Genomic DNA, 56,020 nt, shown 5'->3' on the forward strand with positions numbered 1-56,020 from the left:
GGCGCACAGGATGCACTTGGTGGTGTCGTCGAAGCGCTCGCGGTCCTCGGCGGACTGCAGGCGCTCGCGCGTCGGCTCGTTGCCCTTGGTGACCAGGAACGGCATGACGTCCCGGTACGCCTGGAAGAAGGGCTCCATGTCGACCACGAGGTCCTTCATCACCGTGAGGCCCTTGATGGCCTCGACGGTGATCGGCTTCTCGGGGTTGATGTCCTTGATCAGCGTCTTGCAGGCGAGCCTGTTCTTGCCGTTGATCCGCATCGCGTCCGAGCCGCAGATGCCGTGCGCGCACGAGCGGCGGAAGGTCAGCGTGCCGTCCAGGTCCCACTTGATCTTGTGGAGACCGTCGAGCACGCGCTCCTTCGGGTCGATCTCGATCTGGAAGTCCTGCCACTGCGACTCGTCCGAGATCTCGGGGTTGAAGCGGCGGATCCGGAAGGTGACCGTGATGTACGGGGAGGCCGCGGCCGCCTCTTCCATCTTGTCGAGGGTGGGGGTAGCCATCAGTACTTACGCTCCATCGGCTGGTAGCGGGTCGTGACGACCGGCTTGTAGTCGAGCCGGACCGAGTCCGAGCCGTCGGCTCCGACCTCGCGGTACGCCATGGTGTGGCGCATGAAGTTGACGTCGTCGCGGTTCGGGTAGTCCTCGCGGTAGTGGCCGCCGCGGGACTCCTTGCGCGCCAGGGCGGACACGGCCATGACCTCGGCCAGGTCGAGCAGGTTGCCCAGCTCGATGGCCTCCAGCAGGTCCGTGTTGAAGCGCTTGCCCTTGTCCTGGACGGACACGTTCTTGTAGCGCTCGCGCAGCTCCGCGATCTTCTCGACCGCGGTCTTGATGGTCTGCTCCGTGCGGAACACCATCACGTTCGCGTCCATCGTCTCCTGGAGCTCCAGCCGCAGGTCGGCGACCCGCTCCTTGCCCGTGGAGTTGCGCAGGCGCTCGACGAGGTCGGTCACCTGCTGCGCCGGGTTCTCGGGGAGCTCGACGTAGTCGTTCTCCTGCGAGTACTTCGCCGCGGCGATACCGGAGCGCTTGCCGAAGACGTTGATGTCCAGCAGCGAGTTGGTGCCCAGGCGGTTCGCGCCGTGCACCGACACGCACGCGACCTCGCCGGCCGCGTACAGGCCCGGGACGACGGTGGTGTTGTCGGACAGGACCTCACCCTCGACGTTCGTCGGGATGCCGCCCATGGCGTAGTGCGCGGTCGGCTGGATCGGGATCGGGTCCGTGTACGGCTCGATGCCCAGGTAGGTGCGCGCGAACTCGGTGATGTCCGGGAGCTTCGCGTCGAGCTGCTCCGGCGGCAGGTGCGTGAGGTCCAGGTACACGTGGTCACCGGCCGGACCGCAGCCGCGGCCCTCACGGATCTCGGTGTAGATGGAGCGCGAGACGACGTCACGGGACGCGAGGTCCTTCATGACCGGCGCGTACTTCTCCATGAAGCGCTCGCCGTCCTTGTTGCGCAGGATGCCGCCCTCACCGCGGGCGCCCTCCGTCAGCAGGATGCCCATGCGCCAGATGCCCGTCGGGTGGAACTGGAAGAACTCCATGTCCTCCAGCGGCAGGCCGCGGCGGTAGCAGGCCGCCTGGCCGTCACCCGTGAGGGTGTGCGCGTTGGAGGTCACCTTGAAGAACTTGCCGGTGCCGCCGGAGGCGTAGATGACGGCCTTGGCCTGGAACACGTGGATCTCGCCGGTGGCGAGCTCGTACGCGACCACACCGGCCGACTTCTTGACGCCGTCCTCCTCGACCAGGAGCTGGTCCAGGACGTAGAACTCGTTGAAGAACTCCACGCCCTCCTTGACGCAGTTCTGGTACAGCGTCTGGAGGATCATGTGACCGGTGCGGTCCGCGGCGTAGCAGGACCGGCGGACCGGTGCCTCGCCGTGGTTGCGGGAGTGGCCGCCGAAGCGGCGCTGGTCGATGGTGCCGTCCGGAGTGCGGTTGAACGGCAGGCCCATCTTCTCCAGGTCGAGGACCGCGTCGATGGCCTCCTTCGCCAGGATCTCGGCGGCGTCCTGGTCGACCAGGTAGTCACCGCCCTTGACCGTGTCGAAGGTGTGCCACTCCCAGTTGTCCTCCTCCACGTTCGCCAGCGCGGCGGCCATGCCGCCCTGCGCGGCACCCGTGTGGGAGCGGGTGGGGTAGAGCTTCGTCAGCACCGCGGTGCGGCTGCGCTTCGTCGACTCGATGGCGGCGCGCATGCCGGCGCCACCTGCGCCGACGATGACGGTGTCGTACTTGTGGATCTTCATTGGTTTCGCCTCAGCCCCGTTGCCTAGCGGATGTTCGGGTCGAAGGTGAAGATCACCAGCGTGCCCAGAAGGATGGTGAACACCGTGGCGGTGTAGAGCAGGCCCTTCAGCCACAGCCGCGTGTTGGCACGCTCCGCGTAGTCGTTGATGACGGTACGCAGGCCGTTGGCGCCGTGCAGCATCGCCAGCCACAGCATCAGCAGGTCCCAGACCTGCCAGAACGGGGACGCCCAGCGGCCGGCCACGAAGGCGAAGCCGATCTTGGAGACGCCGCCGTCGAGCACCAGCTGGATCAGCAGGTGGCCGATGACGAGGACGACGAGCACGATGCCCGAGAGGCGCATGAAGAGCCAAGCGACCATCTCGAAGTTGCCGCGGGTCGAGCGGGGCGTCTTGCCCGTGCGCTTGCGCGGCGCCTCGATGTAGGGCGCGGGGTTGTCCACGTCGTAGAGGGAAACACCCTCCACGTCGCCGATGCCCTTGGCGGAAGAAGTGTCAGAAGACATGCGTGTCACTTCCCGAACAGTTCGAGGTAGGCGTGGCCCAGTACGGGGTAGAGAGCCCCGACCATCAGCACGACCCAGATGCCCACGACCCACCAGAGCATCGTCTTCTGGTGGCGCGGGCCCTTGGACCAGAAGTCCACGGCGATGACACGGAGACCGTTGAGCGCGTGGAAGAGGATGGCGGCCACGAGGCCGTACTCCAGCAGCGCGACGATCGGAGTCTTGTAGGTAGCCACGACATCGTCGTACGCCTCGGGGGAGACGCGGACGAGAGCGGTGTCGAGGACGTGTACGAACAGGAAGAAGAAGATGAGGACGCCGGTGACTCGATGAGCCACCCAGGACCACATTCCTTCCCGGCCGCGGTACAACGTTCCAGCCGGCACGGAAAACCCTCCGGAAGCGGGGCGGGGGCCAGCCGGCTTCTTTGTCGGTCGGGCCCGGCCGGGTACGGTCCACCGGCCCCGGACATCGTAGCGACGACTTGTCGGTTCCCTCGCGCGGGGTCCGGCTCTGTGATCAAACAGGCACGTACGGGCTATCCCGCAGGGGCGAATAGCCCGATTTCAGCCGCGGGTGCCCCATCGGAGCGGGTCAGTCGGCGCGTCACGTCCAGGAGCCGGGACTGCGCGAGACGGCGCAGCTCGTCCGCGGAGAGCGCGCGCTCCTCGTCCACCTCGTGCCCCATCCTCCGGCGGATCGCCCCCAGCAGCTGGTCGGCCTGCTCCTCCGGCGGGTGCCCGTCCAAGCAGATCACGAAGGCGTGACCGAAATTCCGTTCGTACTCCGCGTGGGCCGCGTCGAGCGCCAGCAGCGCGGCGTAGGGCGCCCCGTGGTCCAGCTCTGCCGAGTGCTCCGCGGCCAGCGCCTCGCTCAGATCGGCCTGCGAGAGGTCGTACGAGGCCTCGTCCGCGGCGGCGAGCAGGGCGCCGGCGTCCGGGTAGGGGCGGTGCGCCGCCACTCGGTGCGCCCAGCGGCGGCTTCCGCAGCAGTGCAGCAGGACCGCCCGGGCGGCCTCAAGGGGCAGGGCGTTGAACCGTGCCAGTCCGGGGCCGAGGTCGGAGCAGCCGCGGGCCTGTGCCGGAAGGGGGCTGGACAGCGGGGGACTCCTCGGGGCGTGGCGCGGGTGTGCCGCCACGCTATCGACGCAGGGCAGGGTGTGTCGTACCCGTGCGGGGATTTCACCCGGAAGTGATCCGAAAGGATGACGTGCGCGCCACGGCCAGGCATGGTGGGATGCCCGAAAGGGGGAGGGCGACCGAGGCCGCCACCCCCCACAGGAGAGGCCCCGGCCGCCATCCGTCACGGGCTCGTGCGACAAGCCCGTACCCCTGTCAGCGCCAGGGGTGCGTTTTGTGTCACACCTCGCTCCGCGCAGGACTGGTTGCACGTTGTATCACTCGTGGACGAGAGGTGCGTGAAGGCCGTAACGTGCTGATTTGCGCCACACATACGGGACAGTGAACGGGTTGGGGACTTTGCTGGGGGACGACGCGGAGCTGACCGCCGCGGTGCTCGCGGCACAGGACGGCGACGAGAACGCGTTCCGTGCTGTGTACCGCGCCGTGCACCCACGCCTGCTCGGTTACGTACGCACGCTCGTCGGGGACGGCGACGCGGAGGACGTGACCTCCGAGGCATGGCTGCAGATAGCCCGCGACCTGGACTCCTTCACCGGCGACGCCGACCGCTTCCGCGGCTGGGCCGCCCGGATCGCCCGCAACCGGGCCCTGGACCACATACGCATGCGCGGCCGCCGGCCCGCCATCGGCGGCGACGACACCGAGCTGACGAGCTGGGCCGCCGAGTGCGACACCGCCGGCGCGGCGATGGAGTCCCTCGACACCGGGCGCACCATGGCGCTCATAGCCCAGCTGCCCCAGGACCAGGCCGAGGCCGTCGTCCTGAGAGTCGTGGTCGGCCTCGACGCCAAGAGCGCGGCCGAGACCCTGGGCAAGCGGCCCGGCGCCGTGCGCACCGCCGCCCACCGCGGCCTGAAGAAGCTCGCGGAACTGCTCGCCGCGCAGGGCGCGGACGGCGGCTTCGAGGCCGGTCCGGGCACCGGCGCCAAGGCGGGCGTCACGGTCGGCCATAATGCCGATGGCCATGCGTGGGACGGCGGGGGCGGGAGGGATCTCGACGCCGTACCCGCACAGCGTGGCCGGGGCGGCAGCTACGCAGAACAAACCGGTGTGACGCATTCACGTTGGCGGACGCAGAAGGACATGTGATGGCCGACGAGCGCGACAGGTGGCTGGACGAGGCCGCGGCGGAAGCATTCCTGCGCGGCGGACCGACGGAACCTGTGGGGCCCGCCGCCGACACGCGCGCCGCGAGGGAGGCCGCCCGGCTGCGGGCTGCCCTGGACGCCCTGGGCGCGATGGCGGTGCCGGCGCCCACGGGCACGGAACTGCCCGGCGAGAGCGCGGCGGTGGACGCCTACCGGGCGGCGCGCGGCGCCGCGCGCCGCGCCGCCGTGGCGTCCGGGGCCGACGGGGCCGGTGAGCCCCTGGTCGACCTCGGCCGCGCCTTCCCCGCGCCCGCGCCCGTACCGGCCCGACGGCGCGCCCGGACCGTCAGCTTCGGTCTGGCCGCGGCCCTCGCGAGCGTCGCCGCCGGCGGACTGGCCGCCGCGGCCGGCGCCGGGCTGCTGGACCGGGCCCGGCACGACACCGCGGGACCCGGGCCGGCGACGTCCGTCAGCGCCGGCGAGAGCCCGGTCCCGGACGCCGGCACCAGCGCCCCGCCCCTGACCCCGAAGCTGCTGCCCACCCCGCTGCCGGACGGCTCGAACCCGGCGTCCCCCGCGACCCCGTCGCCGGGCCCGGACGGGCGTACGGCACCCGGCACCACGGCGGGCCCCGACACCTCCACGGGCACCACCACGATCGGCGGCGGCTGGGGCGGGGACATGCAGGACGACCGCAGCGGTCCGGGCGACCGCGAAGGCAGCCGCGACACCCTGGGCACGGGGGAACTCGGCAGGGACCGCCAGCGCGAGCAGGACAGCCGGCTCAAGGTGGACCTCTGCCAGGAGTACCGCAAGGGCCGCCTCGACGACGACCGGCGCGAGCGGCTCTCGCGTCTGGCGGACGGGCTCCTGCGGATCCCGGCCTACTGCGCCTCGGTGCTGGACGGGGAGCGCGACGGCACCAGGCGCCGCGACGCCCCGCAGGGCGGCACGACCCTCCGGGCGCCGTCAATGTCACCGGCGGTCCCGCAGGACTCCACGCGCCTCGGCGCGCGCTGACACATGCGCTGACACATGCGCTGACACATGCGCTGACCTGCCTGTAACACTTTCCGAACCGGTGGCGCAGTACTAATCGAGCCGACTGGTCATCGGCCGCGCATGAGCCGGGGTTCCCCCCGTACCCCTGGGCTCTGCGCAACCGGCGCGGGCGGGGCACGTTCCCCCGGCCCTGCCCGCGCCCTTTACCTCGACCCGTTCAACGGGACAGGCCGTCCGTTTCGCGACACGCCGGCAGGGCGGGTCACGAAGGGGACGGCCTGATGTGTTTCTCCGGCCCGTGGCCGGCGGTGCGGTCGGGGCCCGGATCCCGGGCCCCCGGCATCACGCCCTGCGGGCTCACCAGTAGACGACGACCTTGTCGCCGACCTTCACGTCGTCGAAGAGCTTCGACAGCTTGCCCTTGTCCCGGACGTTCACACAGCCGTGCGAGGCGCCGGCGTAGCCGCGGGCCGCGAAGTCCGCGGAGTAGTGCACCGCCTGGCCGCCGCTGAAGAACATCGCGTACGGCATCGGCGTGTGGTAGATCGTCGACGTCCACTCCTTGGCCTTCCAGCCCACGTTGAACACGCCCTCGCGGGTCGGGGTGTTCTCCGAGCCGAAGCGCACGTCCATCGTCGAGACGACCTTGCCGTCGATCATCCAGGCGAGGGTGCGGCTCTCCTTGCTGATGCACATGACGCGGCCCGTCATGCAGCGCGGGTCCGGCGCGGCGACCTCGTTGACGGTCGGCGGGCGCAGCTCGTCGGCGGTGGGCTTCTTGCTGGAGCTCTGGATCTTCTTCCAGGTCTTCTCGTCGACCCCGCCGGTCGCGTCCAGACCGTTCTTCGACTGGAAGGACTTCACCGCGGCCGTGGTCTTCGAGCCGTAGAAACCGGTCGGCGACACCGTCAGCAGCTTGAGCTGCTTCAGCCGGGCCTGGAGCTCGCGGACCTGCTCGCTCTCGTCGCCGTTGGCCATGATCTGCTTCACCGAGGGCGACGGCGAGGCCGACGGGGAGGCGGAGGCGGAGGCCGAGGCCGACGGCGAGGGCTCACCGGGCTTGTTGTCGGTGCTCGGAGAGGCTTCGGGGGTGGCGCCCGCCGTGGGCGAGGACGGCGCCACGGAAGAGGAGCCGGCCGACTCCGTCTTCTGCGGACCGCAGGCGGTCGCGGCGAGCGCGACGGCGGTGGCGACCCCGATCGTGCGGATTATGGCTCTCTGGCGCTGCATTGCAGTCCCCCGGTTTCTACGTCGTGTATCTAGGTGATGCCTGGCGCGCGTGGAGAGTTGCACAGAGTCCCGGGATGTTGCGCCATTGTGACCAGCAACCGTCCACGGCCTTACGAAGCGACGCGCGGGCAAGGTTGTACCAGCCCCGGGCCCGGTTGCTCTACGGAGGACTTCGTCACATGGCAAGCACGGAGAGCGGAATCCCGGTCGAACCGGTCTACGGGCCGGGCGATCTGACGGGATGGGACCCCGAGGTCCAATTGGGTGTACCTGGGGACTTCCCCTACACTCGGGGGATTTATCCGAACATGTACACCGGTCGGCCGTGGACGATGCGGCAGTACGCCGGCTTCGGCACGGCCACCGAGTCCAACGCCCGCTACCGGCAGCTCATCGCGGGCGGCGGCACCGGGCTGTCCGTCGCCTTCGACCTGCCCACCCAGATGGGCCACGACTCCGACGCGCCCCTCGCCCACGGCGAGGTGGGCAAGGTCGGCGTCGCCGTCGACTCGCTCGACGACATGCGCACACTGCTCGACGGGATCCCCCTCGACCGGGTCTCCACCTCGATGACGATCAACGCGCCCGCCGCGCTGCTCCTGCTGCTCTACCAGCTGGTCGCGGAGGAACAGGGCATGACGGGCGCGCAGCTGACGGGGACGATCCAGAACGACGTCCTGAAGGAGTACATCGCCCGGGGGACGTACATCTTCCCGCCCGGCCCCTCACTACGGCTGACGGCCGACACCTTCCGCTACTGCCGGGCCGAGATCCCCCGGTGGAACACCATCTCCATCTCCGGCTACCACATGGCCGAAGCCGGCGCCTCGCCCGCGCAGGAGGTGGCCTTCACCCTCGCCGACGCCGTCGCCTACGTCCGTACGGCCCTCGCGGCCGGGATGGCGGTCGACGAGTTCGCGCCCCGGCTGTCCTTCTTCTTCGTCGCCCGCACCACCCTGCTGGAGGAGGTCGCGAAGTTCCGCGCCGCCCGGCGGATCTGGGCCCGCCTCATGCGGGAGGAGTTCGGGGCACGGGATGCGAAGTCGATGATGCTGCGCTTCCACACCCAGACCGCCGGCGTCCAGCTCACCGCGCAGCAGCCCGAGCTGAACCTCGTACGCGTCGCCGTGCAGGCCCTCGCCGCCGTGCTGGGCGGCACGCAGTCGCTGCACACCAACTCCTTCGACGAGGCGATCGCGCTGCCCACGGAGAAGTCGGCCCGCCTCGCGCTGCGCACCCAGCAGGTCCTCGCGCACGAAACGGACGTACCGCACACCGTGGACCCCTTCGCCGGGTCGTACGCGGTGGAGCGGATGACGGACGAACTGGAGGCGGCGGCCCTGGACCTGATGCGGCGGGTCGAGGAGCAGGGCGGGGCGGTGGCCGCGATCGAGGCCGGCTTCCAGAAGGCGGAGATCGAGCGGAACGCCTACCGCATCGCGCGGGAGACCGACAGCGGTGAGCGGGTGGTGGTCGGGGTCAACCGCTTCGCGCTGGAGCGCGAGGAGCCGTACGAGCCGCTGCGCGTGGACCCGGCGATCGAGGAGCGCCAGTGCGCGGCGCTGGCGCGTCTGCGGGCGGAGCGCGACGGGGCGGCGGTGACGGCGGCGCTCGGGGCGCTGCGGGAGGCGGCGGCGGGCACCGCGAACGTGCTGTACCCGATGAAGGAGGCGCTGCGCGCGCGGGCCACGGTGGGGGAGGTGTGCGGGGCGCTGCGGGAGGTGTGGGGGACCTACGAGCCCACCGGTTCCACATGGTGAAACACTGTGGACTGTCAGGTGTGTCCTCATGCGACACTCCTGCCTATGCTGGGTGTCACCGATCTGCCGACGTACCTCGCCGGCCTCGTCCTGATCATTCTCCTGCCGGGACCGAACTCGCTCTACGTGCTGTCCGTCGCCGCCCGCCGCGGTGTGCGCACGGGCTACAAGGCCGCCGCCGGGGTGTTCACCGGCGACGCCGTACTGATGGCGCTGACCGCCGTGGGCGCCGGGGCGCTGCTCCAGGCGAGCCCGCTGGTGTTCACCGTGGTGAAGTTCCTCGGCGCCGGGTACCTGGCCTGGCTCGCCGTCGGGATGATGCGGGGCGCCTGGGCGCTGTGGCGCACCCGCCGGGAACGGGAGGAGGCGCGCGCCGCGGCCGCCGCCGACCCGGCCGACAACGAGCGGCCCTACCGGCGCGCCCTGCTGATCAGCCTTCTCAACCCGAAGGCCATCCTCTTCCTGATGTCCTTCTTCGTGCAGTTCGTGGACCCGTCCTACGCCTACCCGGCGCTGTCGTTCCTGGTCCTCGGCGGTCTGCTGCAGACCGGCAGCTTCCTCTACCTGACGCTGCTGATATTCGGCGGCACCCGCCTGTCGGAGGCGTTCCGCCGCCGCAAGCGGCTGTCGGCCGGGGCGACCTCGGCGGCGGGCGTGCTGTTCCTGGGCTTCGCGGCCAAGCTCGCCACCGGCTGAGACCTGCCCGCTGAGCCCCGCCGGCTGACCGGCTGAGACGCTCAGTCGAGGGCGCGGCGCAGGGCCCGGGCCATGCGCCGCACGGTCCGGCTGCGCGGCAGGAACGACAGCCGGGCGGGGATGCCGCCGGGCAGGCCCAGCCCGGTCAGCCGGCGACGGGTGAAGTACCGCCAGGTGTCCGGGGTCAGGTGCGCTGCCAGGTACGCCTCGGCCGCGGCCCGCCGCGCCGACAGGATCTGCGGCTGCATGGTGAACCCGACGGCGGTCAGCAGCCCGGCCTGCTCCGCTCCCGCCCGCCCCACGGAGGCGGGCGTCCAGGCGCGGACCGCCTCCGGGTCCGCCAGGTCCGGCAGCAGCGAGTCCACCAGTACCAGCGGCACCCGGTTGCTGTTCTGGTACGGAGCCAGGCGGGCCAGCACGGCCCCGGTGCCGGTGCGCGCGACGGGCAGACCGTACAGCGCGGCGGCGGTCAGCAGCCCGGTGGAGAAGCAGCCGACGACGAGCGCCGGGCGCAGCCGGCCGTAGAGGGTCTCGGCCAGGACCGGGGTGCGCACCACGGTGAGCCGGGCGCCGAGCCGTTCGGCCTCCGCCGCGGCCCGGCGTGCATACGCGGCCGGCGCACTGGGATGGGGCTTGAAGACCAGCTCCCGGTGGCCGAGCGCGAAGGCGCCGCGGACCATAGAGGCGTGCAGCTCCTCCTCCTCGTCCGGGCCCATCAGGTCGAGCGCCGAAAGGTACTGGCCCAGCAGCAGAGCCGGGGACTCCCCGACGCCGTCCAGGTCAGGGCCGTGCGGCGGGAGCTCCGCGAGGACCTTCAGGAAGGACTGCGCGGGCACGACCTCCCCCCGCGCCCCGAACTCCGTCAGCAGCAGCGGCTGCAGGCCGGGCACGAGGTCCAGGTGGAGCACCCGCCGCACCCGCATCCCGAGCTGTGGGTCGAGGCGGAAGCGGGTGGGACCGTAGCTCATCAGCCCGTCGGCGTAGACGTCGACCGCCGCGCCCGGGAAGAGCCGGCACAGGGACTGGGCCGGCGGCACCTGGAGGGATTCCACGATCAGCTCGACCCGGTCCTCGCCGAGCCCCCACAGCGCGCGCAGGTGCCGCTCCCAGATCGGGATGTCCTCGGCGCGCGGGGCCCAGGTGCTCGGGTGCTGCGGCTCGATCACGGCATTCCAGTCGAGCACCTCGTCGAAGCGGGTGCGCAGGGCGGCGAAACCCGGCATGCCGGCCACCCCCGGGGTCACCTCGGCGGTGACGGCGTGGTTGCTGGTCAGCAGGATCCGGCGGCCCGCGGGCGGGAAGCAGCCCGCGTCGACGCCCGCCGCGAGCGTGGCCACGCCGTAGAGGGTGGAGGCCAGGAAGATCTGCGTGAGCATCAGACGGCCGCCCCCGACGGGGTGCGGCGGCTGCCGCGCAGGCGGCGCAGGAGCGCGGAGCGTTCGGCGTCCATCGAGTCCAGGACCCGGTCCAGCACGTCCTGGGGCATGCGGCCGAGCGCGGCCGCGCTCATCAGGCGGAGTTTCCTGGCCACGGACGGTTCGTACCTTTCGATGGATCCGAAATGGTGCGCGATGATTGCGCAGTACGTTCGTACGGATTTCGGCAGCAGCAGATCGGATTCCCGGTCGGCGGCGACACCGTCGAGAACCTCGTCGAATGCCCGGATGAAATCGAGCTGCCGTTCGTCCTTGATCTGCGTCAACGACGTGGAAACACCGCGCCGGTAGAAGACGCCGGGGAGCCCGACCGCGGCGAAGGACCCGGCCTCCCGGTGCAGCCGCCAGATCCACGGCCGGTCCTCCGCCGTGCGCAGCCCGTCGGTGAAGTGCAGCAGGCCGCGGTCCAGCAGCCGCCGGTGGTACATCCCGGCCCAGGCGTACGGATAGTCGACCGAGGTCGCCCGGTCGGCGGGCAGGATCGCGCCGCGCGGATCGGCGACGACGGACTGCGGGCCGAAGGGGACGCGCTGCACGCTCCGCGTCCGGCCCGTGCACCGCACATGGTCGGTGCGGACGAAATCGCAGTTCAGAGCCTCTATGGCGGTCAGCATCCGGGCCAGGTGGCCGGGGGCCAGCCAGTCGTCCCCGTCCAGGAAGGCGAGGTACTCGCCGCGGGCCGCGTCCAGCCCGGTGTTCCGCGCGGTCGCCAGGCCGCCGTTGCTGCGGTGTCTGAGGTGCACCGCCCCGGGCAGCTCGCGCGCCGCCCGCTCCAGCAGGTCGGGCGTCCCGTCCGTCGAGCAGTCGTCGACGAGCAGGAACTCGAAGTCGTCCCGGGCGTTCAGTTCGAGACTCTTCAGGGCGTCCGGTGCGTATGTCTGCACGTTGTAGAACGGCACGACAACAGAGAGCTTGGGCACCTGTGGGACATTAGGACGCCGCCCGACATTCGCCGTGGCCCGGATGCGGATTTCATGTGAACGGCGCGGGGCGGACGGGTTAACCCGTCCGCTTTCGCATGCAGTCGGCATTTTGTTAACCCGCTGTTGTGCGCTCGTTGGGCCGATCACCGAAAACGCCGAATACGTTCTGCCGCGTGCCAGAACGCAAACGCGTCGCCGTACTCGCCGATTCCGACACGAGATGGAAATGGGGCGCAACCACCGCCCGCCGCCTCGTGCCCGACCACCAGCTCACCGGATACCTGCTGCGCGGCCGTGCCACGCCCACCGCGCGCCAGCTCGGCGAGGTCGGGGTGGAGACCGACCGGCCTGCCGAGGTGACCTGCGCCGAGTTCCTCGCCGAGATCGCACGTGAGCGCTACGACGTGGTCGTCCTCGCGCTCGTCGGCGGGGCCGTCCAGGCGGTCCTGCACGGGGCCCGCGCCCTGTGGCCGGCCCCCGCCAGGCGCCCCGTACTCGTCACCGGATACGTCGGAGTCGTCTACGAGAAGCTCGCCGACGGGCTGCTGCTGCGGCACGGCGCCGACCTCGTCCTCGCCAACTCCCGCCACGACGCCGAGCGCTTCCGCGCCGTGTACGAGGGGGTCGGAGCGGACGCAGGCGCCGTCACCGAGACCGCGCTGCCCTTCCTCGGCGGGGCGCCCTACGAGCCGCCCGGGAGCCGTGCCCACACGGTGGTCTTCGCCGTACAGCCCTCCGTCCCCGACAGCCGCGCCGACCGCGCCTACCTGCTGGAACGGGCCGCCGGCCATGCCCGCAAGCATCCCGACCGGGAGGTGCTGATCAAGCTGCGCAGCAAGCCCGGGGAACACACCACGCACCTGGAGGAGCAGCCGTACCAGCGGCTCGCGGAGAAGATCCCCGGCGGACTGCCCGCCAACTGCCGACTGGTGTACGGGAACATGGGCGAGGTACTGGACGGCACCGACCTGCTGGTCACCGTCTCCTCCACGGCCGCCCTGGAATCCCTGCACCGCTCCATCCCGACGGCCGTCCTCACCGACCTCGGCATCCGCGAGGCCCTCGGCAACCACCACTTCCTGGGCTCCGGCTGCCTGGCCTCCTGGGACCAGCTCGACTCGGGACTCCTCCCGGAGGGCGACCCGGTCTGGCTGGCCGCCCAGGGCGTACGCGCCCCCGGCGCCCCCGGCCCGGCAGGCGCGGGCCCCGCCGGCCCGGCCGCATCCGGGGCCGCCGCGGGCGGTGACGCCTACGCCGTCGCCCGGGCCAAGGTCGCCGGGCTGCTCGCTGCGACCCGGCTGCCCTCGCCCGCGCCCTACTACACGCTCACCACCGCGCCCGGATACCTGCCCGGCATCCTCGCCCGGCACCGCCTCGCACCCGACGGCACCCCGCTGCCCGGCACCACGCGGCAGGAGGCGGGCGAGTCCCGGCTGCGCCGCCGGCTCCGCGCCCACCTGCGCGAGGCCGCCCGCGGGGCGTACCGGCACGGGGTGCAGCGCGTCGCCCCGGTGATCCGCAGGCTGGGGGAGCTGTGAGGGTCCTCGCCGTCATCCCCGCCCGCGGCGGCTCCAAGGGGGTCCCCGGAAAGAACCTCGCCGAGGTCGCCGGCACCCCGCTCGTCGCCCGCGCCGTCCTGGCCTGCCGGGCCGCGCCGACCGTCACCGACGTGGTCGTCTCCACCGACTGCGAGGCCGTCGCCCAGGCCGCCCGCGCCGCCGGCGCCGACGTGATCGCCCGCCCCACCGCGATCTCCGGCGACACCGCGAGCAGCGAGGCCGCCCTCCTGCACGCCCTCGCCGCTTTCGAGGAACTGCACTCGCTCACCGTGGACGTGGTCCTCCTCGTCCAGTGCACCAGCCCCTTCCTCGCGACCTCCGACGTCGAGTCGGTCGCCGTGGCCGTCGCCTCCGGGGCGGCCGACTCGGCCCTGACCGTGGCCCCCTTCCACGGCTTCCTCTGGCGGGACGACCCCGACGGCACCGGGACCGGGGTCAACCACGACCCGGCGTACCGGCCCCGCCGCCAGGACCGGCCGCAGGACCTGCTGGAGACAGGCGCCGCCTACGCCATGGACGCCGCGGGCTTGCGCACCGCCCGCCACCGCTTCTTCGGCCGCACCCTGCCCGTCCCCACCGACCCCGCCCGGGTCCTGGAGATCGACGACCCCCACGACCTCGCCCGCGCCCGGCTGCTCGCCCCGCTGCTCGACCCGCGCCCCGGCGGCGCACACGCACCGCCGCGGCCCGACGCGGAACCGGCCCCGCACCCCGACCCGCACCCCGACCCGCAGCCCACACCCCGAAGGCCCCCGCACCGAAGGACGTCCCCTGCCATGACCTCCACGCCCGACCCCCGCCTGCGCACCTTCGGCGCCCGCACCGCGGGCCCCGGCCGCCCCGTCTACGTCGTCGGCGAGATCGGCATCAACCACAACGGCGACCTCGGCAACGCCTTCGCCCTCATCGACGCCGCCGCCCAAGCCGGCTGCGACGCCGTGAAGTTCCAGAAGCGCACGCCGGAGATCTGCACCCCGCGCGACCAGTGGGACATCGAACGCGACACCCCCTGGGGCCGGATGACCTACATCGACTACCGCCACCGGGTCGAGTTCGGCGAGGACGAGTACCGCGCCATCGACGAGCACTGCGCCAAGCGCGGCATCGACTGGTTCGCCTCCCCCTGGGACACCGAGGCCGTCGCCTTCCTGGAGAAGTTCGACGTCCCCGCCCACAAGGTGGCCTCCGCCTCCCTCACGGACGACGAGCTCCTGCGCGCCCTGCGCGCCACCGGCCGCACCGTCGTCCTGTCCACCGGCATGTCCACCCCGCAGCAGATCCGCCACGCCGTCGAGGTGCTCGGCAGCGCCAACATCCTCCTCTGCCACGCCACTTCGACGTACCCGGCCAAGGCCGAGGAACTCAACCTGCGGGTCATCGACACCCTGCGCGACGAGTACCCCAACGTCCCGATCGGCTACTCCGGCCATGAGACGGGCCTGCAGACCACCCTGGCCGCCGTCGCCCTCGGCGCCACCTTCGTCGAGCGCCACATCACCCTCGACCGCGCGATGTGGGGCTCCGACCAGGCCGCCTCCGTCGAGCCCGGCGGCCTGGCCCGCCTGGTCCGCGACATCCGCACCATCGAGACCGCCCTCGGCGACGGCATCAAGCGGGTCTACGAGTCCGAGCTCGGCCCCATGAAGAAGCTCCGCCGCGTCCGCGGCGAGCTGGCCTCCGTCTAGTCCGGCTCCGGTCCGGCGCGTACCAGCCCCGCCCCCGAGAAGGAGTACGTGTGAGCACCTCCGCCTCCACCCTGGCGTTCGTCGAGAGCCCGGTCCAACTCCTCAACGTGCTGGAGTGGGCGTACGCGCGCGCCGCCGCGCCCGGCAGACCGCTCGACGGCGTCCCGAGCCAGCGCGGGCGCCGCACCGCCGGACCGGGGGCGGAGACCGGCCCGCGACCGGAGGACACGCTCTCACCCGTACGGATCGTCGTCCTGCCGCCCACCGACCCCATGTCCCGCGGCCAGCTGCGCCGGATGGCGGCGCTGGCCCGGGACGAGGGGTGCGAGGTGCAGTGGCAGGAGGCGCGCGGCAGCCGGCTCGCCCCGGTGAAGGCGCTCGCCGCGCTGGCGCGCGACGTCCGCGCGGCGCACACCGTCGTCGTCGGCGACCCCTTCTCGCGCTACGTCCAGCTCCTGCTCACCCTGGTGCGCGCCGAGGAGCTCGTCGTGGTCGACGACGGCACCGCGACCATGGAGTTCGTCGCCCAGACGGCCCGCGGCGAACGCCTCGTCCGCTGGCACCGGGTCGGCGGCCCAGGGCTGCCCGGCCGCGTCCGCGAGCTGGCGTACGCGCCCGTCTCGGCGGCCGCGCGGCGCCGGTTCGTCCCGGACGGGGCCGCCGGCACGGGGACGGGGACGGCCCGCCGCGTCGAGGTGTTCACCTCGATGCCGGTCGTCCCGCACGGAGGGATGACGCTGCGGGCCAACGAGTTCTCCTGGACCCGCGCCCGCTTCGGCCCGCCCCGCCTGACCAAGGGCACCGACCTGGTCGGCACCTCGCTCGTGGAGACCGGCGTCGTCGACCCGGACCGCTACCTCGGCGCGGTCCGCTCCCTCGCCCTGGAGCACGGCGCCACCCGCTATTTCGCGCACCGCCGCGAGTCCCCGGAGAAGCTGCGCGCGCTGAGCCGGGCGACCGGGCTGGAGATCGTACGCCCGGACCTGCCGCTGGAGCTGATCGCGCGTCGGGGTCCCGTCGGCCGGACGATCCTCAGCTTTCCCTCCACCGTGGTCCACACCCTGCCGTACGTCCTGACCGGTACCGGGGTCACCGTCGCCGTATGCGATGTGGACCCGGCCTGGCTCACCGGGTCCGCGTCCCCGCGCGCGAAGAGCTTCCTCGCGGGGGTCACCGACACCGCTCGCGATGTGCGCAGACTGCCCGCCCAGGCCGCGCCCACGGCCGGATGAGCGGGCGAGTTTACCCTCGGGTCAACCCGGTCATGCGCCCAGAGGCGGTGTTTCTTTCCCCTAACGGCATGAACTTTTCGCGATCCCCGCTCAGTTGACCCATCCGTGCGCCTACCCTTCAACGGGTGAACCAGTTGATGTCCCGCGAGTCCCAGACCCTCCAGCCCGTCGAGTCCGACTGGCCCGAGCTGCCCGGCAAACTTCCGGACCACCTGCGCACCGAACTGATCGCCTTCCGCCGGGACTTGCACATGCACCCGGAGCTCGGACACCAGGAATTCCGCACCACCGCGGCGATCAAGGCCAGGCTTGAGAAGGCCGGGCTGCGACCACGGGTCCTGAAGTCCGGCACCGGCCTGATCTGTGACGTAGGCACCTGGGACGGAGGCCGGCCGATGCTGGCCCTGCGCGCGGACATCGACGCCCTGCCCATCCCGGACGCCAAGACGCACGTCCCGTACCGCTCGACCTCCCCGGACCGCGCCCACGCCTGCGGCCACGACGTGCACACCGCCGTCGTCCTCGGTGCCGGCCTCGTCCTGGCCGAGCTCGACCGGCAGGGGCTTCTGCCCCGGCCCGTACGGCTGCTCTTCCAGCCCGCCGAGGAGGTGCTGCCCGGCGGCGCCACCGACGCCATCGAGTCCGGAGTGCTGGACGGGGTGGGCCGGATCGTCGCCGTCCACTGCGACCCCCGGGTCGACGCCGGCCGGATCGGGCTGCGGCCCGGCCCCATCACCTCCGCCTGCGACCGGCTGGAGGTCAGCCTCACCGGATCCGGCGGGCACACCGCCCGGCCGCACCTGACCACCGACCTGGTGACGGCCGCCGCCCGCGTGGCCGTCGACGCGCCGGCCCTGCTCGCCCGCCGGATGGACGCCCGCTCGGGCATGTCGGTCACCTGGGGCCGGATCGAGTCCGGGCACGCCTGCAACGTGATCCCGATGCACGCCGAGCTGTCCGGAACCGTACGGTGCCTGGACCTGGCCGCCTGGCACGAGGCGCCGGACATGATCCACGCGGCGATCGACGAGATCGCGACCATGCACGGGGCCAAGTTCGAGATCAACCACGTGCGCGGGGTGCCGCCGGTGGTCAACGACCCGGTGATCACGGAACTGCTGCGCGAGGCGATGGCGGCCCGCCGCGGAGCCGAGTCGGTCGAGGACACCGAGCAGAGCCTGGGCGGGGAGGACTTCTCCTGGTACCTGGAGCACGTGCCGGGCGCCATGGCCCGTCTCGGGGTCCGCACGCCGGGCGACACCGCCAAGCGTGACCTGCACCGCGGCGACTTCGACGTGGACGAGGACGCGATCGCCGTCGGGGTCGAGTTCTTCACGGCCGCCGCACTGATCGACGGCCGCCGCACACCGCCTTCCAGGTAGCCGGTAGGGCCTCGCCCCTACAACATCGGCGAGCCTCCCGGCGGACGTGTCCAGCCCTTGGTACACAAGGGCTGGACGCCTTGGCAGTTACCGATCGGTCACTGTCCGGTTCGCGACGATCCGATAACGACTCATGAACGGGCCTTTAACTGACATCTACGCGCGTTACGATCGCCGCGAAACCAGCGCCGGTCGTGGCGCTTCGGTCAGGTTTTGAAGGAGCCTCCCCTTGCGCCGGATCACCAGGATCGCCACCGTGGGCATCGCGTCCGCGGCGCTGGCCCTCTCGGCCACCGCCTGTGGCGGTAAGAAGTCCTCTGACGCCTCCTCCTCCCCCTCGGAGTCGGGTCAGAAGTCCGCAGCCATCGCGTACGACATCGGTGGCCGCGGCGACCAGTCGTTCAACGACGCCGCCTACGCCGGTCTGAAGAAGGCCGAGACCGACCTGAAGATCAAGGGCGCCGAGGCGGAGCCCACCGACGGCGAGGGCGAGGCCGACAAGGTCCAGCGCCTCACCGAGCTCGCCCGCAAGGGCAACAACCCGGTCATCGGCGTCGGCTTCGCCTACGCCCCGGCCATCAAGAAGGTCGCCCCGAAGTTCCCGAACACCACGTTCGGCATCATCGACGACACCTCGGTGACCGGCCCGAACGTCGCCAACATGGTCTTCAACGAGGAGCAGGGCTCCTACCTGGCCGGCGTCGCCGCCGCCAAGGTCTCGAAGACCGGCACGGTCGGCTTCATCGGCGGTGTCGAGGTCCCGCTGATCAAGAAGTTCGAGGCGGGCTTCGCCCAGGGTGTCAAGGACACCAACCCGAACGCCAAGGTGCTCACCACGTACCTGACCCAGCCGCCGAACTTCGACGGTTTCGCCAAGCCCGACCTGGGCAAGGCCGCCGCGCAGGGCCAGCTCGACGCCGGTGGCGCCGACGTGATCTACGCCGCCGCCGGCCTCGCCGGCTCCGGTGCCATCGAGGCCGCTTCCACCAAGGGCAAGTGGGCCATCGGCGTCGACTCCGACCAGTACAACCAGGCCGGTCTGGCGAAGTACAAGGACTCCATCCTGACCTCGGTCACCAAGGACGTCTCGGACTCCGTCTTCAACCTGATCAAGTCGGTCGAGGAGGGCAAGCCCACCACCGGTGAGATCCGCTACGGCCTGGACAAGGACGGCGTCGGCCTGGCCGACTCCAACCCGAAGTACAAGGAGATGACCGACGTCATCGCCGCGGTGGAGAAGGCCAAGGCCGACATCATCGCCAAGAAGATCACCGTCAAGACCGCTCCGTAAGGTCGTCTTGGACGTGTAGTCCTGGTCTACGGGGTCCGGGAAGCGGTCGTCATCGCTCCCGGGCCCCGAGCCTCGTTCTGTGATCACTAGTCTGTGACCAAGCAGCCTTCATGGCCGCGAGTTTTCACTTCCGACAGTGCTACGCGCGTAGAAGCATCGTGGACGCGATACTTTCACTCCCCGCCCTGTCCCCCCTGCCTTCCGCTCCTTTCGCGCCAAGGAGAGTGCGTCATCAACGCGTCCAGCCCGCCCCCCGCCGTAGAACTGCACGGCATCACAAAGCGCTTCCCCGGCGTCGTCGCCAACAAGGACATCGCGATCACCGTCCGCAAGGGCACGGTCCACGCCCTCATCGGTGAGAACGGCGCCGGCAAGTCGACCCTGATGAAGATCCTCTACGGCATGCAGAAGCCGGACGAGGGCACCATCGCCGTCGACGGGGAACAGGTCGCCTTCCACACGCCCGGCGATGCCATCGCCCGCGGCATCGGCATGGTGCACCAGCACTTCATGCTCGCCGACAACCTCACCGTCCTGGAGAACGTCGTTCTCGGCGGCGAGAAGCTGTACGGCATCGGCGCCAAGGCCCGCAAGAAGATCATGGAGATCTCGGACGCGTACGGCCTCGGCGTGCGCCCCGACGCGCTCGTCGAGGACCTCGGCGTCGCCGACCGCCAGCGCGTGGAGATCCTCAAGGTCCTCTACCGCGGCGCGAAGATCCTCATCCTCGACGAGCCGACAGCGGTGCTCGTGCCGCAGGAGGTGGACGCACTCTTCGACAACCTGCGCGAGCTCAAGTCCGAGGGCCTGACCGTCATCTTCATCTCGCACAAGCTGGGCGAGGTGCTGAAGGTCGCCGACGACATCACCGTCATCCGGCGCGGCACCACGGTCGGCACCGCCGACCCGAAGACGGCCACCCCCAAGCAGCTCGCCGAGCTGATGGTCGGTGCGGAGCTGCCCTCGCCCGAGACCCGCGAGTCGACCGTCACGGACGTGCCGATGCTCCAGGTGACCGGGCTGACCGTCGCCGCCGGCGACGCCGTCGTCGCCGAGCCGGAGGTCCTGGCCCCCGCGGCCCCCGCGGACTCCGCGACCGTCGAGAGCGTCGAGGCCGGCCGTCTCCTGCTGGACGACGTCAGCCTCACCATCCACAAGGGTGAGATCCTCGGCATCGCGGGCGTCGAGGGCAACGGCCAGACGGAGCTGATCGAGGCCCTCATGGGCATGATGGCCCCCGACGCGGGCGTCATCACCCTGGACGGCGCGGACATCACCAAGATGTCGGTGCGCAAGCGCCGTGAGGGCGGCATCGGCTACATCCCCGAGGACCGTCACCGCCACGGCCTGCTGCTGGAGTCCCCGCTCTGGGAGAACCGCATCCTCGGCCACGTCACCGAGGCGCCCAACTCCAAGAGGGGGATCCTCGACCCGAAGGCGGCCCGCAAGGACACCGAGCGGATCGTGCGCGAGTACGACGTGCGCACGCCCGGCATCGACGTCACCGCGGCCTCGCTCTCCGGCGGCAACCAGCAGAAGCTGATCGTCGGCCGCGAGATGAGCCACAACCCGAAGTTCCTCATCGCCGCCCACCCCACCCGCGGTGTGGACGTCGGCGCGCAGGCGCAGATCTGGGACGCGATCCGCGAGGCCCGCCGCGAGGGTCTGGCCGTGCTGCTGATCTCCGCCGACCTGGACGAGCTCATCGGCCTGTCCGACACCCTGCGTGTGATCTACCGCGGCCGCCTGGTCGCGGACGCCGACCCGGCGACCGTCACCCCCGAGGAGCTCGGCACCGCCATGACGGGCGCCGCTTCGGGGCACCTGGAAGCAACCGACAACCACTCCGCCGCTGCCGACGGTGACACGACGGAGGACGAGGCCCGATGAAGACATTCGACAAGGACCGGCTGATGCTCGCCATCGCCGGGCCCCTGCTCGCGCTGGTCAGCGCCTTCGTGCTGACCATGATCGTGCTGGCGGCGACGGGCATCGACCCGATCGAGCCGCTGCGCATCATGGTCGAGAACGGCGGCTACGAGGACGTCCAGATCCTCATCGTCAACCAGACCGGCACGTACTACCTGGCAGCCCTGGCCGTCGCCATCGGCTTCCGGATGAACCTCTTCAACATCGGCGTCGACGGCCAGTACCGCCTCGCCGCGATGGTCTCCGCGCTGGTCGGCACGGCCGTGACGCTGCCCGGCCCGCTGCACATCCTGGTGATCGTCGTCGTCGCGATGCTGACCGGTGCCTTCTGGTCCGGTATCGCGGGTGTCCTCAAGGCCAAGCGCGGTGTCAGCGAGGTCGTCTCGACGATCATGCTCAACGCCATCGCCACCAGCCTCATCGCCTGGCTGATCCTGCCGAAGAACCTCGGCGTGCAGGTGGAGGGCTCCAACGACCTCACCACCGGGGAGATCGCCGAGTCCGGCTGGTTCCCGGCCGTCTCCATGGGCGACTCGGGGGAGATCTACGGCTTCACCTTCATCGCCTTCGCCCTCGGCGTCGTCTACTGGTTCGTGCTCAACCGCACCCGCTTCGGCTTCGACCTGCGTGCCAGCGGCGCCAGCGAGTCCGCCGCGGCGGCCTCCGGCGTCGACTCCAAGAAGATGATCATCACCGCGATGCTCATCTCCGGCGCCGTCGCCGGCCTGTCCGGCATGCCGGTGCTGCTGGGCGAGACCCACACGTACAACCTCGGCTTCCCCGTGGGCGTCGGCTTCACCGGCATCACCATCGCCCTGCTCGGCCGCAACAGCCCCGTCGGCATGCTCTTCGCCGCCCTCCTGATGGCCTTCATCGACAAGGCGTCAGCCGGCCTCGACACGGAGGGTTACGCCAGGGAGATCGGCACGATCATGAAGGGCCTGATCGTGATCGCGGTCGTCGTCTCCTACGAGCTGATCCGCCGCTACGGCATCCGCCGCCAGCAGCAGAAGGTCGGCGAGGAGCTGGCCGCGGGCCACGCCATGAAGACCGAGAAGGAGGCCGCGGCGTGAGCGCCAGCACCGTTTCCACGAAGAAGGCGGCGCCCGCCCCGGGCGGCCGCAAGAAGCTCACCCTGCCCTGGATCCTGCTGATCATCGCGGGCGGCCTCGCGCTGGTCTCGCTGGTCCGTGTGATCTCCGGCGCCGACGACCTGACCTCCATCGGCCAGGTCTCCGGCGCCCTCTCCCTCGCCGTGCCGATCGGCCTCGCCGGTCTCGGCGGTCTGTGGGCCGAGCGCGCGGGCGTCGTCAACATCGGTCTCGAAGGCATGATGATCCTCGGCACCTGGTTCGGTGCCTGGGCCGGCTACCAGTGGGGCCCCTGGACCGGTGTGCTCGTCGGCATCGCCGGCGGCGCCGTCGGCGGCCTGCTGCACGCGATCATCACGGTCACCTTCAACGTCAACCACATCGTCTCGGGTGTGGCCATCAACATCCTGGCGCTGGGCTTCACCCAGTACCTGTCGAACTTCACGTTCGCCGAGGCGCCCGGCGGCTCCTCCAAGCAGTCCCCGCAGGTCGAGCCGATCGCCAAGATCACCATTCCAGGGCTCTCGGACTGGATGGCCGACCTCCAGGCCCAGCACTGGTTCTTCGTCTCGGACCTCGCCGGCGTCATCGGCGGCCTGGTCACCGAGATCTCGCTGCTGACCATCGTGGCCCTGCTGCTGATCCCCGCCACCTGGTGGGTGCTGTGGCGGACCTCCTTCGGTCTGCGCCTGCGCTCCTGCGGTGAGAACCCGATCGCCGCGGAGTCCCTCGGCGTCAACGTCTACAAGTACAAGTACATCGCCGTGGTCGTCTCCGGCGCCCTCGCGGGCCTCGGCGGCGTGTACCTGTCCGAGGTCGCCAGCCCCATCTACCAGGAGGGCCAGACCGGCGGCCGTGGCTACATCGGCCTCGCCGCGATGATCTTCGGTAACTGGATGCCGGGCGGCATGGCGCTGGGCGCGGGCCTGTTCGGCTTCATCGACAGCCTCAAGCTGCGCGGTGGCGCCGAGAACGTCCACGCGATGCTGCTGCTGATCGCGATCCTGCTGGTCATCGTCTGCGTCTGGCAGCTCTACAAGAAGAAGTACATCCAGGCCGGCATCTCGGCGGTCTTCGCCGCGCTGCTGTTCGTCTGGTACGTGCTGACCGACGAGGTCCCGAGCCAGTTCGTCGACGCGGCCCCGTACCTGACCACGCTGCTCGTGCTCGCCCTGTCGGCGCAGCGCCTGCGGATGCCCAAGGCGGACGGCATGCCGTACCGCAAGGGCCAGGGCAAGTGACCGTGGAGCACGCGGTGGACTGGGAAGCCCTGCGGACGTACGCCCGGGAGGCGATGACCCGGGCGTACGCCCCCTACTCGGGCTTCCCGGTCGGGGTCGCCGCCCTCGTGGACGACGGCCGCATCGTGACCGGCTGCAACGTCGAGAACGCCAGCTACGGGCTGGGCCTGTGCGCCGAGTGCGGCCTGGTCTCCTCCCTCCAGGCGACGGGCGGCGGCCGGCTCACGCACTTCACGTGCGTGGACGGCAAGGGCCAGATCCTCGTCCCGTGCGGCCGCTGCCGCCAGCTGCTCTACGAGTTCGGCGGCGACGAGCTGCAGGTGGACACCCCGGACGGGGTCCTGCCGCTGGCGGCGATGCTGCCGCAGGCCTTCGGGCCCGGTCACCTGAGATAGCCGTGCCGACGGCCCTTCGCCCCTGCCGGGGCGGAGGGCCGTCGCACTTGCTGTTCCCTGATCCCCTCTCCTCCCTCTCTCTATGCGCGTAGAAGGAAGCACCTCATGGACGTCATCTCCGTCATCCGGACCAAGCGGGACCGCGGTGAGCTGAGCCCCGAGCAGATCGACTGGGTCATCGACGCCTACACCCGCGGCGTCGTGGCCGACGAGCAGATGTCCGCCCTGGCCATGGCCATCCTGCTCAACGGCATGAACCGGACCGAGATCGCCCGCTGGACCGCGGCGATGATCGCCTCCGGCGAGCGCATGAACTTCGACGCGCTGTCCCGTCCGACCGCCGACAAGCACTCCACGGGCGGCGTCGGCGACAAGATCACCCTCCCGCTGGCCCCGCTCGTCGCCGCGTGCGGCGCGGCCGTGCCGCAGCTGTCGGGCCGCGGCCTCGGCCACACCGGCGGCACCCTGGACAAGCTGGAGTCCATCCCCGGCTGGCGCGCGCTGCTCTCCAACGAGGAGATGATGCACGTCCTCGACACCACCGGCGCGGTCATCTGCGCGGCGGGCGACGGCCTGGCCCCGGCCGACAAGAAGCTGTACGCGCTGCGCGACGTCACCGGCACGGTCGAGGCGATCCCGCTGATCGCCTCCTCGATCATGTCGAAGAAGATCGCCGAGGGCACGGGCTCGCTCGTCCTGGACGTCAAGGTCGGCTCCGGCGCCTTCATGAAGAACATCGAGGACGCCCGCGAGCTGGCCCGCACCATGGTCGGCCTCGGCACCGACTCGGGCGTCAAGACCGTCGCGCTGCTCACCGACATGTCCACCCCGCTCGGCCTGACCGCCGGCAACGCCCTCGAAGTCCGCGAGTCGGTCGAGGTCCTGGCCGGCGGCGGTCCCGCCGACGTCGTCGAGCTGACCATCGCGCTGGCCAAGGAGATGCTGGACGCGGCGGGCATCAAGGACGCCGACCCGGCGAAGGCCCTGGCCGACGGCTCCGCGATGGACCACTGGCGCCGGATGATCGCGGCCCAGGGCGGCGACCCGGACGCGGCCCTGCCGGTGGCCCGCGAGCAGCACGTCGTCACCGCCCCCGAGTCGGGCGTCCTGACCCGCCTGGACGCGTACGGCGTCGGTGTCGGCGCCTGGCGCCTGGGCGCGGGCCGCGCCCGCAAGGAGGACCCGGTGCAGGCGGGCGCCGGCATCGAGCTGCACGCGAAGCCGGGCGACACCGTCACGGCCGGCCAGCCGCTGATGACCCTGCACACGGACACCCCGGAGAAGTTCGACTACGCCCTGGCGGCGCTGGACGGCTCCTTCGACATCGCCGCGGCGGGTACGGCCTTCACCGCCACGCCGATCGTCCTCGACCGCATCGCCTGACCTGCGGCTTCCCTTTCGGGTGAACGGGACCGGTGGACCCCCGCCGGTCCCGTTCGGCATGCTGGGACCGGTGACGAACCGATTGAGGAGCACACCATGAGCGCACTCGCGGTCGAGCACCCGCCCTTGAGCGGCGGTGACGACTGGGATTCGGCGGTCGGCCTCTGGAAGGGGACGGGCGCGCCGAAGGGCTGCAAGGTGGAGATCATCGAGGGGATCGTCACCGTGGCACCACCGCCCGTCAACGACCACAACCTGATCGCGGAGCTGGTGCAGCAACGGCTGTACTCAGTGATCCCAGACGGCTGGGGTGTCTTCCAGACCCTCAACGTCGCGATTCCGAGCCGCAGCGGCCTGTACATCCCGGATCTCGCGGTCGTCCCCAGGGAGGTAGTGCCCCGCGGGGAGAACTTCACTCCCGCGGATGTCGCCAAGCTCGTCGTGGAGATCACTTCCCGGTCGAACGCCGTCCACGACCGCGTTGCCAAGCTCAACGGCTACGCCGCAGCCGGCATCCCGCTCTACCTGCTCATCGACCCGCACGCGACCGGCAGCCCCACGATCCACCTCTACGGCGAGCCCAGCGACGGCAAGTACCGCGTCCTGTGGGCGGGCAAGTTCGGTGAGGCCGTCCCCCTCCCGGCGCCGTTCGACCTGGCCCTCGACACCTTCTCCTTCCCACGGCCCTGACGCACAGTGGCGGCACCTCGCCCAGAACAGGCAGGGAGGCAGACGGCCGTTGTCGGGCCGCGCCACGCCGATGAGTTCCGGCGCGCCCGGGAGTCATCACCTCGTGGAGACCACCCGACTCGTGCTGCCCGGACCCGACCCGACCGCGCGTGACGCCGCAACTCTGTGCGCGCGCCTGGCCCGGCTGTACGAGGACGGGGCCCGGGCGGTGCAGTGCGACGCGCGCGCCGTCACCGCGCCGGGGCTGCCCCATGTGGAGGCGCTGGCCCGGCTACGGCTGACGGCGCGGGGGCGGCCGCTGCGGGTGATCGGCGCCGGTCCGGCCCTACGCGCCCTGCTGGACCTCGTAGGACTCGTCGAGCTGCTCGGGGAGGCCGAAGAGCGGGAACCACCGGGCCGTGTCCAGGAAGGCGTTGAGGCCGACGATCCTGCCCTCTGAGACCTCCAGCACCTGCAGTGCCCACGGGGTGTGCCCGGGCTTGCCGTCCTCGCGCGGGCGGTACTGGCCGAAGGCCGGCATGCCGTTCGCGGTCGTCGGGATGAGACGGGAGCCCTTGCAGCCGATGCCCTGGTTGAGGTGCCAGGCCGCGATGTCCGCCGTGCCCTGCAGCCACAGGTCGAACGGAGGCATGGACAGGACGGCGTCCTCGTGCAGCAGCGTCGTGAGGCGCGAGATGTCGTAGGCCTCGAAGGCGGAGAGGTACTGCTCCAGCAGCTTGGCCTGCTCCGCGTCCAGGGGGTCGGCCGACTCGCTCTCGCGCAGCCGCTGCCCGGCGAGCGTGGCCCGCGCCCGCTGGAGCGCGCTGTTCACCGACGCCACCGTGGTGTCCAGCAGCTGCGCGACCTCGTCCGCCTTCCAGGCCAGTACCTCGCGCAGGATGAGCACCGCGCGCTGCCTGGCCGGCAGGTGCTGGAGCGCCGCGACGAAGGCGAGCCGTACGGACTCCTTCGCGAGCGCCGTCTCCGCCGGGTCCGCGGTCTGCGGCAGCACCCGGCCGTCCGGGACGGGCTCCAGCCAGGTCACCTCGGGCCGCTGGTTGAGCACGGCGGAGGACTGGTGCTGCGGGGCGGTCAGGTCCATCGGACGGGCCCGCTTGTTCCCGGCGTTCAGCAGGTCCAGGCAGACGTTGGTGGCGATCCGGTAGAGCCACGACCGCAGCGAGGAGCGGCCCTCGAACTTCTCGTGGCTGCGCCAGGCGCGGATGTAGGTGTCCTGCACCGCGTCCTCGGCGTCGAAGGCGGAGCCGAGCATCCGGTAGCAGTATCCGGTGAGCTCGACCCGGTACCGGTCCATCGCCGCATCGAGGTCGCCGCTCGTGGTCGCGAGGTCGCTCATGTCGGTCCATCCCCCTGACGTTCGTGGCTACTTCGGAACCTACCGGAGGGGTCTGACAACAGCAGCCCGAAGCGTGCAGAGACCCAGGTCTATCGACATCAAGTATCTTGACGTCAAGATTGATGTGCGGCATGCTTCCCCGGTATCTCGATATCGAGATACTTCGACGGTGGGCGGGGAGGCCAGGGATGCGGCGCGGCGGGGAGATCCGGAAGGAACGGCGGCGGGACGGACGGGAACCCGGCTTGCTGGCGCAGCTGCGACGGCCGCCCGGCGGCCGCGACGCGCGGATCATGCTCCTCGCCCAGCTCCTGGACCGCGCCGGGACCGGCGTCTGGGCCGCGGCATGCGTCCTCTACTTCACCTTCGTGGTCGGCCTCGACGCCGGGCAGGTCGGCATCCTGCTCGGGGCGTCCGGGGTGGCGGGCATCGCCGGATCACCCCTGGCGGGCCACCTGGCCGACCGCTTCCCCGTGCGCTCCCTGCTGATCGGCGCCCACCTGCTGCGCCTGGTCACCCTCTGCCTGCTGCTCGTCGTCACCGACTTCGCGCTGCTGCTGCCCGTGGTGGCCGTCACCCACCTGGGAGACCGGGCGGCCAAGACCCTGGAGATGCTGTTCGCCACCCGGGTCGCCGGCGAGCGGCGCGCCACCTACCAGGCGCTGTCGCGCAGTTCGGCGAACGCGGGCTACGCGCTCGGCGCGGGCCTTGCCGCCATCGGCCTCGCCGTCGGCACCCGCGGCGCCTACCACGTGCTCATCCTGGCCGACGCGCTGTCGTTCCTCGTGGCCGCCGCCCTGGTCTGGCGCACCCGGGAGCCGCGCGGCCGCGGACTCGTCGCCGCACCGGCCGCACCCGCCGCACCCGCTGCTGACGCCGCCGACGGCGCCGCCACGGATGGCCCCGCGGCCCCGGCCGGCGGGCCCGGCCCCTGGCGGGACCGCGGCTACCTCCGCTTCGTCCTGCTGGACATCCCGATGAACCTCGACGACTCGATCCTCGGCATCGGCATCCCGCTGTGGCTGGTCAGCCACACCACCGCGCCCCACGAACTGATCCCGGCCTTCCTGGTCGTCAACACCGTCCTCGTCGTCGTCCTCCAGCTGCGCGTGTCGGCGAAGGTCCGGGGCCCCCGCCAGGCGGCAGGCGCCGTCGCCCTCTACGGACTCACCACACTCCTGTGCTGCGTCCTGCTGGCCGCCTCCACCGGCGGCGGCGTCTGGACCGCCTCGGCCACCCTGCTCGCCGCGGCGGTGCTGGCCACCGCGGCCGAGCTGATGCGTTCGGTGAGCTCCTGGGAACTCGCCGTATCCCTCGCGCCCCGGGAGGCGCGCGCCTCGTACCTCGGCGTGGCCGGCATGGCCCAGTCCGTGCAGAAGTCCGCCGGGCCGCTGCTGCTCACCGGCGTGGTGATGGCCGCGGGCCCGGCGGGCTGGCTGGCCCTCGGCACGGCGGTGGCGGGCCTCTCCCTCGTACAACGCCGGGCCAGCCTGCGGCGGTTGGAAAGCCTGGCAGCATCACCCGCGCCGAATGCGGCCCCCGCCCCCGCGTCCGCCTGACACTACGTTCCCGGCTTGCGCCCGTGCACGTGGACGTCCCCGCCCTTCGCCAGCAGGTTCCAGTACGCCTTGGCGTCGGCGGGCCGCATGTTCACGCAGCCGCCCGAACCGGGCGGGTTCCACATGCTCTTGGTGGTGGAGTGGAAGGCGATGCCGCGGTCGAAGAACTGGGCGTATGGCATCGGCACGTTGTAGAGCGTCGACCAGTGGTCGATGCTGCGGTGGTAGATCTTCTTCGAGCCGGTCCGGGTCTCCGTGCCGTCCTTGCCGGTGCGCACCGGGACGGGGCCGTACCTCAGGGTGGCGCCGTCCTGGATCCAGCTCAGCTGCCGCGTCAGGTCCACGCAGGCGATCCGCCCCCGGTTCACCGGGCAGTCACCGGCCCTGTTCGGCGTGCTGCCCGCGGCCCGCTGGGCCAGCATCGTGCTCATCACCCGCCAGGTCAGCGGCCCGGCGTAGCCCTGGGCCGGGCTGATCCCGTGGCTCCTCTGGAACGCCCGGACGGCCGTGCAGTCGGCCGCCGACTGCCTCCCGTCCACGGGCCGCCCCAGGAACTTCTCCGCCTGGCGCTGGTACGGCCCGGTGGAGGGGGTGCAGGAGGCGGCCTCTGCCGTACCGCCCCCCGCGACCACCACCAGCGGCAGCGCCAGCGCCGCCGCCCCGCCCCACACCGCCGCGCGCCGACCCGCTCGCCCGCGCGCCCTTCGCATCCCCATCCGGTCCTCCCCTGCTCACCGCACTTCGTTCTCCGTGTTGAATGCCCGGAAAACGAGCAGGGGTTGCCTCCGGCGGAAGCGAAGTTGCGTCAGCGCGCGCCTGCCGCGGACGCCGGTATGCGCCCCTGCGCGCGGGCCGCGTGCGTCCCGTACAGGGTGATCGACACGACGCCGAGCACCGCGAGCAGCGCGATACCGACCGTGGCCGACCAGCCCGCCTCGTGGTAGGCGAGGGCGCCGAGGGTGCCGCCCGCGCTGGAACCGAGGTAGTACGCCGACTGGTACAGGGCCGAGGCCTGCGCCCGGCCCGTCCTGGCGGTCCGGCTCACCGCGGCCGAGGCCACCGCGTGCCCGGCGAAGAAGCCCGCCGTGATCAGGACCAGCCCGAGCACCACCGTCGCCAGGGAGTCCGACAGCGACAGCAGCAGCCCCAGCGCCGTCGTGGTCACGGCCAGGTACAGCGCGCCGCGCCGTCCCGTACGGGCCACCAGCCTGCCCGCGGCGGCGGAGGAGACCGTACCGACCAGGTAGATCAGGAAGATCGACCCGACCACGCCCTGTCCGAGCGAGAACGGCTCGTCCACCAGGCGGTAGCCGATCACCGTGTAGACCGCGCCGAAGACCGTCATGAACAGCGCGCCGATCCCGTACAGCCGCAGCAGCAGCGGATCGCGCAGGTGGCCGGCGACGGTACGGCCCACCGCGCGCGGGTTCAGCGACGCCGGGCGGAAGAACCGTGCGCGCGGCAGCATCACCAGGAAGGTCACCGCGCAGACCAGCGCCATCACGGCGACGGCCGCCAGGCCCGCCCGCCAGCCGCCCAGCTGCGCCGCCCAGCCGGTGACGAGGCGGCCGCTCATCCCGCCGATGGAGTTCCCCGCCACGAACAGGCCGATCGCGGCCACCAGGGCCCTCGGCTGCACCTCCTCCGCCAGGTACGCCATCGCGGAGGCCGGGATACCGGCGATCGCCGCACCCTGCACGGCGCGCAGCACGACCAGCCACTCCAGGTTCGGCGCGAAGGGGACGAGGAGCGCCACCCCGACGGCGACCGCCATCGACCAGGTCATCATCCGGGTGCGGCCGAACCGCTCGGACAGGGCGCTCAGCGGCAGGACGAACAGCGCGAGCGCGCCGGTGGCCGCGGACACCGTCCAGCTGGCCTGACCCGCCGTCACCCCGAGGTCGGCGGAGATCGCGGGCAGCAGCGCCTGGGTGGAGTAGAGGAGGGCGAAGGTCGCCAGTCCGGCGGCGAAGAGCGCGAGGCTCATCCGGCGGTAGCCGGCACGGCCGGGGGAGTGGGGTTGCGGTGCGGGGGACGACGCGGTGGAGGCACCCGGGATGACGGGTGCCCCGGTATGAACGGGAGGCATGCCTTCGACGGTAGGCCTGTGTTTTTCATGCGTCCAATGCACAGAATCGCGATAATCGATCCACTCCAGCATCAGCCCAGGTCAGGATCGCGGATGTCGACGAACCGTTACGTAGAAGACATGGCAGTGACACGTCTGCTGGCTCCCCGGCTGGCGCATTTCGTCGCGGTCGCCCGGCACGAGCACGTCACCCGCGCCGCCCAGGAGCTGGGCGTACCGCAGTCCACCCTGTCCCGGGCCATGGTCCGCCTCGAACAGGACCTGGGCGTCTCGCTGTTCGCCCGCAAGGGCCGCACCGTCGCCCTCACCACGGCGGGCCGCACCTTCCTGGCCTCCGCCGAACAGGCCCTGGACGGCATCGCCCGCGCGGCCGAGTCCGTCCAGCAGGACGCCGACCCGGCCTACGGCAAGGTCGCCTTCGGCTTCCTGCACACCCTCGGCCCCGAGACCGTACCCGGCCTCATCCGCGCCTTCCGCGCCGACCACCCGCGCGTGCGCTTCTCCCTCGTGCAGAATTACGGCGAGGCCATGCTGGAGAAGCTGCGCGCCGGCGAACTCGACCTCTGCCTCACCTCGCCGCTCCCGGACGCCCCCGGCCTCGTCGCCCGCCGCCTCGACGAGCAGCGGCTGCGGCTGGTCGTCCCCGACGACCACCGCCTCGCCGGCCGCAAGCGCATCCGCCTCGCCGAGGCCGCGGAGGAAACCTTCGTCACCCTGGAGGCCGGCTACGGCCTGCGCCGGATCACCGACGACCTGTGCGCGGAGGCCGGCTTCACCCCGCGCGTCGCCTTCGAGGGCGAGGAGGCCGAGACCCTGCGCGGCCTGGTCGCCGCGGGCCTCGGCGTGGCCCTGCTGCCGCCGCCGGCCGTGGCCCGCCCCGGAGTGGTCGAGCTCAACGTCACCGCCCCGCGCGCCGTCCGGGAGATCGGAGTCGCCTGGCTCGACGGCCACCCCGACACCCCGCCGGTCGCCGAGTTCAAACGCTTCCTGATCTCCCGCCGCGGCCGCCTCATCCCGGACCTGGAGCCCCCTGCGGCGTGAGGCGGCCGGCACCCGGCCGAAGGGCGTCCTGCGCGACGGCTGTCCGCTGCCGCCCCACCCCGGGTACCGCTTCCGGCCGCACCCCGTCGCCTTCGTCGGCGCACGGGCGCGTCTGCCCGCCGACCGTGAACCGGGGCCGCGCGCGCCTCCTACGACCGCCGCGGACCCTACGGGCGGCTGTCCGGCGGGGCGGGGGACGGCGGGGCGGGGGACGGCGGGGCGGGCGGGCCGAGCAAGTAGCCCGCCTGGAAGCGGGACTTGGCGCCCACCGCGCGCATGATCTCCGCGATGTGGCGCTGGCACGTCCGCTCCGACATGCCGAGACGGCGCGCGATCACCTTGTCCTCCAGCCCCTCCGACAGCAGCCGCACGATCGTCTGCCGCAGCTCGTCCGAGATCGACCGGGCCGCCTCCGGGCTCACCGAGGTGGGGAAGGGCTCCGCCCCGGGCCACGACCGCTCGAAGGCCGCGGTCATGAAGTGCACGACACTCGGCTCCCGCACCACCAGCGCCGCCCCGCTGCGGTCCGGTACCGCCATCAGCCCCGTGCGCCCGTCGAACACGAGCATCCGCATCAGCCCGTCGCCCAGCGTCCGTACCTGCGCGCCCAGCGCGGTCACCCGCTCGACGTACGCCGCCGTGGGCCGTGAGTACCGGGCCGTGTGCTGGTAGAGCGTCCGCATCCGGACCCCGCGCGCCAGCAGCGACTCGTCCCGCCCGATCGACTCCTCCAGCGACTCCGGCGGACGCCCGCCGCCCGGCTGCGAGGTCAGCAGCTCATGTTCGCACCCCGCGGCCAGCTCCGCGATCATCCCCCGTACGGCGCCCAGGTCCGTGACCAGCTCCAAGCCGCCCGCCCCGCTCCGGTCCCGGTGCGCGGTCCCCGCCTCGTACGCCGGTACGAGCGCCTCCAGCCGCCCCCGCAGCCGGTCCATCTCGTCGTGGGCCTCCCGGACGAGCAGGGCCAGCGGGGCCAGGGCGCGGGCCGCGGCCGCCCGCGGCGCCACCGCGCTCCACCGGTCCGGTCCGCCGCCCGGCGCCCGCTGGAGCAGGTGCGCGGCGGCCAGCTCGGTGATCGCGGCGGCCGCGCGCACGCCGAGGGCCCGCGTCGCCTCGCAGGCGTCAAAGGCGTGCCGCTCGACGGCGTACGCGTACAGGCGCCGGGCGGCGGGCGTCAGCTCCCCGGACACGCCGACTGCCCCGGACGACGTCCCGGCCGCCGCCCCGGGCTCTCCGGTTCCCTCGGCTGACATGTGACTATTCGTCCCGGTCTGGTCCTGTTCGTAAACCCCTCGTGTTCCCGCAAGGCGGCAAGACGACGCCTGGGACGCCCCCTTCGGCATATGCCGAAGCGGCACAGTGGTCACACGGAGTGAAGGGGGAGCGCGATCGCGCCGGACCGTCCGTGCCATCCGACCGAGAGGGGGCGGAGCGGCGGGTACGGACGGACCGGCGCGGCCACCGGGAAGCCCGGGGCGGGGACGTCAGCCGGAGGGCTTCGCGTAGTCGGAGAAGCCGGTCCAGTCCAGCGTCACGCAGGGCTCGTCACCCACCACCCAGGCGTTGTGTCCGGGGCGCACCCGCATGTAGTCGCCGGGACCGAACTCGGCGCTCTCCCCGTCGTCCGTGACGATCTTCATCCGGCCGCTCACGACGTACCCGGTGTGGTCGGCCTGGCAGCTGTCCGTCCCGGCCAGCGGCTTGATGTGCTCCGACCACTTCCAGCCCGGCTCGAAGACGGCCCGTCCGACGGCGCCGTCCCCCGTGTCCACCAGGTCCAGCCTGCCCATACCGTCGACGAACGGCCGGCTCTCGTCCGGCTCGTCGAAGTTCCTGCGGTCCATCGCTGCCATGGCCGATCGCCTCCGGGGGAGGAGCGGCACCCCGAGTCCACTTCTCACCGTACGCCGCGAGCCCGCGTCGCGACATCCGTCCCGCCCGCGCCTCAGCCCCGCAGCGACCTCCCGAAGCCCGAGGCCAGCGGCATCCGCAGGCCCAGCGGCGGCGGCGCGGCCAGGGCGTCGGCGACGGGGCGCGAGTACCGGCCCGAGAAGACCGCTCCCAGGACGAAGTCGACGCCCAGCGCCACCACTTCCGCCTGGTGCTCGCGCAGGCCGTGCCCGTCCGAGTGCACCTCGAACCGGCACGTCGAGCGGTTCGCCTTCTTCGCCCGCTCCGCCAGCTGGAAGGAGGCCTCCGGGTCGCTGCGCGCGTCGTTGGTGCCGTGCACGATCAACACCTGCCGCCCCGACAGGTGTTTCACCGGTTCAGGGGGGCCGGCAGGCGCCTGGCCCCCCAGGCGGGGGGCCAGTGCCACAACCGAGTTGACGGCTCCGTGTCCTGCCGCCCGCAGCGCGGCCAGCCCTCCCGCGTCGTAGCCGGCCAGGCACACCGGTACGTCCCCGTACCGCCGCACCGCCTCGTCGGCCGCCCATCGGGCCTGCTCCTCCCGGGAGGACTCCCCGCCGTGGAGGACGGCGTGCGTGACCAGCCCGTCCCCGCCGCCGGCCCGGGCCAGTGCCCGCGCGAGCGGCCGCAGGGGGCCGGGGGAGAATCTGGACACCCCGGGAAGCAGGAGCACCACCCCGTTGACTGGGATTTCCGTCGGACCCGAGCCGGTTCTCGCGCCGGCCGCCCGCCCCAGGCGGGCCCCGCGCGCCGGCGGCGCATGCTGTGCCATGGCGGAACAGTCTCAGACCTTCAGGTGTACGCCATCCGTCCGCGCGGTCTCTGTTACATATCGACGCCCGCCGGGGACACGACACTCTACGCGCGTAGGAGTAGAGTGCGCAGATGACGAGCGAGACCCCCAACCTGCCGACCCCGGATCAGATCCGTCGTGCCCCGAAGGTGCTCCTGCACGATCACCTCGACGGTGGACTGCGTCCCGGGACCATCATCGAGCTGGCCCGCGAGGTCGGTTACGAGAACCTCCCCGAGACCGAGGCCGACAAGCTCGGCATCTGGTTCCGTGAGGCGGCCGACTCCGGCTCCCTCCCGCGCTACCTGGAGACCTTCGCCCACACCTGCGCGGTCATGCAGACGAAGGCGGCCCTCTTCCGTGTCGCCGCAGAGTGCGCCGAGGACCTGGCCGAGGACGGCGTCGTGTACGCCGAGATCCGCTACGCCCCCGAGCAGCACCTGGAAGCCGGCCTGACCCTCGAAGAGGTCGTCGAGGCCGTGAACGACGGTTTCCGCGAGGGTGAGCGCCGCGCCAAGGCCAACGGCCACCGCATCCGCGTCGGCGCCCTGCTGACCGCGATGCGCCACGCGGCCCGCGCGCTGGAGATCGCCGAGCTGGCCAACCGCTACCGCGACAACGGCGTGGTCGGCTTCGACATCGCCGGTGCCGAGGCCGGGTTCCCTCCCACCCGCCACCTCGACGCCTTCGAGTACCTCAAGCGCGAGAACAACCACTTCACGATCCACGCCGGTGAGGCCTTCGGCCTGCCGTCGATCTGGCAGGCCCTGCAGTGGTGCGGCGCCGACCGCCTCGGTCACGGCGTGAAGATCATCGACGACATCGAGGTCGCCGAGGACGGCTCGGTCACGCTGGGCCGCCTGGCCAGTTACGTCCGGGACAAGCGCATCCCCCTGGAGATGTGCCCGACCTCGAACCTGCAGACGGCCGCGGCCGCCTCGTACGCCGAGCACCCGATCGGTCTGCTGCGGAAGCTGCACTTCAGGCTCACGGTCAACACCGACAACCGCCTGATGAGCGGCACCAGCATGAGCCGCGAGTTCGAGCACCTGGTGGACACCTTCGGCTACACCCTCGACGACATGCAGTGGTTCACCGTCAATGCGATGAAGTCCGCGTTCATTCCTTTCGATGAACGACTGGCCATGATCAACGAGGTCATCAAGCCCGGTTATGCGGAGCTGAAGTCGGAGTGGCTGTTCCGTCAGACCGCGTCCACCAGCGGTTCTGTCTCGGCGTAGGCCATGGCATGACGTACTGAAAGCGCCCGGGGCAGGCAATTTCCGGGCGCTTTCTCGTATTAAAGGATGTTTGCGGGCGGGGGTTTCAAGTGACTAGTTTGCGGAGCCGCTCAATTCCCCGTCGCAAGGAATACCTTTCATGAAGCAGTCAGCTGCCAAGTTCCTCGGTGCCGCCGCCGTCGGTGCCGCCCTCGCGGCCGTCGCCGCCGGCACCGCCTCCGCGGCCGTTCCCGCCATCGGCATCACCGACGCGCTGGGCACCGCCACCGGCGCGCTCGAGGGTGTCACCAGCCAGCAGCAGATGCAGGCCGAAGAGGGACAGCCGAGCGACCCCACCGCCGCGGTCACGGGTCTGCTGGGCCCGGTCACCGGCGCCCTCAACGGCTGACGTCGGCGCGACACGAACGCACGCACGGCGGTCGCACGCCTCTTCGACGAGGTGCGTGTGCCGCCGTGCGGTGTGCCACGATCACCACCAACTGCCCGCCGACGCACTGGGTATGAGGTTCTCGGTCATGCGCATGAAGGCACGAGCGACGCTGGTCGCACTGGTCCCCGCCCTGCTGTTCGCCGCGGTGGGGTGCGGCGGTACGGACGCCCCCCCGACGGGCAGGTCCCCCGACTCCAAGGGCTCCGCGAGCGACGGCGGCGCGCCCGGCGCCCCCGCGGCGTCCCCGGACCCGGCCGGCTCGGCCCCGCCGAAGACCGGCGGCACCCGGCTGGAGCGGTCCGCGCTCGCCCAGGGCGACCTGCCCGGCTATCAGATCTCCGCCCAGGGGAAGAACCCCAACGCCCCGGACGGTCAGCCGCAGGCCGACAAGAAGGCCTGCCAGCCGCTGGCCGACATCATGGGCGACAAGCCGGACCCCGCCGCGCGCGAGACCGTCAACCGGGGCATCGGATCCCAGAAGCAGATGGGGCTCGCGGTCTCCGCGTCCGTCAGCTCCTACTCCGAGAGCGACGCCAAGGCGCTGGTCTCCCGGCTCAAGGCCGCCGTCGCCGCCTGCGGTACCGGCTTCACCGCCACGGTCGACCAGCAGACCGGCAGCTACCGCGAGGTCCGCGCCGCCGACTACCGCACGAGCGGCGACGAGAGCGTCAGCTGGACCACGACCGCGGCCGGGCAGGGTGTCTCGGCGCAGGTCCACCTGGTCGTCGTACGCGAGGGGGACACCGTCGTACGGCTGATGGCCCTCAACGTGGCGGCGGCCCAGCAGAAGGCCCAGGTGCCCCAGGAAGTGACCGACAAGCAGCTGGAGAAGGTCCGCAAGGCCGGCTGAGCGGCCCCACTACCAGGCGGTCGAGGCGGACTTCTCGTTCGGCAGCAGCACCCACAGCGCGATGTAGACCAGGAACTGAGGGCCGGGCAGCAGGCACGAGACGGCGAATATGGCGCGCATCGTGTTGGCGGACATTCCGAAACGCCGTGCGAGTCCGGCGCAGACTCCGCCGATCCAACGGCCGTCACGGGGGCGGACCAGGGCGCTCATGAGGTTCTCCTTCGTCGGGATCGCTTTCTTGCGATGACTCAATACTCCCGCTGGACCGCGGACAGAACGTCGGTCCAGGGGCCGAGCCCGACCCTGGAAATCCTCGGGGTGCCCCCCTGATAAACGGCATGTGAGCGGCGCAGCCGGGCCCGCAGCGCCGGTACGACGGCCGCGTGCGCGATCAGTACGCCGAGGGTGTTCAGCAGCACCGAGTCCACGTCGACGACCCGGCCCGGGACCCCGCTCTGGAGCATCTCGATGCTCAGCGAGACCAGCGCGCCCGCCGCGGCGGTCCGCACCAGGGAGGACCACGCGGCCAGCCGTGACAGCCGGAGCCGCCCGCTGACCAGCGGCACCAGCACCCCCAGCGGGGCCAGCAGCGCCAGCCCCTCCCCGATCCGCCGCGTCGCCTCCAGCGGCCCGAGGGCGAGGTCGGCCCGGATCCCCTCCAACGGGGTCAGATTGCCGGCGGCGGCCCAGGGGACGTCGAGGGGCAGCAGAGTCAGCCAGCCGACGACCACGAGATGGGCGGCGAGCAGGACCCCGGCAAGGAGTCGGAGGCGGAGGGGGATCGCGGTGGCGCCGGCGGGGCTGCCGTCGGCCTCAATACGCTGCACGCCTGCGAGGACGCACACCTGGGAGCCCTGGTTCCGCCTCGCTCGTGTGGCGGCGGGCACGGGCCGCCCGGCCCGCTCAGCCGGTGGCGATCAGGACGATTCAGCGGGTGGCGACCAGGACGATCAGCAGCAGCGCGCCGGCCACGGCGGGCGCGATGATCTCGTACGACCACTGCACGCGCACGCTGCCCTGGGCGCCGGGCCGCTCGGCCCCGCGCTCGGCCATCCGCTGCAGCTCGTCGACGATCCGGTCCGCACTGGCCCGCATCGGCTCGGCCTGGACCCGGGCCTTCTCACCGGGCGACCGCCCCGGGGACCGCTCCTCCCGGTCGCGGAGCCCCTCGTGGCGCAGGCGCTGGCGGTTGGCCTTCTTCCGCTCGCGCAGCGAGACGGGCACGGACCACAGCTGGTACTTCGACCCCTCGGCCAGCACCTCCGCCGAGTATCCGGACCGCACGGCGTCCACGGCGGCCCACGGCAGCTCGATGATCCGGAAGGGGTTGCGCACACGCATCCGGTCGTCGTTGGCGAAGACGGCCGGGCGGATCGTGAACGCCACGATCAGCGGTACGACGCACAGCGCCACCGCCAGCGCGATCCAGGGGGTGTTCCCCGAGCCGCGCACCACGGCGTCCCCGCAGAGCCATGCCGTCAGCGCGAGCAGCACTACCCCTGATACGACGCCCATGGAGGAGCGGTAGACCCGGTCGTCGTAGACCGGCTCATCGGTCGGCTGCTGGCTGCTCATGGGGTCGATTCTGCCCCACTGCGCCGCCGGCGTATCAGGAGCGGGGACGCCCTCCGCTCCTGGACGCGGCGGGCGAGGGGCCGCAGGTGTCGATTCCATAGCGGATCCGCCGGAACCGGGGGAGGGGGGTGACAGGTCGCTACGCGCGTAGATATGCTCATCTGGTGACCATGCCCACCACCCTCACCGCATTCGCTGACGTGACGACGTCCGACAGTGCGCTGCGCCGCTTCCTGCACGGGCTGCCCGGCGTCGACGCTGTCGGTCTGGAGGCCCGCGCGGCCTCCCTCGGCACCCGTTCGATCAAGACGACGGCCAAGGCGTACGCCATCGACCTGGCCATCTCGATGATCGACCTGACGACGCTGGAAGGCGCGGACACCCCGGGCAAGGTCCGGGCGCTCTCCGCCAAGGCCGTCCATCCCGATCCGACCGACCGTACGACCCCGATGACGGCCGCCGTCTGCGTCTACCCCGACATGGTGGCCACGGCGAAGGCCGCGCTGCACGGCGCCGACGTCAAGGTCGCCTCCGTCGCCACCGCCTTCCCGGCCGGCCGCGCCGCCCTGCCCGTCAAGCTCGCGGACACCCGTGACGCCGTCGCCGCCGGCGCCGACGAGATCGACATGGTCATCGACCGTGGCGCCTTCCTCGCCGGCCGCTACCTGGAGACGTACGAGCTGATCAAGGCCGTCAAGGAGGCCTGCGTCCGTCCCGACAGCAGCGCCGCCCGCCTGAAGGTCATCTTCGAGACCGGCGAGCTGTCCACGTACGACAACATCCGCCGCGCCTCCTGGATCGGCATGCTCGCGGGCGCCGACTTCATCAAGACGTCGACCGGCAAGGTGGGCGTCAACGCCACCCCCGCGAACACCCTGCTCATGCTCGAAGCCGTCCGCGACTTCAAGGCGCAGACTGGAATCCAGATCGGCGTGAAGCCGGCCGGCGGCATCCGCACCACCAAGGACGCGATCAAGTTCCTGGTCCTGGTCAACGAGACCGTGGGCGAGGACTGGCTGAGCAACACCTGGTTCCGCTTCGGCGCCTCCAGCCTGCTCAACGACCTGCTGATGCAGCGCCAGAAGCTGAGCACCGGCCGTTACTCCGGTCCCGACTACGTGACGGTGGACTGATCACCATGGCATCCCTCTTCGAGTACGCACCGGCTCCCGAGTCCCGCTCGGTCGTCGACATCGCCCCCTCCTACGGGCTCTTCATCGACGGCGAGTTCACCGACGCCGCCGACGGCAAGGTCTTCAAGACCGTCTCGCCCAGCAGCGAGGAGGTCCTGTCCGAGGTCGCCCAGGCCGGCGCCGCCGACGTGGACCGCGCCGTCAAGGCCGCCCGCAAGGCGTTCGAGAAGTGGTCCGCGCTGCCCGGCTCCGAGCGCGCCAAGTACCTCTTCCGCATCGCCCGGATCATCCAGGAGCGCAGCCGCGAGCTCGCCGTCCTGGAGACCCTGGACAACGGCAAGCCGATCAAGGAGACCCGCGACGCGGACCTCCCGCTGGTCGCCGCGCACTTCTTCTACTACGCGGGCTGGGCCGACAAGCTCGCCCACGCGGGCTACGGCGCGAACCCGCGCCCGCTCGGCGTCGCCGGCCAGGTCATCCCGTGGAACTTCCCGCTGCTGATGCTCGCGTGGAAGATCGCCCCCGCGCTCGCCGCCGGCAACACGGTCGTCCTCAAGCCCGCCGAGACCACCCCGCTCTCCGCGCTCTTCTTCGCCGACATCTGCCGCCAGGCCGGCCTGCCCAAGGGCGTCGTCAACATCCTCACCGGATACGGCGACGCGGGCGCGGCCCTCGTCGAGCACCCGGACGTCGACAAGGTCGCCTTCACCGGCTCGACCGCCGTCGGCAAGGCCATCGCCCGCTCGATCGCCGGCACCGACAAGAAGGTCACCCTGGAGCTGGGCGGCAAGGGCGCCAACATCGTCTTCGACGACGCCCCCATCGACCAGGCCGTCGAGGGCATCGTCACCGGCATCTTCTTCAACCAGGGCCAGGTCTGCTGCGCGGGCTCCCGCCTCCTGGTCCAGGAATCGATCCACGACGAGCTGCTGGACTCCCTCAAGCGCCGGCTCTCCACGCTGCGCCTGGGTGACCCGCTCGACAAGAACACCGACATCGGCGCGATCAACTCCGCCGAGCAGCTCGCCCGGATCACCGCCCTCGCGGACACCGGCGAGGCCGAGGGCGCCGAGCGCTGGTCCCCGGCGTGCGAGCTGCCGTCCGCCGGCTACTGGTTCGCCCCGACGCTCTTCAGCAACGTCACCCAGGCGCACACCGTCGCCCGCGACGAGATCTTCGGCCCGGTGCTGTCCGTGCTGACCTTCCGCACGCCCGACGAGGCCGTCGCCAAGGCCAACAACAGCCAGTACGGGCTCTCCGCCGGCATCTGGACGGAGAAGGGCTCGCGCATCCTCGCCGTCGCGAACCAGCTCCGCGCCGGTGTGGTGTGGGCCAACACGTTCAACAAGTTCGACCCGACCTCGCCCTTCGGCGGCTACAAGGAATCGGGCTTCGGCCGCGAAGGCGGCCGCCACGGTCTGGAGGCCTACCTCGATGTCTGAGTCCTCTGTGCGTCTGAACGTCTTCAAGACCTACAAGCTGTACGTCGGGGGCAAGTTCCCCCGCTCCGAGAGCGGCCGGGTGTACGAGGTGAGCGCGCAAACATCGTCGGGCGGCAAGGGCAAGTGGCTGGCCAACGCCCCGCTGTCGTCCCGCAAGGACGCGCGAGACGCCGTCGTCGCCGCGCGCAAGGCCTTCGGCGGCTGGTCGGGCGCGACCGCCTACAACCGCGGCCAGATCCTCTACCGCATCGCCGAGATGCTGGAGGGCCGCCGCGAGCAGTTCGTCCGCGAGGTCGGCGAGGCCGAGGGCCTGTCCAAGTCCAAGGCGGCCGCCGTCGTCGACGCGGCCATCGACCGCTGGGTCTGGTACGCGGGCTGGACCGACAAGATCGCCCAGCTCGTGGGCGGGGCCAACCCCGTCGCCGGGCCGTTCTTCAACCTCTCCACGCCCGAGCCGACCGGCGTCGTCACCGTCATCGCCCCCCAGGAGTCCTCGTTCCTGGGCCTGGTCTCGGTGATCGCCCCGGTGATCGCGACCGGCAACACGGCGGTCGTGATCACATCGGAGAAGGCGCCGCTCCCGGCCCTCTCCCTGGGCGAGGTGCTCGCCACCTCCGACCTGCCGGGCGGCGTCGTCAACATCCTGTCCGGCAAGGCCGACGAGATGGGCCCGCACCTGGCCTCCCACCAGGACGTCAACGCGATCGACCTGGCCGGCGCCGGCCCCGCCCTGGCCAAGGAGCTGGAGATCGCGGCGGCCGACAACCTCAAGCGCGTCCTGCGTCCACAGCCTGTGGACGACTGGAGCGCCGACCCGGGCACGTCGCGCATGACGGCGTTCCTGGAGACCAAGACCGTCTGGCACCCCACCGGGTCGCTGGGCGCGGGCGGCTCTGCTTATTAGAGGCTCGGTTCGCCTCCGGCGGCGCTGTTGTCGGCTCCAGGCGGCCGTGCGTCCTCGAAACCGCTCGTACCTCGCGGTTTCTCCGGGCGTTCGTCCGCCTTCGCCGACGCGCCGCCTTCGGCTCACTCGCCCAGGCGGGGCGTCTTACTAGGGGCTCGGTTCGCCTCCGGCGGCGCTGTTGTCGGCTCCAGGCGGGCGTACGTCCTCGGAACCGCTCGTTCCTCGCGGTTCCTCCGGGCGTTCGCCCGCCTTCGCCGCCGCGCCACTTTTTCTCAGGCTCGGTTCGGGGGCCTCAGCGGGCGGCGAGAGGGCCCAGGAGGGACGAGACCGCCGCCGCGGGCAGTTCGCCCACCGACGGGCCCTGGGTGAGGATCCCCGTGACCGCCGTCGTACCCACCGACGGGAAGTCCGCGACCTTCGTGGCGACCCCGTTGTCCAGCGGGTCCACACCGGTGTGGGCCAGCGGGTTCACCTTGAGGTTCGCGATCGGGTCCGTGACGCCGGCCACGGCGGCCGGAACATCCAGCTCACCGGCCTGCGCGCCGCCCGCGGCCATCGCCAGCGCGGCGCCGGCCATCGAGAGGGTCAGCCCCGCGCTGCGGAGCCGGTTCGGTGCCGAAGGGCCTGCGTGACGGCCTGCGTGACGTGCCATGGGATCCCGCCTGTGGTCGTAGTCGCGTGCGCACGCAGCGTAGTGGAGGTGTGTTCCTGGACACCAACCGGTCACCGGGAGGATCCCCTACCCGGGGGAATGGTTCAGACTGGTGTCCCGTGAGCTCTTCCTCTCCTTCGCCGACCCGGGTCGTCCTGCTGACCGGTCCGTCGGGCTCCGGCAAATCCTCCCTGGCCGCCCGCTCCGGGCTCCCCGTGCTGCGCCTCGACGACTTCTACAAGGAGTGCGAGGACCCCACCCTCCCCCTGGTGGAGGGCAGCTCCGACATCGACTGGGACTCCCCGCAGTCCTGGGACGCCGACGCCGCCGTCGCCGCGATCGCCCAACTGTGCGCGTCGGGACGCACGGACGTGCCGGTGTACGACATCTCCACCAGCTCCCGCACCGGCTGGGACACCCTCGACATCGCCGACACCCCGCTGTTCATCGCGGAGGGCATCTTCGCCGCGGACGTCGCCGCCCGCTGCCGGGAACTCGGCCTCCTCGCGGACGCCATCTGCCTGCGCGGCCGCCCCTCGACCACCTTCCGCCGCCGGCTCGCCCGTGATCTGCGCGAGGGCCGCAAGTCCGTGCCGTTCCTGCTGCGCAGGGGGCTGCGGCTGATGCGCGCCGAACGCGGCATCGTGGCCCGCCACGTCGCACTGGGCGCACACGCCTGCGGCCGCGACGAGGCCCTCGGCCGCCTGGCCGCCGCCGGCCGCCACCGCACGACGACCCCGGCGTAGGACCCGCCGGGGCCGCGCCCCGGCGCCCTCGAACAGCTGAACCCGCGGACGTGAAAAGGCGGGATCAGGCGGACCCCCGGCCGCTTGATCCCGCCTCTTCTCCCCCCCCCCCCAACGGCCCCCGTCCCACCCCCGTAGGACGGGCCCCCGGCCCGATGGTCCGTGCAGGCCGCGTTACGCGACCAGCTCCTCGAAGGACTCCGCCTCGTCGCGGCCGAAGCTCAGCGACTCGTCCTCCCGCAGGCGCCGCAGCGAGCGCCAGATGCTCGACTTCACCGTGCCGACGCTGATCCCGAGGATCTCCGCGATCTCCGGGTCCGTGCGGCCCTCGTAGTAGCGCAGCACCAGCATCGTGCGCTGCGGCTCCGGGATCCGGGTCAGCGCCTGCCACAGCACCGCGCGCAGCTCCGTACCGCGCATCGCGTCCGTGTCGGAGGCCGTCTCCGGCAGCTCCTCCGTCGGGTACTCGTTCAGCTTCCGCCGACGCCACGCGCTGATGTGCAGGTTCGTCATCGTGCGGCGCAGGTAGCCGCCGACCGCCGCCTTGTCGCTGATCCGGTCCCAGGCGCGGTACGTGGAGAACAGCGCGCTCTGCAGCAGGTCCTCGGCCTCGTAACGGTCACCGGTCAGGTGGAAGGCCGTCGCGAACAGGGCGGCGCGCCGCTCCTGGACGTACGCGGTGAACTCCGCCTCCGACGCGGAGGACGGGGTCTGCTGGGCGGGAACCGCCTGGTACTGGTGTGCGTCAATGGCTACGACGTGGGCCGGCCGGGGCCGGGCGACCACCGCCGTACGGACACCCGCCCGGCGGTTCACATCGTGCAGCCGCGTGACAACCGCGCTGGTGCTGGTGCTGTGCAGCGTGTTCATCTCGCGCCCCCCGTCGTGGAGTGTCTCTGCTTCGGATCGCTGTGCGTTGACAAGAAGACTGCCCGGCCGACTTAACCGGGGTGTCCGTCGACTGTCACAGCACTGTCACAGCGACCATCGGAGGGACCCGGCGGACTCCCGCAGGATCTCGTTCACCTGACGGTCGAACTCCCGACGGGCTATGGGACAGAATGAGCCCGTGCCTTTCCTGTTGCTGATCGAGGACGACGACGCCATCCGCACGGCCCTCGAACTCTCCCTGTCTCGCCAGGGCCACCGTGTGGCCACCGCGGCGACGGGCGAGGACGGCCTCAAACTGCTCCGGGAGCAGCGGCCGGATCTGATCGTGCTGGACGTGATGCTGCCCGGGATCGACGGTTTCGAGGTGTGCCGGAGGATCCGCCGCACCGACCAACTGCCGATCATCCTGCTCACCGCGCGCAGCGACGACATCGACGTGGTCGTCGGCCTGGAGTCCGGAGCCGACGACTACGTGGTCAAGCCCGTCCAGGGGCGGGTCCTCGACGCCCGCATCCGGGCCGTACTGCGCCGCGGCGAACGCGAGTCGAGCGACTCGGCGAGCTTCGGCTCCCTCGTCATCGACCGGGCCGCCATGACGGTGACGAAGAACGGCGAGGACCTCCAGCTCACGCCGACCGAGCTGCGGCTTCTCCTCGAACTGAGCCGCCGGCCCGGACAGGCCCTCTCCCGCCAGCAGCTGCTGCGCCTGGTCTGGGAGCACGACTACCTCGGCGACTCGCGGCTCGTGGACGCCTGCGTCCAGCGGCTGCGCGCCAAGGTCGAGGACGTGCCCTCCTCGCCCACCCTGATCCGTACGGTCCGGGGCGTCGGCTACCGCCTGGACTCCCCGCAGTGATCCGGTCGTTGCTCGCGGGCCGGCGCTGGACCAGCCTGCGGCTGCGGCTCCTCGTGGTCTTCGCCCTGGTCGCCCTGACGGCCGCCGTGTCCGCGTCCGGGATCGCCTACTGGCTCAACCGCGAGGCCGTGCTCACCCGCGTCCAGGAGGCCGCGCTCGGCGACTTCCGGCAGGAGATGCAGAACCGCGCCGCCGCACTGCCCGCCGATCCCACGCCCGAGGAGCTGCAGCGCACCGCCGAGCTGATGGCGGGCAGCAGCCCCGGCTACAGCGTGCTGCTCGTGCAGGAGGGCAAGGACAACCGCCAGATGTACGGCGCGGCCGGGCCCGACAACTTCCGGCTCGCGGACGTGCCCAAGTCCCTGCAGAACGCGGTGAACGACCGGCAGAAGACGACCGCAGCCAACGACGCCGAATACCACGTGTACTGGCAGCGGACGAAGCCGCGCGGCAACCCGTACCTGGTCGGCGGGACGCGGATCGTGGGCGGCGGGCCGACCGGCTACATGTACAAGTCCCTCGCCCAGGAGCGGGACGACCTGAACGCGCTCGCCTGGTCGTTGACCATCGCCACCGGCCTGGCGCTGCTCGGCTCCGCGCTGCTCGCACAGGCCGCGGCCCGCACGGTGCTCAAGCCCGTACAGCGGCTCGGGGACGCGGCGCGGCGGCTCGGCGAGGGCGAACTGGACCACCGGCTGGAGGTGTCGGGCACGGACGAACTCGCCGACCTGTCGCACACCTTCAACAAGACGGCCGAGGCGCTGGAGAAGAAGGTCGCCGACATGAGCGCGCGGGAGGAGGCCAGCCGGCGTTTCGTCGCGGACATGTCGCACGAGCTGCGCACCCCGCTGACGGCGCTGACGGCGGTCGCCGAGGTGCTGGAGGAAGAGGTCGAGGACCTCGACCCGATGATCGCGCCGGCGGTGGGCCTGGTGGTCAGCGAGACCCGCCGGCTGAACATCCTGGTCGAGAACCTGATGGAGGTCACCCGCTTCGACGCGGGCACGGCCAAGCTGGTCCTGGACGACGTCAACGTCGCCGACCAGGTCACGGCCTGCATCGACGCCCGGGCCTGGCTCGACGCGGTCGAACTCGACGCCGAGCGGGACATCACGGTGCGACTCGACCCGCGCCGCCTCGACGTCATCCTGGCCAACCTGATCGGCAACGCGCTCAAGCACGGCGGCTCGCCGGTGCGGGTGTCGGTGACCGTGGAGGGGGACTGGCTGGTGATCGCGGTCCAGGACAACGGGCCGGGCATCCCCGAGGAGGTCCTGCCGCACGTCTTCGACCGCTTCTACAAGGCGAGCGCGTCGCGGCCGAAGTCGGACGGGAGCGGGCTCGGTCTGTCGATCGCCGTGGAGAACGCACACATCCACGGCGGCGACATCACCGCGGCCAACGTGCCGGGCGGCGGGGCGCTGTTCACCCTGCGGCTGCCGGTGGACGTGACAAAGGCGATCAGGGGTGACCTGGATGCGTAGGGCCCTGCCGGCGGTGCCGGCCGTACTGGTCCCCCTGGTCGGGATCGCGCTGCTCGCGACATCCGGCTGCGGGATCCGGGCGACGACCGTGCCCGTGGACGTGGGCGCGGCGCCGTCGCGCGTCTCGTGCGACACCCCGGCCCAGCCGGGCGGGCACAGCGACCCGCCGGGATTCCCGGCCAAGGTGGAGCTGGTCTGCGGTTCACAGCTGGTGGGCGTGGAGCGGATCGTCCCGATGCCGGAGAAGAGCGCCGTACGGGATCCGGTCGTGCAGGCCGCGCAGGCGCTGCTGGAGGCGCTGGAGCGGACGCCGAGCGCGGAGGAGCGGGACGCCGGCTTCACGACCGGGGTGCCGGCCGGGCTGACGGCGGGCGCGCCGACGGCGGGCGACCCGGCGGGCACGGTGCGGCTCAGCCGCAAGCCGGAGGATCTGCCGCCGGTGGCGCTGTCGCAGATCGTGTGCACGCTGGCGGGCAGCGAGACGGTCTCGGCCGGGCGGGGCCCGGTGGTCCTGGGCGGACCGGACGCCGATCCGCCGCGGGCGTGGGAGTGCACCGACGCGGTCCGCTCCCGTCCGGAGTCGGTCCCGACGCTGGGCGAGATCGTCCGCCCGACCGCGACCGCGACCGCGTCCCCCGCACGCTGAGGCCCGCGCGGCTCCCGCCGTGCGGGCGCTGAGGTTCGCGTCCGGGCGCGCTGCCGTTGCGGGGGCTCCGCCCCCGGACCCCCGCGCCTCAGACGCCGGCGGGGCTGTTCTTCAGCCCGTCCGGCGTCTGAGGACCGGGTCCGAGCAGAGCCCCGGGAAACGGCGAAAGGGCAGAGGCTCCGCGCAGCGGCCCCGCTACACCGGCGGCCCCCTGAGCCGGGGCTCAGGGGGCCGAGGGGAAGCGGGTGGCCAGGTCCCCGCCGGACGGGGCGGGAACCTGGCCGGGCGGGGCCGGAGCCCCGGGCCCGGTCCGACGGACGGAGTCCGGCGCAGCGGAGCGAAGCCGGGGAGGCCCGCCGGGGCCGAGTCGCGCGAGCGGCGCCGAAAAAATCAGAGGCCCATCGCCGCCGCGAGGTCCTTCTTGATCGCGTCCAGGACTTCCTGGCCGGTCACGCGGGCGGCCGCGAGGTCGCTGGCCTCGGCCACCGGGACCACGACCTCCAGGTAGCACTTCAGCTTCGGCTCGGTACCGGAGGGGCGCGCGATGACGCGGGCCTTGTACGCGCCGTCCAGGTAGTAGCGCAGGCCGTCCGTCGGCGGCAGCGACGGCGTGCCCTTCGCCAGGTCCTCCGCCGAGACCACCCGCAGGCCCGCCAGCGACACCGGCGGCTCCGACCGCAGCGCGGCCATCGCCGAGGCGATCACCGAGAGGTCCGAGACGCGGACCGACAGCTGGTCGGTGGCGTGCAGGCCGTGGGCCATCGCCAGGTCGTCCAGCAGGTCGCTCAGCGTGCGGCCCTGCTCCTTGAGCTCCGAGGCCAGTTCGGCGACCAGCAGGGCGGCGGTCACGCCGTCCTTGTCGCGGACGCCCTCGGGGTCCACGCAGTAGCCGAGCGCCTCCTCGTAGCCGTAGCGCAGGCCCTCGACGCGGGCGATCCACTTGAAGCCCGTGAGGGTCTCCTCGTGGCCGACGCCCGCCGCCTGCGCGATCCGGCCCAGGAGGCTGGAGGAGACGATGGACTCCGCGAAGACGCCGGTCGCGCCCTTGTGGACCAGGTGCGCCGCGAGGAGCGCGCCGACCTCGTCGCCGCGCAGCATCCGCCAGCCGTCCGCGGTGGGGACGGCCACCGCGCAGCGGTCCGCGTCGGGGTCGTTCGCGATCACGATGTCCGGCTGGACCTCGGCGGCCCTGGCGAAGGCCAGGTCCATCGCGCCCGGCTCCTCCGGGTTGGGGAACGCCACCGTCGGGAAGGCCGGGTCCGGTTCGGCCTGCTCGGCGACCAGGACCGGCTCCGGGAAGCCGTGCCGGGCGAAGGCCGCCATCACGACGTCCTTTCCGACGCCGTGCATGGCCGTGTAGACGGTCCGCACGCCCCGGGGGGAGCCGGGGGTCAGGACGGCGTCCGTACGGGCCAGGTAGGCCTCCAGGACCTCGTCGCCGAGGTCCTCCCAGCCGGATTCCGGGCGGGGGACCGAGGCGAGCGTGCCGACGCGGGCGATCTCCGCCGCGATCTCGGTGTCCGCCGGGGAGACGATCTGCGAGCCGTCGCCGAGGTAGACCTTGTAACCGTTGTCCCGGGGCGGGTTGTGGCTCGCGGTCACCTCGACGCCGGCGACGGCGCCCAGGTGCCGTATGGCGTACGCGAGGACGGGCGTGGGCAGCGGGCGGGGCAGGACGGCCGCGCGCAGGCCGGCGCCGGTCATGACGGCCGCGGTGTCGCGGGCGAAGTCCGCCGACTTGTAGCGGGCGTCGTAGCCGACGACGACCAGGCCGCCGGCGTGGCCCCGGGCCTTCAGGTAGGCCGCGAGGCCCGCCGCGGCCCGGATGACCACGCTGCGGTTCATCCGCATCGGGCCCGCGCCGATCTCACCGCGCAGTCCGGCGGTGCCGAACTGGAGGGTGCCGGAGAAACGGTCGGCCAGTTCCGCCGTGTCGCCCGCCCCGATGAGCGCGGCGAGCTCGGCCGCCGTCTCCGGGTCGGGGTCCTCCGCCAGCCAGGCCTGCGCCCGGGTGATCAGGTCGTCCTGTTCCTGCACTACTTCCGCCTTACCTCTCGTACGGTCCCGGAGCCTCAGATGCGGGCGAGGACCTGGGTCAGCAGCTTGCCCATGCGCGCGGCCGAGTCGCGGCCGGCCTGCAGGACCTCTTCGTGGTTGAGCGGCTCGCCGGAGATGCCCGCCGCCAGGTTCGTGACCAGGGAGATGCCGAGCACCTCGGCGCCGGCCTCACGGGCGGCGATGGCCTCCAGCACGGTGGACATGCCGACCAGGTCGGCGCCCATGACGCGGATCATGTTGATCTCGGCCGGGGTCTCGTAGTGCGGGCCGGGGAACTGGACGTAGACGCCCTCCTCCAGGGAGGGGTCGATCTCCTTGCACAGCGCGCGCAGCTTGGGCGAGTACAGGTTCGTCAGGTCCACGAAGTTCGCGCCGATGATCGGCGAGGTGGCCGTCATGTTGATGTGGTCGCTGATCAGGACCGGCTGGCCGGGCTGCATGCCCTCGCGCAGACCGCCGCAGCCGTTGGTCAGCACGACGGTCTTGCAGCCCGCGGCGACGGCGGTGCGGACACCGTGGGCGACGGCGGCGACGCCGCGGCCCTCGTAGTAGTGGGTGCGGCCGAGGAAGACCAGCGCGCGCTTGTCGCCGATCTTGTACGAGCGGACCTTGCCGCCGTGTCCTTCGACGGCGGCCGGGGGGAAGCCGGGCAGCTCGGTGACGAGGAACTCGGCCTCGGGGGCGCCCAGGGCCTCGGCGGCCGGGGCCCAGCCGGAGCCCATGACGAGGGCGACATCGTGGGTCTCGGCGCCGGTGAGCTCCCGCAGGCGGGCGGCTGCGGCGTCGGCGGCGGCGGTGGGATCGGTAACAGATGCGTTCACGCAGACGAGCGTAGCCGCTCATTGCCTACGCGCGTAGATGGCACAGCTCACCATGCGCGGATCGTTGTCTTGTCGTTTCCGACCACATGTCCGCCGCGACCCACCGTGACCTGCGGTGACCGACGGGCGTCAGACGCGGGAGCCCCCGCAGCGGGGTCGGCGGGAGCCCCGTACCGGGTCAGCAGGGGCGCTTGCGCAGCTCCATCACGTAGTCGTGCGGAGCGCCCGCGGACTCGGCCGCGTCGGCGATCTCGCCCAGGTAGCGCGCCGAGGGCAGGCCGCCCTCGTAGCCGTTGAGTACGTAGCACCAGGCGGCCTCGTCGCCGTCCAGCGTGTGCACCCGGATCCGCATGCGCCGGTAGATGTCGAGCCCCACGCCCTCCCAGCGGTCCATCGAGTCCTCGTCCAGCGGGGCGATGTCGTACAGAGCGACGAAGACCTGGTGGCGCGGCGCCTCGACGATCGTGGCGAGGGAGCCCTCCCAGCCCATCTGCTCGCCGCCGAAGGTCAGCCGCCAGTCGTTGATCCAGCCCGTGCCGCGCAGCGGCGAATGGGGAGCGCGGCGCGTCATCAGCCGCGGGTCGAGGTTGCCGGCGTACGCGGCGTAGAGCGACATGAGGTCGAGGGTACGGGAGGGGTGGCCGTGGAGGTGTGTCAGGCGGGTGTACACCCGGACGGAGTCCCGGGCGGGGACCGGGCGCGAAGCACCTTGAAGCGTGCGGGACAATGGAGCACGGAATGCATCCCCCGGGGAGACCCCCCGGACCGCCGGCCGGGGCGGCAGCCGGCCGGGTAGACGTGAGGCGGACTTTTCGTGACCCGGATCGTGATCATCGGCGGCGGACCCGGCGGGTATGAGGCAGCGCTGGTCGGCGCCCAGCTCGGCGCGGAGGTGACCGTCGTGGACTGCGACGGCCTGGGCGGGGCCTCCGTCCTCACCGACTGCGTACCTTCCAAGACCCTGATCGCGACCGCCGAGGTGATGACCACCTTCGACTCCTCCTACGAGGAGCTGGGGATCATCGTCGCCGACGACACCCCGCACGTGGAGCAGGCGGCGCGCGTGGTCGGCGTGGACCTCGGCAAGGTGAACCGGCGCGTCAAGCGCCTCGCGCTCGCCCAGTCGCACGACATCACCGCCTCCGTCACCCGGGCCGGCGCCAAGGTCATGCGCGGCCGCGGCAAGCTGGGCGGCCCGCAGGGCATCGACGGCACCCGGGACGTCATCGTCACCGCCGCCGACGGCACCGAGACGATCCTGACGGCCGACGCCGTCCTCATCGCCACCGGCGGCACCCCGCGCGAGATCCCCGACGCCCAGCCCGACGGCGAGCGCATCCTGAACTGGACCCAGGTCTACGACCTGGAGGAGCTCCCCGAGGAGCTCATCGTGGTCGGCTCCGGTGTGACCGGCGCCGAGTTCGCCGGCGCGTACCAGGCGCTCGGCTCGCGGGTGACCCTGGTGTCCTCCCGCGACCGCGTGCTGCCCGGCGAGGACCCCGACGCGGCCGCCGTCCTGGAGGACGTCTTCCGTCGCCGCGGCATGAACGTCGTCGGGCGCTCGCGCGCCGAGTCCGCCAAGCGGGTCGGCGACCGGGTCGAGGTCACCCTCTCCGACGGCCGGGTGCTGACCGGCACGCACTGCCTGATGGCGGTCGGCGCGATCCCGAACACGCAGAACATGAACCTGGAGGAGTCCGGCGTCCGGCTCAAGGACTCCGGGCACATCTGGACCGACAAGGTCTCGCGCACCACCGCGCCGGGCGTGTACGCCGCCGGTGACGTCACGGGCGTCTTCGCGCTCGCGTCCGTCGCGGCCATGCAGGGGCGCATCGCGATGTACCACTTCCTCGGCGACGCGGTGGCCCCGCTGAACCTGAAGACGGTGTCCTCGAACGTCTTCACCGACCCCGAGATCGCCACCGTCGGCTACACCCAGGCGGACGTGGACGCCGGGAAGATCGACGCCCGCGTCGTGAAGCTTCCCCTGCTGCGCAACCCGCGCGCCAAGATGCAGGGCATCCGCGACGGCTTCGTGAAGATGTTCTGCCGCCCGGGCACGGGCATCGTGGTGGGCGGCGTGGTCGTCTCCCCGCGTGCGAGCGAGCTCATCCACCCAATCTCGATCGCCGTCGACAACAATCTGACGGTCGAGCAGATCGCAAACGCGTTCACCGTGTACCCCTCGCTGTCGGGGTCGATCGCCGAGGTGGCCCGCCAGCTGCACACGCGGAAGGCGGGCGGAGAGGCGTGACCGGCCCCAACCGCCCCACGCCCCAAGGGTGTTGGGGCGGTGCGCCGCCGCGTGGCCGTACGTTCACCCAGACCTCGGGCCGCGTATACCACTAGTCGCCCTGCCAGATGGACAACTTCGGTATTCCGGCGCAAAGAGCTGAAAGCAGACGGTCGTTGGGGTTACTGTCAGTTTCGTGTTCGCTGCAGAACGTCGCCAATTGATCCTCGAAATGGTGCGGGCCAACGGAGCGGTTTCGCTCCGGGAGCTCGCCCGCGTCGTCCAGACCTCCGAAGTGACCGTACGGCGGGACGTGCGGGCACTGGAGGCCGAAGGACTCCTCGACCGCCGACACGGCGGTGCGGTCTTGCCGGGCGGTTTCACGCGGGAGTCCGGCTTTCCGCAAAAGTCCCATCTCGCGACGGCGGAGAAGACCGCCATTGCCGATGTCGCGGCCGGCCTCGTGGAAGAGGGCGAGGCCGTCGTCGTCGGCGCCGGCACCACGACGCAGGAGCTGGCCCGTCGGCTCGCCCGCGTGCCCGGCCTGACCGTCGTGACCAACTCCCTCCTGGTCGCCCAGGCGCTGGCCCATGCCAACCGGGTCGAAGTCGTCATGACGGGCGGCACCCTGCGCGGGTCCAACTACGCCCTCGTGGGCAGCGGTGCCGAGCAGTCCCTCCAGGGGCTGCGGGTGTCCCGGGCCTTCCTGTCCGGGAGTGGTTTGACCGCCGAGCGCGGGCTGTCCACGTCCAACATGCTTTCCGCCAGCGTGGACCGGGCGCTGGTGCAGGCGGCGGCGGAGGTGGTGGTCCTGGCGGACCACACGAAGCTCGGTACGGACACCATGTTCCAGACGGTTCCGACGGACGTGATGACTCGCCTGGTCACGGACGAGCCCCCGCCGCACGACGACCGCGCGGCCACGGAGCTCCAGGCCCTGGCGGACCAGGGTGTCCAGATCACCGTGGCCGGCGGCCCCGTGGCCTCCGGCGGCGTGGACGGCATGCAGGGCCGCCGCCCGCGCCGGGACTCCCCCCTCCCGGTCCAGCGCCGCGGCGGGCCCACGGCCCAGCTGCGCAGCGCGCCCGGCGGGATGCTGGAGCAGCAGGCGGAGCGGGCACGGGTCGCCGACATGCGGCGGCGGTAGGCGCCGGCCGGCGCCGGCAGGGATGTCCCCCTGAAATCACGCAGGCCCCGCCCGGATCGGGCGGGGCCTGCGTGTGTCCACGGACGCGATCCGGGACGTCAGTCCTTGATCTCGCAGATGGTGGCGCCGGAGGTGACGGAGGCGCCGACTTCGGCGGTGAGGCCCACGATGGTGCCGGAGCGGTGGGCGTTGAGCGGCTGCTCCATCTTCATCGCTTCCAGTACGACGATCAGTTCGCCCTCGGTGACCTGCTGGCCCTCCTCGACGGCGACCTTGACGATCGTGCCCTGCATCGGGGAGGCGAGGGTGTCGCCGGAGGCGGCCGGGCCGGACTTCTTGGCCGCGCGGCGCTTGGGCTTGGCGCCGCCCGCGGCGGCCGTGCGGGCCAGGGTCATGCCGAGGGAGGACGGCAGCGAGACTTCCAGGCGCTTGCCGCCGACCTCGACGACGACGGTCTCGCGGCCCGGCTCGTCCTCGGTCTCCTCCGCGGCCGGAGCCGTGAACGCGGGGATCTCGTTGACGAACTCGGTCTCGATCCAGCGGGTGTAGACGGTGAAGGGGCTGCCGTCGGTGGGGGCGAAGGCGGGGTCGGCGACGACCGCGCGGTGGAAGGGGATGGCCGTGGCCATGCCCTCGACCTCGAACTCGGCGAGCGCGCGGGCGGCGCGCTGCAGTGCCTGCTCGCGGGTGGCGCCGGTGACGATCAGCTTGGCCAGCAGGGAGTCCCAGGCCGGGCCGATGACGGAGCCGGACTCGACGCCCGCGTCGAGGCGGACGCCGGGGCCGGTCGGCGCGACGAACTTCGTCACGGTGCCGGGCGCCGGGAGGAAGCCGCGGCCCGGGTCCTCGCCGTTGATGCGGAACTCGATGGAGTGGCCGCGCAGGACCGGGTCCCCGTAGCCGAGCTCCTCGCCGTCGGCGATGCGGAACATCTCGCGGACCAGGTCGATGCCGGCGACTTCTTCGGTGACCGGGTGCTCGACCTGCAGGCGGGTGTTGACCTCCAGGAAGGAGATCAGGCCGTCGGCGGAGACGAGGAACTCCACCGTGCCGGCGCCGACGTAGCCGGCCTCCTTCAGGATGGCCTTGGAAGCGGCGTACAGCTCCGCGTTCTGAGCCTCGGTCAGGAACGGCGCGGGGGCCTCCTCCACCAGCTTCTGGTGGCGGCGCTGGAGGGAGCAGTCACGGGTCGAGACGACGACGACGTTGCCGTGCGAGTCGGCCAGGCACTGGGTCTCGACGTGGCGCGGCTTGTCGAGGTAGCGCTCGACGAAGCACTCGCCGCGGCCGAAGGCGGCGACGGCTTCGCGGACGGCGGAGTCGTAGAGCTCGGGCACCTCTTCGAGGGTGCGGGCGACCTTCAGGCCGCGGCCGCCACCGCCGAATGCGGCCTTGATGGCGATCGGCAGGCCGTGCTCCTTGGCGAAGGCGACGACCTCGTCGGCGCCGGAGACCGGGTCCGGGGTGCCGGCGACCAGCGGCGCGCCGGCGCGCTGGGCGATGTGGCGGGCGGCCACCTTGTCGCCGAGGTCGCGGATGGCCTGCGGCGGCGGGCCGATCCAGGTCAGACCGGCGTCGATCACGGCCTGGGCGAAGTCGGCGTTCTCGGACAGGAAGCCGTATCCGGGATGGATGGCGTCCGCACCCGAGTCGGCGGCGGCCTGGAGGACCTTGGAGATGTCCAGGTAGCTCGCGGCCGGGGTGTCACCGCCCAACGCGAAAGCTTCGTCTGCCGCGCGGACGTGCAGAGCGTCCCGGTCCGGATCGGCGTAGACGGCTACGCTCGCGATCCCGGCGTCCCGGCAGGCCCGAGCAACGCGGACAGCGATTTCGCCACGGTTGGCGATGAGCACCTTGCGCACGATGGCTCCCTCCTTGAAACAAGCTGAGTTTAGGGACAGCCCACACGGCCTTTCGACCCTTCCCCGGTGGTGACCTTGCCCACACAGAGTGTGATGCGAGGCCCGCTCCGCCGGAGAACCCTTGTGGCGCCCCAGGTCAGGGGGATCCCCGACTGCACAGTAGCCCCGTCATGTATCCAAGGTCTCTGTCTCCCCGGTCAGCGGCCCCGGGTGATTCTTTGTCGAGTCCCTACGAACGGCGCACATCTTCTTTGCGGTCGTGAGCGGAGTTGTCCCCTTGTTTACTGATTGGTAGCAGCCCCGTCGTCCCAGCCCTACCGGGACAACACCGTACCCACAGCGATGTAGCCCACGCGGGTCCCGGGCGGGGAGCAGCGCGCCGGGTGTCCTCCGGATGGTCGACG

Annotated in this window: 53 protein-coding genes and 1 pseudogene (1 of these 54 cut by a window edge); 31 read left to right on the forward strand and 23 right to left on the reverse strand. The window is 71.8% G+C overall.

All coding sequences use genetic code 11. The features are described 5' to 3' along the window. The 5 genes from ACFWFZ_RS07805 to ACFWFZ_RS07825 all read right to left on the reverse strand — a co-directional run. Positions 1-504, reverse strand: partial view of a succinate dehydrogenase iron-sulfur subunit gene (locus ACFWFZ_RS07805; protein WP_030663937.1) — the 5' portion only. It extends 255 nt beyond the left edge of the window; the window shows 504 of its 759 coding nt (coding positions 1-504); the start codon lies at positions 502-504; its stop codon lies beyond the left edge, outside the window. Further along, positions 504-2,258 carry a succinate dehydrogenase flavoprotein subunit gene (gene sdhA, locus ACFWFZ_RS07810; RefSeq protein ID WP_387118117.1) on the reverse strand — a complete coding sequence of 585 codons (1,755 nt, stop codon included), beginning with the start codon at positions 2,256-2,258 and terminating at the stop codon, positions 504-506. Before sdhA ends, ACFWFZ_RS07805 begins: the two co-directional genes overlap by 1 nt. Positions 2,259-2,281: 23 nt before the next feature. Next, complete coding sequence (locus ACFWFZ_RS07815) at positions 2,282-2,764, reverse strand: succinate dehydrogenase hydrophobic membrane anchor subunit (RefSeq protein ID WP_319821645.1); 483 nt, start codon at positions 2,762-2,764, stop codon at positions 2,282-2,284. A 5-nt stretch (positions 2,765-2,769) separates the two neighbouring features. Continuing rightward, positions 2,770-3,150, reverse strand: coding sequence for a succinate dehydrogenase, cytochrome b556 subunit (sdhC, locus tag ACFWFZ_RS07820; RefSeq protein WP_075970878.1), 381 nt, complete (start codon positions 3,148-3,150; stop codon positions 2,770-2,772). A 152-nt stretch (positions 3,151-3,302) separates the two neighbouring features. Continuing rightward, positions 3,303-3,902 carry a 2-oxo-4-hydroxy-4-carboxy-5-ureidoimidazoline decarboxylase gene (locus ACFWFZ_RS07825; RefSeq protein WP_387118122.1) on the reverse strand — a complete coding sequence of 200 codons (600 nt, stop codon included), beginning with the start codon at positions 3,900-3,902 and terminating at the stop codon, positions 3,303-3,305. A 340-nt stretch (positions 3,903-4,242) separates the two neighbouring features. On the opposite strand from ACFWFZ_RS07825, the gene ACFWFZ_RS07830 reads away from it, so the two are divergent. Together ACFWFZ_RS07830 and ACFWFZ_RS07835 are read left to right on the forward strand one after the other, a co-directional pair. Next, positions 4,243-4,995 (forward strand): RNA polymerase sigma factor, encoded by a 753-nt coding sequence (locus tag ACFWFZ_RS07830; RefSeq protein ID WP_030663920.1) that lies wholly within the window; start codon positions 4,243-4,245, stop codon positions 4,993-4,995. After that, positions 4,995-6,014: a hypothetical protein gene (locus tag ACFWFZ_RS07835; protein WP_387118125.1), complete on the forward strand. Its 1,020-nt coding sequence runs from the start codon at positions 4,995-4,997 to the stop codon at positions 6,012-6,014. Before ACFWFZ_RS07830 ends, ACFWFZ_RS07835 begins: the two co-directional genes overlap by 1 nt. A 339-nt stretch (positions 6,015-6,353) precedes the next feature. Here ACFWFZ_RS07835 and ACFWFZ_RS07840 read toward each other — a convergent pair whose 3' ends face one another. Further along, positions 6,354-7,226, reverse strand: a complete 873-nt coding sequence (locus ACFWFZ_RS07840) for a peptidoglycan-binding protein (protein ID WP_387118128.1) — start codon at positions 7,224-7,226, stop codon at positions 6,354-6,356. A 179-nt stretch (positions 7,227-7,405) separates the two neighbouring features. Here ACFWFZ_RS07840 and ACFWFZ_RS07845 point away from each other — a divergent pair, with 179 nt between their 5' ends. Both ACFWFZ_RS07845 and leuE read left to right on the forward strand, forming a co-directional pair. Continuing rightward, positions 7,406-8,986 (forward strand): methylmalonyl-CoA mutase, encoded by a 1,581-nt coding sequence (locus ACFWFZ_RS07845; RefSeq protein WP_387118131.1) that lies wholly within the window; start codon positions 7,406-7,408, stop codon positions 8,984-8,986. A gap of 45 nt (positions 8,987-9,031) precedes the next feature. Continuing rightward, the gene (gene leuE, locus ACFWFZ_RS07850) at positions 9,032-9,682 is read left to right on the forward strand and encodes a leucine efflux protein LeuE (RefSeq protein WP_387118134.1); all 651 of its coding nucleotides are present in this window, start codon (positions 9,032-9,034) and stop codon (positions 9,680-9,682) included. 41 nt (positions 9,683-9,723) lie between these two features. Here the strand turns inward: leuE and ACFWFZ_RS07855 are convergent, their stop codons facing one another. Both ACFWFZ_RS07855 and ACFWFZ_RS07860 read right to left on the reverse strand, forming a co-directional pair. Next, complete coding sequence (locus ACFWFZ_RS07855; protein ID WP_387118137.1) at positions 9,724-11,058, reverse strand: polysialyltransferase family glycosyltransferase; 1,335 nt, start codon at positions 11,056-11,058, stop codon at positions 9,724-9,726. Beyond that, complete coding sequence (locus ACFWFZ_RS07860; protein WP_387118140.1) at positions 11,058-12,038, reverse strand: glycosyltransferase family 2 protein; 981 nt, start codon at positions 12,036-12,038, stop codon at positions 11,058-11,060. Before ACFWFZ_RS07860 ends, ACFWFZ_RS07855 begins: the two co-directional genes overlap by 1 nt. 176 nt (positions 12,039-12,214) lie before the next feature. Between ACFWFZ_RS07860 and ACFWFZ_RS07865 the strand changes: the two genes are divergently transcribed. From ACFWFZ_RS07865 to ACFWFZ_RS07925, 13 genes and pseudogenes are all read left to right on the forward strand, one after another. Further along, on the forward strand, positions 12,215-13,579 hold the full coding sequence (locus ACFWFZ_RS07865) for a DUF6716 putative glycosyltransferase (protein ID WP_387118142.1): 1,365 nt from the start codon (positions 12,215-12,217) through the stop codon (positions 13,577-13,579). Beyond that, positions 13,576-13,947, forward strand: a pseudogene (locus tag ACFWFZ_RS07870) (cytidylyltransferase domain-containing protein); the annotation flags it as partial. The gene ACFWFZ_RS07865 and the pseudogene ACFWFZ_RS07870, both read left to right, overlap by 4 nt. 429 nt (positions 13,948-14,376) lie before the next feature. Next, complete coding sequence (locus tag ACFWFZ_RS07875; RefSeq protein ID WP_387118395.1) at positions 14,377-15,285, forward strand: N-acetylneuraminate synthase family protein; 909 nt, start codon at positions 14,377-14,379, stop codon at positions 15,283-15,285. A 50-nt stretch (positions 15,286-15,335) separates the two neighbouring features. After that, positions 15,336-16,517, forward strand: a complete 1,182-nt coding sequence (locus tag ACFWFZ_RS07880; RefSeq protein WP_387118144.1) for a hypothetical protein — start codon at positions 15,336-15,338, stop codon at positions 16,515-16,517. Between the two features lie 137 nt (positions 16,518-16,654). Further along, positions 16,655-17,899 carry an amidohydrolase gene (locus tag ACFWFZ_RS07885; protein ID WP_387118398.1) on the forward strand — a complete coding sequence of 415 codons (1,245 nt, stop codon included), beginning with the start codon at positions 16,655-16,657 and terminating at the stop codon, positions 17,897-17,899. 229 nt (positions 17,900-18,128) lie between these two features. Next, a complete protein-coding gene (locus tag ACFWFZ_RS07890; protein ID WP_387118146.1) occupies positions 18,129-19,190 on the forward strand; it encodes a BMP family protein in 1,062 nt (353 codons plus the stop codon). Between the two features lie 231 nt (positions 19,191-19,421). After that, positions 19,422-21,080, forward strand: a complete 1,659-nt coding sequence (locus ACFWFZ_RS07895) for an ABC transporter ATP-binding protein (RefSeq protein WP_387118401.1) — start codon at positions 19,422-19,424, stop codon at positions 21,078-21,080. Next, complete coding sequence (locus tag ACFWFZ_RS07900) at positions 21,077-22,192, forward strand: ABC transporter permease (protein WP_387118149.1); 1,116 nt, start codon at positions 21,077-21,079, stop codon at positions 22,190-22,192. Before ACFWFZ_RS07895 ends, ACFWFZ_RS07900 begins: the two co-directional genes overlap by 4 nt. Beyond that, the gene (locus tag ACFWFZ_RS07905; RefSeq protein WP_387118153.1) at positions 22,189-23,451 is read left to right on the forward strand and encodes an ABC transporter permease; all 1,263 of its coding nucleotides are present in this window, start codon (positions 22,189-22,191) and stop codon (positions 23,449-23,451) included. The genes ACFWFZ_RS07900 and ACFWFZ_RS07905 overlap by 4 nt, the downstream gene beginning before the upstream one ends. Further along, complete coding sequence (locus ACFWFZ_RS07910) at positions 23,448-23,846, forward strand: cytidine deaminase (RefSeq protein WP_387118155.1); 399 nt, start codon at positions 23,448-23,450, stop codon at positions 23,844-23,846. Before ACFWFZ_RS07905 ends, ACFWFZ_RS07910 begins: the two co-directional genes overlap by 4 nt. Before the next feature lie 105 nt (positions 23,847-23,951). After that, positions 23,952-25,229, forward strand: coding sequence for a thymidine phosphorylase (locus tag ACFWFZ_RS07915; RefSeq protein WP_387118157.1), 1,278 nt, complete (start codon positions 23,952-23,954; stop codon positions 25,227-25,229). A 96-nt stretch (positions 25,230-25,325) separates the two neighbouring features. Further along, a complete protein-coding gene (locus ACFWFZ_RS07920; protein WP_387118160.1) occupies positions 25,326-25,919 on the forward strand; it encodes a Uma2 family endonuclease in 594 nt (197 codons plus the stop codon). Positions 25,920-25,989: 70 nt separating this feature from the next. Further along, complete coding sequence (locus ACFWFZ_RS07925; protein WP_387118404.1) at positions 25,990-26,358, forward strand: STAS domain-containing protein; 369 nt, start codon at positions 25,990-25,992, stop codon at positions 26,356-26,358. Here the strand turns inward: ACFWFZ_RS07925 and ACFWFZ_RS07930 are convergent. Continuing rightward, complete coding sequence (locus tag ACFWFZ_RS07930; RefSeq protein ID WP_387118163.1) at positions 26,245-27,255, reverse strand: sigma-70 family RNA polymerase sigma factor; 1,011 nt, start codon at positions 27,253-27,255, stop codon at positions 26,245-26,247. The genes ACFWFZ_RS07925 and ACFWFZ_RS07930 overlap by 114 nt on opposite strands. A 245-nt stretch (positions 27,256-27,500) precedes the next feature. On the opposite strand from ACFWFZ_RS07930, the gene ACFWFZ_RS07935 reads away from it, so the two are divergent. After that, positions 27,501-28,814 carry an MFS transporter gene (locus tag ACFWFZ_RS07935; RefSeq protein WP_387118166.1) on the forward strand — a complete coding sequence of 438 codons (1,314 nt, stop codon included), beginning with the start codon at positions 27,501-27,503 and terminating at the stop codon, positions 28,812-28,814. Positions 28,815-28,816: 2 nt separating this feature from the next. On the opposite strand, the gene ACFWFZ_RS07940 is transcribed toward ACFWFZ_RS07935, so the two are convergent. Next, on the reverse strand, positions 28,817-29,524 hold the full coding sequence (locus ACFWFZ_RS07940) for a L,D-transpeptidase family protein (protein ID WP_387118406.1): 708 nt from the start codon (positions 29,522-29,524) through the stop codon (positions 28,817-28,819). A 95-nt stretch (positions 29,525-29,619) separates the two neighbouring features. Further along, the gene (locus ACFWFZ_RS07945; RefSeq protein WP_387118169.1) at positions 29,620-30,903 is read right to left on the reverse strand and encodes an MFS transporter; all 1,284 of its coding nucleotides are present in this window, start codon (positions 30,901-30,903) and stop codon (positions 29,620-29,622) included. 120 nt (positions 30,904-31,023) lie between these two features. Between ACFWFZ_RS07945 and ACFWFZ_RS07950 the strand changes: the two genes are divergently transcribed. Continuing rightward, complete coding sequence (locus ACFWFZ_RS07950; protein ID WP_387118172.1) at positions 31,024-31,944, forward strand: LysR family transcriptional regulator; 921 nt, start codon at positions 31,024-31,026, stop codon at positions 31,942-31,944. A 167-nt stretch (positions 31,945-32,111) separates the two neighbouring features. On the opposite strand, the gene ACFWFZ_RS07955 is transcribed toward ACFWFZ_RS07950, so the two are convergent. The 3 genes from ACFWFZ_RS07955 to ACFWFZ_RS07965 form a co-directional block, all read right to left on the reverse strand. Continuing rightward, positions 32,112-33,197 carry a LuxR C-terminal-related transcriptional regulator gene (locus ACFWFZ_RS07955; RefSeq protein ID WP_387118174.1) on the reverse strand — a complete coding sequence of 362 codons (1,086 nt, stop codon included), beginning with the start codon at positions 33,195-33,197 and terminating at the stop codon, positions 32,112-32,114. Positions 33,198-33,428: 231 nt separating this feature from the next. Further along, positions 33,429-33,797: a cupin domain-containing protein gene (locus tag ACFWFZ_RS07960; protein ID WP_387118177.1), complete on the reverse strand. Its 369-nt coding sequence runs from the start codon at positions 33,795-33,797 to the stop codon at positions 33,429-33,431. Positions 33,798-33,889: 92 nt separating this feature from the next. Beyond that, on the reverse strand, positions 33,890-34,624 hold the full coding sequence (locus tag ACFWFZ_RS07965) for an alpha/beta hydrolase (protein WP_387118180.1): 735 nt from the start codon (positions 34,622-34,624) through the stop codon (positions 33,890-33,892). 113 nt (positions 34,625-34,737) lie between these two features. On the opposite strand from ACFWFZ_RS07965, the gene ACFWFZ_RS07970 reads away from it, so the two are divergent. The 3 genes from ACFWFZ_RS07970 to ACFWFZ_RS07980 all read left to right on the forward strand — a co-directional run bounded on the left by ACFWFZ_RS07970 (position 34,738) and on the right by ACFWFZ_RS07980 (position 37,166). After that, complete coding sequence (locus tag ACFWFZ_RS07970) at positions 34,738-35,886, forward strand: adenosine deaminase (protein WP_387118183.1); 1,149 nt, start codon at positions 34,738-34,740, stop codon at positions 35,884-35,886. Positions 35,887-36,025: 139 nt separating this feature from the next. Then, a complete protein-coding gene (locus ACFWFZ_RS07975) occupies positions 36,026-36,274 on the forward strand; it encodes a hypothetical protein (RefSeq protein WP_376501500.1) in 249 nt (82 codons plus the stop codon). 127 nt (positions 36,275-36,401) lie between these two features. Next, positions 36,402-37,166 (forward strand): hypothetical protein, encoded by a 765-nt coding sequence (locus ACFWFZ_RS07980; RefSeq protein WP_387118186.1) that lies wholly within the window; start codon positions 36,402-36,404, stop codon positions 37,164-37,166. A 9-nt stretch (positions 37,167-37,175) separates the two neighbouring features. On the opposite strand, the gene ACFWFZ_RS07985 is transcribed toward ACFWFZ_RS07980, so the two are convergent. The 3 genes from ACFWFZ_RS07985 to ACFWFZ_RS07995 all read right to left on the reverse strand — a co-directional run bounded on the left by ACFWFZ_RS07985 (position 37,176) and on the right by ACFWFZ_RS07995 (position 38,741). Continuing rightward, complete coding sequence (locus tag ACFWFZ_RS07985) at positions 37,176-37,376, reverse strand: PspC domain-containing protein (RefSeq protein WP_387118189.1); 201 nt, start codon at positions 37,374-37,376, stop codon at positions 37,176-37,178. A gap of 38 nt (positions 37,377-37,414) precedes the next feature. Further along, positions 37,415-37,984, reverse strand: coding sequence for a VanZ family protein (locus tag ACFWFZ_RS07990; protein WP_387118409.1), 570 nt, complete (start codon positions 37,982-37,984; stop codon positions 37,415-37,417). 109 nt (positions 37,985-38,093) lie between these two features. Beyond that, positions 38,094-38,741 (reverse strand): PH domain-containing protein, encoded by a 648-nt coding sequence (locus ACFWFZ_RS07995; RefSeq protein ID WP_387118192.1) that lies wholly within the window; start codon positions 38,739-38,741, stop codon positions 38,094-38,096. Positions 38,742-38,911: 170 nt separating this feature from the next. Here ACFWFZ_RS07995 and deoC point away from each other — a divergent pair, with 170 nt between their 5' ends. From deoC to ACFWFZ_RS08010, 3 genes are read left to right on the forward strand one after another with little or no spacing between them, the layout of a single operon-like run. Beyond that, positions 38,912-39,874 (forward strand): deoxyribose-phosphate aldolase, encoded by a 963-nt coding sequence (gene deoC, locus ACFWFZ_RS08000; RefSeq protein ID WP_387118412.1) that lies wholly within the window; start codon positions 38,912-38,914, stop codon positions 39,872-39,874. A 5-nt stretch (positions 39,875-39,879) separates the two neighbouring features. Beyond that, the gene (locus tag ACFWFZ_RS08005; protein ID WP_387118195.1) at positions 39,880-41,316 is read left to right on the forward strand and encodes an aldehyde dehydrogenase family protein; all 1,437 of its coding nucleotides are present in this window, start codon (positions 39,880-39,882) and stop codon (positions 41,314-41,316) included. After that, complete coding sequence (locus tag ACFWFZ_RS08010) at positions 41,309-42,220, forward strand: aldehyde dehydrogenase family protein (RefSeq protein ID WP_387118198.1); 912 nt, start codon at positions 41,309-41,311, stop codon at positions 42,218-42,220. The genes ACFWFZ_RS08005 and ACFWFZ_RS08010 overlap by 8 nt, the downstream gene beginning before the upstream one ends. A gap of 292 nt (positions 42,221-42,512) precedes the next feature. Here ACFWFZ_RS08010 and ACFWFZ_RS08015 read toward each other — a convergent pair whose 3' ends face one another. Further along, positions 42,513-42,872: a hypothetical protein gene (locus ACFWFZ_RS08015; RefSeq protein ID WP_387118201.1), complete on the reverse strand. Its 360-nt coding sequence runs from the start codon at positions 42,870-42,872 to the stop codon at positions 42,513-42,515. 50 nt (positions 42,873-42,922) lie between these two features. On the opposite strand from ACFWFZ_RS08015, the gene ACFWFZ_RS08020 reads away from it, so the two are divergent. Continuing rightward, positions 42,923-43,618 (forward strand): uridine kinase, encoded by a 696-nt coding sequence (locus tag ACFWFZ_RS08020; RefSeq protein ID WP_387118415.1) that lies wholly within the window; start codon positions 42,923-42,925, stop codon positions 43,616-43,618. 174 nt (positions 43,619-43,792) lie between these two features. Here ACFWFZ_RS08020 and ACFWFZ_RS08025 read toward each other — a convergent pair whose 3' ends face one another. Then, the gene (locus tag ACFWFZ_RS08025) at positions 43,793-44,488 is read right to left on the reverse strand and encodes a SigE family RNA polymerase sigma factor (protein ID WP_387118204.1); all 696 of its coding nucleotides are present in this window, start codon (positions 44,486-44,488) and stop codon (positions 43,793-43,795) included. 199 nt (positions 44,489-44,687) lie between these two features. On the opposite strand from ACFWFZ_RS08025, the gene afsQ1 reads away from it, so the two are divergent. The 3 genes from afsQ1 to ACFWFZ_RS08040 are packed head-to-tail and all read left to right on the forward strand — an operon-like array spanning position 44,688 to position 47,495. Further along, positions 44,688-45,365, forward strand: a complete 678-nt coding sequence (gene afsQ1 / locus ACFWFZ_RS08030; protein ID WP_063754818.1) for a two-component system response regulator AfsQ1 — start codon at positions 44,688-44,690, stop codon at positions 45,363-45,365. Next, positions 45,263-46,849, forward strand: a complete 1,587-nt coding sequence (locus ACFWFZ_RS08035; RefSeq protein WP_387118418.1) for an ATP-binding protein — start codon at positions 45,263-45,265, stop codon at positions 46,847-46,849. The genes afsQ1 and ACFWFZ_RS08035 overlap by 103 nt, the downstream gene beginning before the upstream one ends. Continuing rightward, positions 46,842-47,495, forward strand: a complete 654-nt coding sequence (locus ACFWFZ_RS08040) for a hypothetical protein (protein WP_387118421.1) — start codon at positions 46,842-46,844, stop codon at positions 47,493-47,495. The genes ACFWFZ_RS08035 and ACFWFZ_RS08040 overlap by 8 nt, the downstream gene beginning before the upstream one ends. A gap of 390 nt (positions 47,496-47,885) precedes the next feature. Here the strand turns inward: ACFWFZ_RS08040 and ACFWFZ_RS08045 are convergent, their stop codons facing one another. The 3 genes from ACFWFZ_RS08045 to ACFWFZ_RS08055 form a co-directional block, all read right to left on the reverse strand. Then, complete coding sequence (locus ACFWFZ_RS08045; protein ID WP_387118207.1) at positions 47,886-49,532, reverse strand: phospho-sugar mutase; 1,647 nt, start codon at positions 49,530-49,532, stop codon at positions 47,886-47,888. A gap of 35 nt (positions 49,533-49,567) precedes the next feature. Then, on the reverse strand, positions 49,568-50,374 hold the full coding sequence (locus ACFWFZ_RS08050; protein ID WP_387118209.1) for a purine-nucleoside phosphorylase: 807 nt from the start codon (positions 50,372-50,374) through the stop codon (positions 49,568-49,570). Positions 50,375-50,552: 178 nt separating this feature from the next. Continuing rightward, complete coding sequence (locus tag ACFWFZ_RS08055) at positions 50,553-50,990, reverse strand: gamma-glutamylcyclotransferase (RefSeq protein WP_030029477.1); 438 nt, start codon at positions 50,988-50,990, stop codon at positions 50,553-50,555. 198 nt (positions 50,991-51,188) lie between these two features. Between ACFWFZ_RS08055 and ACFWFZ_RS08060 the strand changes: the two genes are divergently transcribed. Together ACFWFZ_RS08060 and ACFWFZ_RS08065 are read left to right on the forward strand one after the other, a co-directional pair. Beyond that, positions 51,189-52,628, forward strand: a complete 1,440-nt coding sequence (locus ACFWFZ_RS08060) for an NAD(P)H-quinone dehydrogenase (protein WP_387118211.1) — start codon at positions 51,189-51,191, stop codon at positions 52,626-52,628. Positions 52,629-52,803: 175 nt separating this feature from the next. Then, positions 52,804-53,754 carry a DeoR/GlpR family DNA-binding transcription regulator gene (locus ACFWFZ_RS08065; protein ID WP_078658907.1) on the forward strand — a complete coding sequence of 317 codons (951 nt, stop codon included), beginning with the start codon at positions 52,804-52,806 and terminating at the stop codon, positions 53,752-53,754. A gap of 98 nt (positions 53,755-53,852) precedes the next feature. Here ACFWFZ_RS08065 and ACFWFZ_RS08070 read toward each other — a convergent pair whose 3' ends face one another. Continuing rightward, positions 53,853-55,616, reverse strand: a complete 1,764-nt coding sequence (locus ACFWFZ_RS08070; protein WP_387118214.1) for an acetyl/propionyl/methylcrotonyl-CoA carboxylase subunit alpha — start codon at positions 55,614-55,616, stop codon at positions 53,853-53,855. Between the last annotated feature and the right edge of the window lie 404 nt (positions 55,617-56,020).

This window comes from Streptomyces sp. NPDC060232 (genome assembly GCF_042726555.1).
Classification (GTDB): domain Bacteria; phylum Actinomycetota; class Actinomycetes; order Streptomycetales; family Streptomycetaceae; genus Streptomyces.

Excerpts from the sequence above, each read along its gene's own strand:
- sdhA (WP_387118117.1), bottom strand. The coding sequence starts at position 2,258 with ATGAAGATCCACAAGTACGACACCGTCATCGTCGGCGCAGGTGGCGCC.
- ACFWFZ_RS08040 (WP_387118421.1), top strand. The coding sequence starts at position 46,842 with ATGCGTAGGGCCCTGCCGGCGGTGCCGGCCGTACTGGTCCCCCTGGTC.
- leuE (WP_387118134.1), top strand. The coding sequence starts at position 9,032 with ATGCTGGGTGTCACCGATCTGCCGACGTACCTCGCCGGCCTCGTCCTG.
- ACFWFZ_RS08055 (WP_030029477.1), bottom strand. The coding sequence starts at position 50,990 with ATGTCGCTCTACGCCGCGTACGCCGGCAACCTCGACCCGCGGCTGATG.
- ACFWFZ_RS07855 (WP_387118137.1), bottom strand. The coding sequence starts at position 11,058 with ATGCTCACGCAGATCTTCCTGGCCTCCACCCTCTACGGCGTGGCCACG.
- ACFWFZ_RS07840 (WP_387118128.1), bottom strand. The coding sequence starts at position 7,226 with ATGCAGCGCCAGAGAGCCATAATCCGCACGATCGGGGTCGCCACCGCC.
- ACFWFZ_RS07950 (WP_387118172.1), top strand. The coding sequence starts at position 31,024 with ATGGCAGTGACACGTCTGCTGGCTCCCCGGCTGGCGCATTTCGTCGCG.
- ACFWFZ_RS07955 (WP_387118174.1), bottom strand. The coding sequence starts at position 33,197 with ATGTCAGCCGAGGGAACCGGAGAGCCCGGGGCGGCGGCCGGGACGTCG.
- ACFWFZ_RS07930 (WP_387118163.1), bottom strand. The coding sequence starts at position 27,255 with ATGAGCGACCTCGCGACCACGAGCGGCGACCTCGATGCGGCGATGGAC.
- ACFWFZ_RS07875 (WP_387118395.1), top strand. The coding sequence starts at position 14,377 with ATGACCTCCACGCCCGACCCCCGCCTGCGCACCTTCGGCGCCCGCACC.
- ACFWFZ_RS07940 (WP_387118406.1), bottom strand. The coding sequence starts at position 29,524 with ATGCGAAGGGCGCGCGGGCGAGCGGGTCGGCGCGCGGCGGTGTGGGGC.
- ACFWFZ_RS07995 (WP_387118192.1), bottom strand. The coding sequence starts at position 38,741 with ATGAGCAGCCAGCAGCCGACCGATGAGCCGGTCTACGACGACCGGGTC.
- ACFWFZ_RS07900 (WP_387118149.1), top strand. The coding sequence starts at position 21,077 with ATGAAGACATTCGACAAGGACCGGCTGATGCTCGCCATCGCCGGGCCC.
- ACFWFZ_RS07945 (WP_387118169.1), bottom strand. The coding sequence starts at position 30,903 with ATGCCTCCCGTTCATACCGGGGCACCCGTCATCCCGGGTGCCTCCACC.
- ACFWFZ_RS07845 (WP_387118131.1), top strand. The coding sequence starts at position 7,406 with ATGGCAAGCACGGAGAGCGGAATCCCGGTCGAACCGGTCTACGGGCCG.
- ACFWFZ_RS07985 (WP_387118189.1), bottom strand. The coding sequence starts at position 37,376 with ATGAGCGCCCTGGTCCGCCCCCGTGACGGCCGTTGGATCGGCGGAGTC.
- ACFWFZ_RS08025 (WP_387118204.1), bottom strand. The coding sequence starts at position 44,488 with ATGAACACGCTGCACAGCACCAGCACCAGCGCGGTTGTCACGCGGCTG.
- ACFWFZ_RS08015 (WP_387118201.1), bottom strand. The coding sequence starts at position 42,872 with ATGGCACGTCACGCAGGCCGTCACGCAGGCCCTTCGGCACCGAACCGG.
- ACFWFZ_RS07980 (WP_387118186.1), top strand. The coding sequence starts at position 36,402 with ATGCGCATGAAGGCACGAGCGACGCTGGTCGCACTGGTCCCCGCCCTG.
- ACFWFZ_RS07835 (WP_387118125.1), top strand. The coding sequence starts at position 4,995 with ATGGCCGACGAGCGCGACAGGTGGCTGGACGAGGCCGCGGCGGAAGCA.
- deoC (WP_387118412.1), top strand. The coding sequence starts at position 38,912 with ATGCCCACCACCCTCACCGCATTCGCTGACGTGACGACGTCCGACAGT.
- ACFWFZ_RS08010 (WP_387118198.1), top strand. The coding sequence starts at position 41,309 with ATGTCTGAGTCCTCTGTGCGTCTGAACGTCTTCAAGACCTACAAGCTG.
- ACFWFZ_RS07960 (WP_387118177.1), bottom strand. The coding sequence starts at position 33,797 with ATGGCAGCGATGGACCGCAGGAACTTCGACGAGCCGGACGAGAGCCGG.
- ACFWFZ_RS07965 (WP_387118180.1), bottom strand. The coding sequence starts at position 34,624 with ATGGCACAGCATGCGCCGCCGGCGCGCGGGGCCCGCCTGGGGCGGGCG.
- ACFWFZ_RS07925 (WP_387118404.1), top strand. The coding sequence starts at position 25,990 with ATGAGTTCCGGCGCGCCCGGGAGTCATCACCTCGTGGAGACCACCCGA.
- ACFWFZ_RS08005 (WP_387118195.1), top strand. The coding sequence starts at position 39,880 with ATGGCATCCCTCTTCGAGTACGCACCGGCTCCCGAGTCCCGCTCGGTC.
- ACFWFZ_RS07920 (WP_387118160.1), top strand. The coding sequence starts at position 25,326 with ATGAGCGCACTCGCGGTCGAGCACCCGCCCTTGAGCGGCGGTGACGAC.
- ACFWFZ_RS07975 (WP_376501500.1), top strand. The coding sequence starts at position 36,026 with ATGAAGCAGTCAGCTGCCAAGTTCCTCGGTGCCGCCGCCGTCGGTGCC.
- ACFWFZ_RS07915 (WP_387118157.1), top strand. The coding sequence starts at position 23,952 with ATGGACGTCATCTCCGTCATCCGGACCAAGCGGGACCGCGGTGAGCTG.
- ACFWFZ_RS07970 (WP_387118183.1), top strand. The coding sequence starts at position 34,738 with ATGACGAGCGAGACCCCCAACCTGCCGACCCCGGATCAGATCCGTCGT.
- ACFWFZ_RS07815 (WP_319821645.1), bottom strand. The coding sequence starts at position 2,764 with ATGTCTTCTGACACTTCTTCCGCCAAGGGCATCGGCGACGTGGAGGGT.
- ACFWFZ_RS07885 (WP_387118398.1), top strand. The coding sequence starts at position 16,655 with ATGTCCCGCGAGTCCCAGACCCTCCAGCCCGTCGAGTCCGACTGGCCC.